Below are 57,671 nucleotides of genomic sequence, written 5' to 3'. Positions count from 1 at the left end.
AGTGCTTGAGGTGCTCGTCGAGCAGGTTCAGCGCGACGGCCTCCAGGGCCTTGTTCACCGCGGCCACCTGGGTGAGCACGTCGATGCAGTACTTGTCCGACTCGATCATCCTGGTGATGCCGCGGACCTGGCCCTCGATCCGACGCATCCGCTTGAGGTGGCTGTCCTTGGTGTCCGCGTACCCGTTCACGGCGACTCCTCCCGTCCGACTGCCGACGACTATACCCTAGGGGGGTACCCTATGCGAGGGCCTGCGTGGGAAATCGGTCACCGGATGCGCGTGCGGCGGTGAGGTCGCGCGGCTCACCCTCGCTCCCGGGCTGCGGGGCTGCGGGCGCGGTCGGGCGCGCGTCGCTATCGTCGGGTTCGTGGACGGGGTCGGGCGACGCGGCTTGCAGCAGGTTCTGCTGATGCTGTCGCTGATTGTGGGTGTGGTGACCATGCACTCCACCGTCGCCTGCCACGATGCCACCGGGCACGCCGAGAAGGCTGCGGCCCATCTCGGTGGCTCCCCGTCCACCGTGCACCCGTTCGCCGCGGTCCTCGCGGCTCCGGCGGCGATGGCCGCTGTCGACGCCCACGCTGCCGACTCCTCCCTCGGCCACCCGATGACGACGGCGAGCACCGCTGCAGGGGCGGGGGTGGCGCCGGTGATGCGCGGGGCCGACTCGACCGTCGGCACGGACCGGCCCGGGCAACATTCGGCGCTGCACGATCTTCTCCACCTGTGCCTGGCGGTGCTGACCGCCCTGATCGCGTTCGCGGCCGCGGCGCTGCTCGCCCTCCTGGTCGGGAGAGCGACCCGGCGGCACGCGTCGACGACGGGTGGGCGGCCGGTGGCCGGGCCCCGGGCGCCGCCACCGACCTCGGTCCGGCTCGCGCAGCTCTGCGTGCTGCGGAACTGATCGGCCTCCAGCGCAGGAGAGCGCTGGTCCGATCACATCCGTCTGCACACAGGAGCGTCTTCATCGTGAACAGCAAGTCCGTCCTCGGCGTGCTCGGCACCGCCGCCGCCACCGTCGTCCTCGTCGCCGGCTGTAGCGGCGCGAGCGACACCGCCACCGGCACGTCGACCACCCCGAGCGCGGCGGCCACCTCGTCGGCTGCCACCAGCGCTGCGCACAACGCCGCCGACACCGCCTTCGTCCAGGGCATGATCCCGCACCACACCCAGGCCGTTCAGATGTCGGAAATGGCGGCCCAGCGCGCGAGCAACGAGCAGGTCAAGCAGCTCGCCACCCGGATCCAGCAGGCCCAGGGCCCGGAGATCGAGCAGATGCGCGGATTCCTCGCCGCCTGGGGCGAGCCGGAGACCGGCTCGGCCGGCCCGAGCGGATCCCTGGGCGGTATGGACCACGGCAGCATGAACGGCAGCACCAGCATGCCGATGTCTCAGGGCACGGGCGGCATGATGACCGACCAGCAGATGCAGCGACTCGGCCAGGCCGACGGCACGGCCTTCGACCGGATGTTCTTGCAGATGATGACCGAGCACCACAACGGCGCCATCCAGATGGCCCGGACCGAGCTCGCTCAGGGGCAGAACCCGGACGCCAAGGCCCTGGCCCAGAAGATCATCGACGACCAGCAGGCCGAGATCACCGAGATGCAGCAGCTGCTCGCGACTCTCTGACCTCGTGAGGACGGGCAGAGGTGGGCCGGCACGGCCCACCTCTGCCTGCCCGGTGAGGGGCCGCCCGGCTGCTCTGTCGCATCGCAGCGCCACCTGATCTCGCGCACGCCTGCTCACCTCGAGCACCTGGGCCGCCGGCCGGTCAAGCAGCAACGACCTGACCTCCTTCTGTCCGAACGGCCCTAACCCGCCGTCCGCGGCGACGGAAACATCCCGCCCCATCAGCGAGATCTCGGAGGAGCCGATGATCGCGCCCACTCTGCCGTCCACGCTTCTGCCGTCCGTCCTGCGGACGCCCGTGCTGGTGGGCGCGGTCCTGGCCCGGCGTCCTGTCCTGCGCCGACGGGACCGCTGGACCCGCGACCGGCTACAGGCCCACCAGGCCCGCGAGCTGGATCGGCTGCGGCGTCACGCCTACGCGCACTCGCCGTTCTACCGGCGCCTGCACGCCGGACGGCTGGACGCGCCATTGTGCGAGCTGCCGGTGCTGACCAAGGCGCAGCTGATGGAGCATTTCGACGAGGTGTCCACCCGCCCGGACGTGCGCCTGGCCGCGACCGAGGCCTACCTGGCCCGGGCGCGCGGCGATGAGCTGTTCCGCGGGCGCTACTACGTCGCCGGCACCGCCGGCACGACCGGACGCCGCGGGGTGTTCGTGTGGGGCTTCGCCGAGTGGGTGCACGTCGTCAGCTCCTACGACCGGGCCTTCGACTGGGCCGGCTCGGTAGCCGGCCCGACGCGTCGGGTCAAGACCGCAATCGTCAGCTCCACCGACCCCAGCCACCAGTCCGCACGTGTGGGGGCGTCGATCCACAGCCGCTGGGTGCCCACCCTGCGGCTCGACGCCGGCGAGGACCCGGACAGCATCGTCGAGCAGCTGAACACCTGGCGGCCGCAGATGCTCATCGCCTACGCCTCGATGCTCCGCCTGCTGGCCGCCCGCCAACTCGGCGGCCACCTGGCCATCGCGCCGCGGTTCGTGTTCAGCGCCTCGGAGGTCCTGACCGACTCCACCCGCCAGCTCGCCACCCAGGCCTGGGGCACCGTCCCGCACGACGTCTACGCCGCCACCGAGACCGCCGCCATCGCCGCGGAGTGCGGCCTCCACCAGGGCATGCACCTGTTCGAAGACCTCGTCATCAGCGAGATCGTCGACGAGCACGACCAGCCCGTCCCCGCGGGCACCTACGGAGCGAAGGTCCTGGTCACCGTGCTGTTCTCCCGGACACTGCCGCTGATCCGCTACGAGATGAGCGACAGCGTCAGCCCCGCCGGACAGCATGACTGCCCGTGTGGGCGACCCTACGCACTGATCACCGGAGTCCAGGGCCGCGAGCAGGAGGCACTGACCTTCCCGACCGCCCAGGGCGGATTGCGCGCCGTGCACCCGATCGTCTTCCACCACGTGATGGACCCCGTGCACACCGCCGGCTGGCAGATCAACCAACTTCCCGACGGCGAGCTCGAGGTCCTGCTGCTGCCGGCCGGCCCGGTCGGCCCGGTCGACGAGGTCGAGAAGGCCCTGGTCCGCCGCGACCTCGCCGAGGCGCTGACCGAGCAGGGCGTGCTCCCGCCCCCGGTCCGAGTGCGGACGCTCACCGCCATCCCGCGCACGTCGCTCGGCAAAGCCCCGCTCGTCCAGGCCACACGACCCTATACGCCTACCCCCTAGGGGTATATGGTGCGGTCGTCGGACGAAGGAGGCAGCGATGACGGCGCAGCGCACCACGACCGGGCCGGTCGAGACCGCGGTGCTGGAGGTGCGCGGGGTGTTGTGGGCGAGCGAGAAGGCCGTCGTCGAGACGGTGCTCGGCCGGCGGCCCGGCGTGCACGCGGTGGAGGCCAACCCCGTCGCACAGACCGCGACCGTTCGCTACGACCCCACCCGCACCACGGTGGCCGAGCTGGCGGGCTGGATCCGCGACTGCGGCTACGCCTGCCAGGGCCGCTCGGTGCCCGAGCACGTCTGCGACCCGCTCGCCGACTCCCGCGACACCGGCGCCGCCCCGACCGGGCAGGACACCGCACACGCCGTTGCCGCACCGGAGGCGGAGGTGTCCCCGCACGAGATGACGGGGCACGGCGACATGTCGATGGCGGCGATGGTCGCCGACATGCGCAACCGGTTCCTGGTCGCCGCGGTGCTGTCGGTGCCGGTGCTGCTGTGGTCCCCGATCGGGCGCGAGGTGTTCGGCTTCACCACGCCGGCCCCGTTCGGCCTGCGCGACGACGTGTTCGCCCTGATCCTCAGTCTGCCGGTGATCCTCTACTCGGCCTGGATCTTCTTCGACGGCGCGGTCCGGGCGTTGCGGGCCCGCACGCTGGACATGATGGTGCTCGTCGCCGTGGCCGTCGGCGCCGGCTGGGGCTACTCGCTGGTGGTCACGCTGACCGGCGGCGGCGAGGTGTTCTACGAGGCCGCGACGGTGCTGACCGCGTTCGTGCTGCTCGGGCACTGGTTCGAGATGCGCGCCCGCGGCGGCGCCAACGACGCCGTCCGCGCCCTGCTCGACCTGGCCCCGCCCCGCGCGGTGGTGCTGCGCGACGGACGGGAGGTCGAGGTCCCCACCTCCGAGGTCGTCGTCGGCGACCTGCTGCTCGTGCGGCCCGGAGCCAAGATCCCGGTCGACGGCACCGTCACCGACGGCGAATCCGACGTCGACGAGTCCATGGTCACCGGCGAGAGCCTGCCGGTGCACAAACAGCCCGGCAGCGACGTGGTCGGCGCGACGCTCAACGCCGACGGCACCCTGCGGATCCGCGCGACCAAGGTCGGCGCCGACAGCGCCCTGGCCCAGATCGTCGCGCTGGTGCAGCAGGCGCAGAACTCCAAGGCCCCCGGCCAGCGGCTGGCGGACCGCGCCGCTTTCTGGTTGGTGTTCGTCGCCCTGCTCGGTGGCGCAGCCACCTTCGCGGCCTGGGCGTTGTTCTCCGGCGAGCCGCTCACCATGGCCCTGCTGTTCGCCATCACCGTCGTCGTCGTCACCTGCCCCGACGCCCTCGGCCTCGCCACCCCCACCGCCATCATGGTCGGCACGGGGCTGGGCGCCCGCCGCGGCGTGCTGTTCAAGAACGCCTCCGCCCTGGAGTCCTCGGCCCGCATCGACACCGTGGTGATGGACAAGACCGGCACCCTCACCAAGGGCGAGCCGGAGGTCACCGCCCTGGTCACCGACGGGATCGACGAGCACGAGCTGCTCGCCCTGACCGCGGCCGTCGAGCGCAACTCCGAACACCCTCTGGCCCGGGCCGTCGTCGCCCACGCCGAGGCCCGCGACACCCGCGTCGCGGCCGTCGAGCAGTTCACCAACGTGCCCGGGCACGGCGCCGTCGCCACCGTCGACGGCCGCCGGGTCGCGGTGGGCAACCGGCGCCTGCTCGAACGGGAGGGCATCGCCCTCGGCGACCTCGAGCAGCGTCGCGACGAGCTCGCCGAGGCCGGACGCACCACCGTGCTCGTCGCCGTCGACGGCCGCGCCGCCGGGCTGATCGCCCTCGCCGACGCGCCCCGGCCCACCTCCGCCGCGGCCGTCACGGCCCTGCACGAGCTCGGCGTGCAGGTCGTCATGCTCACCGGCGACAACGAGGCCACCGCCCGCCGCATCGCCGACCGGCTCGGCATCGACACCGTCATCGCCGACGTCCTGCCCGGCGACAAGGCCGCGCAGATCACCCGCCTGCAAGAGCGGGGTGGGCGCGTCGCGATGGTCGGCGACGGCGTGAACGACGCCCCCGCCCTGGCCCAGGCCGACCTGGGCATCGCCATCGGCGCAGGCACCGACGTCGCCATCGAGACCGCCGATGTCGTCCTCATGCGCTCCGACCCCCTCGACGTGCCGACCGCCCTGCACATCGGCCGCGGCACCCTGCGCAAGATGCGCCAGAACCTCGCCTGGGCCGTCGGCTACAACGCCATCGCCCTGCCGATCGCCGCCGGCGTCTTCGCCCCCGCCTTCGGCCTCGTCCTGCGACCCGAGATCGCGGCGCTGTCGATGTCCGGATCGAGCTTCCTCGTCGCCGTCAACGCGCTGCTCCTCAAGCGCCTGCGCCTACCCCAGCCACCGCCCGCCGAGCCCCAGGTCCGGGCACCCGAAGGCACGCCCGTCCAGCCCGTGGGCCGCTGACACATCGCCGACGCCGCGAGACGCGGCGGGTCAGGCGGTCGCGAGGACCGAGAGGGTGTTGTCGTCGAAGTTCGTGACGTAGGCGGTGCGCCCGTCGGGAGCCACGGCGATCGTGGTCGGGCTGCGCCCGACCTGCACCGTGGACACGACCGCGCGGGTGCCGGTGTCGATGGTGGAGACGGTGCCGCCGCCGCTGTTGGCGACGTAGGCGTGCTTGCCGTCGGGGGCGAAGACGACGCTCTGCGGCTTCGCCCCGACCGGGATCGTGCCGGTGACCTTCTCGCTCGCGATGTCGATGACGGAGACCGTGTTCTGGTCGTAGTCGACGACGTAGACGGTGCGCTGGTCGGGCGACACGGCCAGGCTGTGCGGGCTGCGGCCCACCGGGATCACCGCGGTGACGGCGAAGGTGTGCCCGTCGAGCACCGAGACGACGTTCGACTCGTGGTCGGCGACGAACGCCTTCGAGCCGTCCGCGGTGAAGGCGACGAAGTGCGGGTTGGGCTTCACCGGGATCCTCCCGGTCACCGACTTGGTCCTCCAGTCGATCACCGAGATGTCCGCGGAGTCGTGGTTCGGGACCAGGATGGTGTTGCCGTCGGGGGAGACCGCGGAGGCGTAGGGGTGCAGGCCGACCGGGATGGTCAGCGTGACCGCGTGCGACGTCGTGTCGACCACGTCGACGGCGTTGACCGCGTTGGCGGCGTTGGTGGCGGGGTTGTAGACGCTCACGTACAGGCGCGCGCCGTCCGGGCTGATGCTGGCGAACTGCGGCGGTCCGTTGGGCACCGGGATGGTCGCCGTGATCCCCATGGTGCCCGTGTCGATCACGGAGATCGAGTTGGAGCCGGTGTTCATGACGTAGGCGGTGCGGCCGTCGGGCGACAGGAGCACGTCCTGCGGGTTCTGCCCGACCGGGGTGGTCCGGGAGACGGTCGGGTTCGCGATGCTCGCGGCGACACCGCCGGCGGCGGCCGGCGACGCGCCGCCGCCGCCGCGGAGCAGGTACACGCCGATCCCCGCCCCGGCCAGCACCACGATCACGGCCACGACGGCGAGGAGGATCCGCAGCGGACGGCGCGAGCGGCCGCTGGGTGGTTTGGCGAGCGGCGGGGGACCGGCGGGCGGACCCGTCGTGGTGGCGGGGGAAGTGGCCACCGCCGTGCCGCCGTCGTCGCGCCCACCACCGGCACCGGCACCGCCACCGCGCCCCGGGCCGCTGTCCCCGCCTCCTCCCGCGCGGGGGTCGGGAATCGGAACAGAACCCACCGCGCCGGACGCCGGGGCGCCCGGAGCGTGAACCTCGGGCGCAGCCGGCTGCACGGGCACGGCACTCGCCCGGACCTCGGCGGGAGCCGCCGGGGACGGCACGGGCGGCGGAGCCCCGGCCGGCGAGGTGCGCTCTGCCGGCGGCACGGGCGGCGGGGCCTCGGCCGGCGCGGGGCTCGCGACGGACGCACCGGCGAGACCCGCCGCCACCCCGCCGCCGGCCACTGGCGCTGCGCTGTCCGCCGCACCCTCGCCGGAACGTGGATCCGCCGTCGGGGCGGCCGCTCCCGCATCCGCGCCGTCCGCGGTCCCGACACCGTTGCCGGAGGGGTGTTCGTACGCTGCGGCGAGCGCCGCCGCGCCGAGCGCGACGACGTGCTTGGGGTGGGCGTCGACGGCGGTGGGCCGGCCCAGCGCCTCGGACACCATCTGCGACACCAGCGGGATGCGCGACGAGCCGCCCACCAGGAGGACGGCGTGGAGGTCCTCCGGCTCGACCGCCGCGGTCCGCAGGGCCCGGCGGAGGGCGCGGACGGTCGACTCGATCGACGGCCGCATCATCTCCTCGAGCTCGGCGCGGGTCAGCCGCACCTCCGCCTGCAGGCTCGGCAGCAGCACCGGGATGATCGTCTCGATGTCGAACGAGAGCGTCTCCTTCGCCAGCACGCACTCCTGCCGCAGCCTGAGCAGCGCCGCCGCGTTCTGCCGGTCCCCGTGGTCGAGGGCGGTCACCGCCCCGTCGAGGGTCCGGTCGACGAAGGCGAACACCGCCTCGTCGAAGTCGATCCCGCCCAGGCCCTCCACGCCCTCGGGCACGCCGAGCGTCTCGAAGCCGGAGCCGCCGCGGTGCCGGAGCACCGTGGCGTCGAAGGTCCCGCCGCCGAAGTCGTACACGGCGATGACCGCCCCCTCGGGCAGACGTTCGTTCGTCGCGTAGTGCGCCGCGGCGGCCTCCGGTTCGGTCGTCATCGTCACGTGCTCGACCTCGGCGATCCGCGGCACCGACCCGAACAGCTCGAGCTTGTAGGGCCCCCAGTTCGCCGGGTGCGTCAGGACGACGTGCTCCGCCGGCCCGCCCTCGCGGTCGGCGACCTTGTCGACGACGGCGTGCAGCAGCGAGGCCAGCACGGAGGCGACCGAGTGCGGAGCCCCGCCGAGGACGAGCGGCGTGGGGTCGCCCAGGCGGCGCTTGAACTCGCGGGCGACCCGGTCGGGCTCCATCATCGCCCGGCGGTTCGCGGCGTCCCCGGTGAGCACCGGGCCGTCACTGCGCCAGAGCACGACCGAGGGGATCGCCGCGGTCCGGTCGCCGAGCGTGGCCATCTCGACGGCGCCCTTGCGGTCGACGGCCGCCGCCGTGTACGTGGTGCCGAGGTCGATTCCGAGGCTGTATCCCACCGGGCCTCCTCCAGACGTCACAGGGGGCGGCAACGGCCCGAGGCCTCCCGCCCGGTCAACCTCCCGGCCACCGCCGCGACCGTCATGAGTAGTGCGCTACTCACCCCGGACGCCGGCCGCGCCCCGACTACTCATTCCGGCGGCTCGTGCCCGACGACTCCTGCCCGACGGCGGGCCCGCCGGTCGCCGCTCACCCGGGGCCGAGCTCGCCGAGGATGCCCTCGCAGCTGCGCACCAGCAGCCGCGCCGCCTGTCCGACCTCGCGCGGCGAGCCGGGGTGTTCGGCACGCAGCTGCCACCGCAGGTGCTGGTCGGCCGCGGCCTTGCGGACCTGCTGGGGTCCGGCGTCGGCGGACAGGCCGAGCCGGGCCCGCGCGTCCGTCCCCGCCGCCCCCAGCAGGAGCTCGGCCGCGGCCGCCTCGTCGGGGGAGAACGGGACCGCCCCCGAGCGGACGGCGTCCAGGAGCGCGATCTCGGCGAACTCGTGGGCCTCGGCACGCACCCGTTCGACCTCGCGTGCGAGACCGGACCCGGCCGGCGGCGGGAACCGCCGGATCACCGCCTCGAGCCCCATCAACGCCGACCGGGCCTTGAGGATCTCCGCGCGCGCCGCGAACTGGTCCGCCAGCACCGCCCGCAACAGCGGCAGGCCGCTGGCCTCCGCCAGCGCCGCCGCGAGGTCGCCGGCGCCGCCGACCTCGCCGTCGCGCACCATGCGCGTGGCGAGCCGCAGCCCGAACATGCCGAACCGGTCGAGCAGCGCGACGCGCTCGTCGGGCAGCAGCGGGACGTCGGAGGGGGCGCTGCGCAGCCGATCGGCCGTGCGCAGCAGCCGGTCCACGTCCGGCGCGCGCGCGAGCACCTCGATCATGCGGTACTCGCTCTCCCGCAGCGCCGCCGCGGAGGACGCCAGCAGCCCCGCCACCGGCACGACGGTGCGGCACAGCGCCCGGATCCGGGGGTCCGCGGCGTAGCGCGTGGCGATCCTGCCCGCGACCTCGAGCGCGTCCGGGCGGGCGTGCCCCACCTCGTCCGCGCGGGCGAGCACGCCCACCGTGTTCACCGCGTTGCGGTCGGGCGAGCCGTCCCGGAACGTCTCGAGGAACCGGATGTCCTCGCCGTGCACGTGGCGCATCAGGTAGACCACCGCGTCGACCTCGGCGGGACCGGCGTCGAGCTCGGCCTCCGGGGTCAGCAGCGCCTCGGTCCGCTCACCGAGCCCGGTGCTCGACCCCATCCCGGGGGTGTCGATCAGCGACATCGTCCGCAACGCCGGGGCCGGCCACTCGACCACGAGCCGCTCGACGTCCGCCGCGGTCACCCCCTCGAGCCGGATGTCGAGCGCTCCCTGCACCCGCCCGAACGGCACCTGCCGCGGCGGCCCCGCGCGCGGGTGGAGGGCCACGCGATAGGTGATCCCGTCGACGTACCAGGTGACGATGCGCGTGCACTCCCCGGCGTCGGTGGCGGCGAGCTGCTGCCCGACCAGCGCGTTCAGCAGCGTGGACTTGCCCGCCTTGACCCGTCCCGCGATCGCCACACGCAACGGTTCGGCGAGCCGGTCGGCCACGGCGCGCAGCTCGGCCTCGGCCGGGCTCCCGGCGTACTCGCCGATCGCCGTCCCGACGAGGGCGGCGACCCGCCGGGCGACCTCGGGCCCGCTCACCGGGCCTCCTCCGGGGCGGTCCGCGCCAGCATGTGCTCCGTGCGGGTGCGGAGGGTGGCGAAGAGCTGCAGGTCCTTCTGCAGCCGGCGCAGCTCGTCGGCGGCGTCCTCGTCGTCGCGCACCGCCTCGCGGGCGGCGTCGACCGCCTCGGAGGCCGACCGCTGGAGCTCCTCGGCCCGCTTGGTGTAGCGCTCGCGCAGGTCCCGCTGCGCCCGCCGGACCGTGTCCCGCGAGTCCTTCGATACCTGCGTCGAGAACTCCTCCACGAACTGGCGCACCGCGGTGCGTGCAGCCGCCCGCCGCTTCTCGATCGCCCGGCGCCGCTCCTCGCCCAGTGCGGCGCGGCCCATCAGCAGGCCCGCGACGATGCCCACGGGGCTGGGGATCACCAGCGTCGTCAGATGCGCGAGCATCGTGAACATCATGTAGCCGGAGTAGGTCTTCTGGAAGATCGCCAGCTTCCCGGTGACCTTCTTCGGGCTCTCGAGCGCGGTCGTGTCGATCGACATCTGCTCCAGCACGTCGACCGGCGCGCGGACCGTGAGGATCTGCTTCTCGACCAGCTCGAAGTGCTCGGCGACCCGGTCCGCCAGCTCGTCGGCGGCCTTGGTGAACCGCGCGTAGTTCTCCAGGGTCTCCGCGGCGAGCCGCGAGCGCAGCCACTTCTCGAACTCGTCCCAGTTGCGCGCCGGATCGCCCTCCTCGATCGCCCGCTCCGCCTCGGTGAGCACCGCCCGGGTACGCACCCGGAGATCGAAGTCGACGTCCGAGGAGATGTCGGCGAAGCCGTCGTACAGCACCTGCTGCCACCGCGCGCTGCGGCTGCGCAGGGTGTCCGCCCGCTCCCGCGCGCGGACGAGCTCGGCCCGCACGTCGCCCGCCGCCTCCGGGCGACCCAGCGCGGCGGCCCGCGCCGAGAGCGCGGGGACGATCTGCCCGATCACCGACTGCAGGTGGGCGCCCACCGACTGCAGTGCGACGCGCTCCGCGTCCTCGACGACGTCGTCGATCCGGCGCACGAGCGGCGGGAACCCGGACTCCTCGTTCAGCTCCGCGTCGGCGGTGGCGGCCGCGTCCGACCGCACCTGTGAGGACACGGGGAAGGCCGCAACCGTGACCCCTTCCCGCTCCAGGTGCGCGAGGTCGAGCTCGAGGATGCGCCGCCAGTGCGGGTACAGGTCGGTCTTGGTCAGGACGAACAGGACGGTGGGGCACAGCTCGACCACGGTCCGCAGGAAGCGCAGCTCCGCCGCCGTGAGCTCCTGCGAGGAGTCGGACACGAACAGCACGGCGTGCGCCGAGGGCAGCGCGCTCGCGGTCACCGCGTTGCGGACCGACCCGAGCCCGCCCACCCCCGGCGTGTCCACCACGATCAGCCCGGACTCCAGCAGCGCCCGGTCCACACCCACCGTCACCGACCGCAGGCGCCGCCGGTTGCCGGGGTTGCCGCCCTCGGCGACGTGGGCGGCGATCTGCTCGAACGCGATCGTCTCGGTCCACGGCGAGCCGACGTCGCCGTCCGGCGGCTCGTAGGTGGCCCGGGCGCTCGGCTCGGTCGCGAACCTCACGACGGTCGGGACGGACGTGGCGATGTCGTCGTCCACGGGACACACCGAGGTGGTCAGCAAGGCGTTGACCAGCGAGCTCTTGCCCTTCTTGTACTCGCCGACGACGTAGACGGTGACACCGGATCCGGACAGCAGGTCCCGGGCGCCGCGGAGCCGCTCGACGAGATCGTCCCGGCGGTACGCGTCGGCGCCGTCGATCGCCAGGTCCACGGTCTCGCGGGCGTAGCGCACCGCGGCGCTCGGTCCCTGCTGCTGGATCATGCTCCCCCCGGCCCGGCCGCCGACCCCCCGGCGGCCCTACCGGCGCGGTCGTGGACCGCGCCTCCCGGCCACCGATCAGACGTGCTCGGTCCCGACGTCGTGCGACCCCTCCATGTCGCGGTGCTCCTCGTGACCGCGGTCCTCGGTCCGGCCCTGGTCGTAGCGGTCGTCGTGCCCGGAGCGGACGTCCTGGTGCTCGTACCGGTGCTCGTCGTCCCGGCGGTCGTCGTCGCGGCGGTCGTCGCGGTGCTCGTCCCGGTCCCGGTGCTCGTCGCGGTCGCGGTACTGGTCGCGGTCCCGGTCGCGGTAGTCGCCACGGTCGCGGTGCTCGTCGCGGTCGCGGTGCTCGTCGCCGTCACGCCGGGTGCCCTCGAAGTGCCGGCCCCGCTCCCCGCTGTCGTGGTGCTCGCCCCGGTGCCCCTCGCGGTGCTCCTCGCGGTCACGGTGCTCTTCCCGGCCGCGGTGTTCCTCGTGCCCGCGGTGCTCCCCGCGGTGCTCCCCGCGGTGCTCCCCGCGGTGCTCCCCGCGGTGCTCGCCGCGGTGCTCGCCGCGGTGCTCCTCCCGCTCCCGGTGTTCCTCCCGCTCGCGGTGCTCTTCCCGTTCCCGCTCGCGGTGCTCCTCGCGCGCGCGCTCCTCCCGGCGCTCCTCACGCTCGTGCTCGCGGTGTTCGCGCTCGCGGTGCTCCTCGCGCTCCCGCTCCCGGTGCTCGCGCTCGCGGTGTTCCTCCCGCTCGCGATCGCGGTGTTCGTCGCGCTCGCGATCCCGTTCGTCGCGGTGCTCCCGCTGCTCGTGCCCGAAGACGTCCCCGCTGCGGGTGTGCTCACCCGTGCTCTGGTCGGCCATGACGGTCCCTCCTGCCCGTTCCTGTGCGTGGCTCGTCCTTCGTGCGGTGGCGACCGGCCGGTCGCCGGCCAGCAGTCTCCGGGCGTTCCGGGTGCGGCGTCGTGAGTAGTCCGGTACTTCCCTGCGCCCCGACGCAGACCGGACTACTCATGGGCGCCGTCGTCCGCGTCGGCCGGAAGGCCCTCAGATGAAGGCCCTCGGACCGGAAGGCGTCGGCCCGGAAAGCGTCGACCAGGAGGCCGCGGCCTCACTCCTCCACGCCCGCTCGCAGGGCGACCGCCAGCTCCCGCCTGCCGGGCACGCCGAGCTTGCGGTAGATCCCGTGCAGCACGTTGTCGACCGTGCGGACCGACACCATCAGCTTGGCGGCGATGGCCTTGCTCGTCATCCCGGCGGCCGCGAGCGTCGCGATCTCGGACTCCCGGGACGTCAGCACCCCGGCCGCGCCCAGCGACGCCAGGGGCGGGGTCGCGGCGCCCTCGCACCGTCCGGCCCACTCCCGCGCCCGGGTGGCCGCGAGCCGGGACGCGCCCTTGCGGCCGGCGAGCGCGTGCGCGCGGGCGGCCTGGGCCGCGGCCTCGGCGGCCAGCAGCAGCATCCCGTGGTCGGCGAAGACGTCGGCGACCTCGCCGAGCGCGCGGGCGTCGCCGGCGGCGAGCGCCCTTGCATGGCGGGCGTAGGCGGGCGCGATCGGGCCGTCGACCCCCGCCGCGACCTCGGTGATCCGCTCCAGGGCCACCTCCGCCGCGTCGAACCGCACGCACCCGTGCAGCGCCTGCAGCTCGACCTGCCGCTGGGAGATCGCCCGCGCGCGCTCGGCCGCGTCCAGCGCGCGGGTGACCGCGTCGCCGCCCTGGGCGGCCGCCGTCCACGCCGACGCGAGCACCACCCACGCCTCGCCGGCCCCGCCCGCCGCCTCCGCCGCCCGTTCGGCGTGCCGCAGCGCCGCCGCCGCGGCGACGGCGTCCCCCCGCATCGCCTCGGCCTCGGCGATCTGTGCCCGCACGTGGGCCAGGAACGGGAACGCGCCGTCCCGGACCGTGCCCGCCGCGTCCTGCAACCGCTCCAGGGCGGCACCGAGCCGCCCCTGCCGGGCGAGGGCGATGCCGTGCCAACCCCCGTACAGGGCCTGGGCGACGGGGTGGTGGGCGTCGACCGCACGACGGTGCCCGGCCTCGGCGAGCGCCTCCGCCTCCGCCAACCGTCCCAGGCCGACCAGCGCTCCGCAGCTCGCCGAGTCCAGGTGGGGGAGCCCCCAGCCGGCCGTCCAGGTGGCCGCGGCGGGCAGCGCCGCACGGCCGCGCCCGGCCACGGCCAGCGCGGCCTCGTGCCGTCCCGTGCCGCACCACGCCTCGGCGGCGACGGCCCGTGCCGGGCCGGCCAGCGGGCCGAGCCGGTCCTCGTCGTCGAGGAGGGGCGCGACCGTGGCGATTGCCTCGCCGCAGCGGTCCGAGTACGCGAGACCCGCCGCGCGCAGGACGAGCAGGTCCGGGCGCCCCGGGTCGGTCCGGGACGCGCGGTCGGCCTCCACCGCCAGCGCCGCCGCGCGATCCGGCGAGCCGACGCCCCACTGCAGGATCCCCAGGCGGACCAGCGCCAGGCGGAGCCGTCGCTCGTCGCCGTCCGCGGGCAGCCCGGCGAGCACCTCCTCGGCCGCGGCCGGCTCCCCGAGCGCCGTCAGCGCCTGAGCCAGCGTCAGGGAGGCGTCGAACCCGCCACCGCGACGGGCGGCGGCGCGGGCCACCCGCACTGCGGCCGCATGGTCCGGCTCCGCGACGTGCGCGGCCCGCCGGGCGACCGCCACGAGGGTCTCCGAGGGGACCGGGAGCCCGCCGGCCAGCCGCCAGGAGGTGGCCCGGATCCGGTCCACGGGTTCCAGGTCGGGGGCGTCGAAGGTCTCCGCAAGGAGCCGGTACACCGCGCGCTCGCGCAGCGGCGAGGTCGCCGAGCGCAGCACCTCGACGTCGATCAGGTGCGCGAGGGACACCCGCACGCGGTCGCCCACCGCGCGCGACACCAGCAGGCCCCGCTGCTCGAGCCGGTCGAGCAGGTCGGCGCCGTAGCGGCTCATCAGGCCGTCGGCGTCGAGGTCGCGGCCGAAGGCCAGCAGCTCGAGGGCCTCCTGCTCCCCGGGGAGCAGCGGGCCGATGCGGGCGCGGACCAGGTCGCTCAGCCGGCGGGTCGGGCGCAGCGGTCCCTCCCACCGCCAGACCCCGTCGACCGGGGAGAGGACGCGCGAACGCAGCCCCTCCTCGACGAACTCGCGCAGATAGGTCGCGTTGCCGCCGGTCAGGGTGTGTAGCCGCTGCACGGTCGCCCGGGCCACCCGGCCCTCGACGACCCGGCTCAGCAGCTCGGCCGTCTCGTCCTCGTCGAACTCGTGGACGTCGACACGTTCGAGCAGGTTCTCCTTCCACAGGGCGAACACCGGGTCGGGCACGGACACCTCGGTGCGCGCCGCGAGCACCAGGAAGGCCGACCGGGTCACGGCCAGGTGGTGGAGCACGCTCGCGGAGACGGGGTCGAGGAGATGGGCGTCGTTGACCCCGACGACCAGGCCGCGCCCGTTCGTGCCGGCGACGAGGTGCCCCGCGACCTGCGTGAGCACCTGCGGCCCCTCGACGGGGTCCGCGCCGACCAGCAACTGGGCCAGCGCGCCGAGGGGGATCTCCGACGCCGAGCGCGTCGCCATGACCCACCGTGCCGTCCAGCCCTCCGCCGCGGCCGCGTCGAGGACCGCCCGGGCCAGCCTGGTCAGCCCGGACCCGGCCGGCCCGACCAGCACGACGCCCGCCCGGCCGCCGGGGCCGGACCGGATCCGTCGCACCCGCGCCAACTGGGCGGCGCGGCCGACGAAGGGCCAGTGGCGCACCATCACGGCCGCCCGGAGGCCCCGGGAACGGGAGGGCCGGACGACGAATCCGCGCCGACAGGAGTGGAATCGACGCGAGCGGGACGGCCGAGAGCGCTCACCGGAACCTCACAGGAGAGTCCCACCGCCCCGAACCGCCCCCCGCGGATCGGCACCCGGACTCTGCCCATGTGCGGCCGCAGTGCCAACCGCGCACGCGCGAATTCATCCGCCTGTCGCAGCGCGCGGACCGCCAGGACGCCGGACGACGGCGTTCCGCGCGGCATCGCGCGCACCGGGGTCGGCTCGCCGAGCACGAGATTCGAGCGGCCCCGACCCCACCGCCCCGCCCGCGTGTGCATGGAGGGTCGTTCGACCCGGCCCCTGCCCGCCGTTACCCGACGACGGGCTTTCCCCGGAGTGCGGACGTCCCCGAGGAAGCCGTCAGACCTTCATCTCCGCGTACCTCTCCCCGGCGGTGTTCTCCACCACCACGCCCGCGACCTGGTCGACAGGGACGCCGGCGCTGCCGTCGAGGTGGACGCCGCCAGCCTCGCCCTGTGGCGGGACCACCCAGCCGCCGGCGATCTCCCGCGAGCCGTCCTTGGCCACCACGACCAGGCGGCAGTGCTCGCCCGCGGGGACGCCCTTGACGTTCGCCGCGAGCCGCACCCAGCCGTTGGCCGGGGTCACGGTGACCGCGGCGGTGACCGCGCCCTGGGTCGCCTCCATGGTCCGGGCCCCCGCCGCCACGGTGGCGGCCGGCGCGGACGGGGCCAGCGCCCGTCCGGCGACGACCCCGCCACCGAGCAGCGCCGCGGCCACCACCGCCGCGGCGACCGCGCGGGTCAACAGGCGCCGGCGGCGCTCCGCGGCGCGCTCGTCGCGGATCTCCCGCAACGCCCGGTGCAGCACCAGGTCGCTGTCGGGCGGGCCCTCCAGCAGGGCCTCGTCGGGCAGCTCGTCGAGCGTCCGCGTCATCGCGCGCAGGTCCTCCCACTCGGCGCGGCACTGCGCGCACCCCTCCAGATGAGCCTCGACCGCCGTCGTCTCCTCGGGGGTCAGCAGCCCCAGGACGTGTGCGGACAGCTCGCCGCCGTCGATGCCACAGGTCGTCATCCCGGCACCCCCTCCACGGTCGGGCCGAGCGCGGTGCGCAGGGCGCGCAGCGCGTAGTACGAGCGGGACTTCACCGTGCCCGGGGGCACGCCGAGCACCTCGGCGGCCTCGGGCAGCGTCCGGCCGCGGAAGTAGACCTCGGCCAGGACGTCCCGGTGGTCGGGCGAGAGCCGTTCCAGCGCGGGCAGGACGGTCAGGGCGTCGACGACCCGGTCCGCGTGGTCGCCGGTCGGGACCGGGGGAGCGGCGTCCTCCTCGACCTCCGACGGCCGGGCGCGCTGGGCCCGCACCCGGTCGGTGACCAGGTTCCGGGCGACGGTCAGCAGCCAGCTGCGCACCGAGCCGCGGCCGTTGGTCAGCACGTCGGAGTGCTGCCAGGCGCGGACCAGGACCTCCTGGACCACGTCCTCCGCCGCCGCCCGGTCGCCGAGCAGCCGGGTGGTGAACGCCAGCAGCGCCCGCCCGTGCTCGGCGTAGACGGCGCGGATCAGCGCCTCGTCCGGGTCCCGCGGACCCCTGCGTTCCCGGGCGCGTCCCCGCGCCCGGTGACCCGACCCGACCATGCACGCTCCCGGAGAGACGACGGACGACACCGCGGGCGGAACGGGCCGGACCCACCGGCGGTCCCGTGCCCCTGCGGAGCGCGGTGAGGGTAGCGAAGTCCACGTCAGCGACACGGACGCACCGAGGGAACGGTTCACCGTAACTTTTTTCCCGAACCGGTGAACCGCGTCCCGCCCGCGCCCGTGTCCTCTCGTGAACGCTCCCCCATGAACGAGGTGAACCGATGAGGACACGCGGCCCGATGCTGACGCTGCTCGCCGTGCTGGCGGTCGGCCTGGCGGTGTTCGCCGTGAACACGGTCCTGGCCGGCGGGCCCGACGACGCGCCGGCCGTGACCACGACCGCGCAGTCCGGCTCGGCGGGCTCGGACGGGTACGGCGCCCCCGCCGAGGCCGCCCAGGCCGCCCCGCAGGCCCAGGCCGCTCCCGAGGCCGCAGCCCCCCAGCAGGCTCCGCAGCAGGCCCAGCAGCAGGCGGCTCCTGCCGTCACCGACTCCGCCTTCGCCGGCCGCTCCGCCGGCAACGAGGTGACCGTCGCGATGGGCGTCGAGGGGGACAAGGTCGTCGCGTACGTCTGCGACGGCAAGCAGGTCGAGTCCTGGTTCGAGGGCACCGTCAACGGCGGGAAGCTGCAGCTCAGCGGCGTCGACGGCGACCTGACCGCCGACGCGACGAACCAGGCCGTGTTCGGCACCGTCGCCGTGGGCGACAAGAGCTGGCCCTTCTCGGCGCAGCCCGAGGACACGCCGGCCGGGGCGGCCACCGACCGGGCCGTCCTGAAGAAGCTCGGCACCGCCTGACCCGATCCCCGGAGGACCCCGTGAGCCGCTCCCCGCGCACCGGTGCCACCGACCTCGGCTACGACCCCGCCACCGAGGCCGGCACCGATCTTCCCGGCACCGACCGTCCCGCCACCGACCGTCCCGAGGCCGCCGACACCGGCGGCTACCGGCCGGACTACGACCCGGGCCGGTTCGACCCGCCGACCGACCCGAACCTGCCGATCGTCCCGGCGCAGCCCGACGCCGCTCTCGACTCCGGGCTGCAGGAGGCCACCACCTCGATCTTCGCCGCGGTGCCCGCCCAGGCCGGGCGCGACGACAGCGTCGACAGCGGCTGGGCCGACCCCACCTGGGGGCATCGCTCCTGGGACCGCCCCGACTACGACGACGAGCTCGAGGAGTTCGACCGGTTCGGCGGGTTCGACCCCGGCCCGCACCCCTACGGCGCCGACGTCGAGGGGCAGCCGGACGTCCCGGAGGTCGTCGAGTCCCCGGGCCACCCCGGCACCCGGCCGGCCGCCCTCCTGGTCCCGACCGTCGTCGGCGTCGCGATCTCCGTCGGGCTCGGCGTGTACGCCCGCGTCCACGAGGGCACCGGCATCGCGATCAACCTGGCCGGCTTCTCCAGCGGCCTCGCCGCCAAGAGTTGGCTGACCGCGGCCGCGTTCGTGCTGGTGCTGGTGCAGCTGTGGACGTCGATGCGGATGTACGGGCGGATCGGGAAGCGCCGCCCCGCCGGCCGCGGGACCGCCACGGTCCACCGCTGGTCCGGGCGCCTGGCCGTGCTGCTGACCATCCCGGTCGCGGTGCACTGCCTCTATGCGCTCGGCTACTCCGACGCGAACCTCCGCGTGCTCCTGCACTCGCTGCTGGGCTGCTTCTTCTACGGCGCCTTCGCCGCCAAGATGCTCGTCCTGCCCCGCCACGACGCCCCCCGCTGGGCCCTGCCCGTCCTCGGCGGCCTGGTGTTCGTCGTGCTGACCGGCCTCTTCCTCACGTCCTCGGTGTGGTTCCTCACCACCAAGGGCCTGACCTTCTGACCCCCGGAGACCCCACCATGAGCCCCCGTCCCGCGCTCCTCACCACCGCCGCCCTGCTGAACCGCAGGGCCGTCCTCGCCGGCAGCTGCGCCGCCGGCTGCGCCGCGCTCGCCGGCTGCGCCACCTACTCGGCGGCGCCGGAGCCCGAGGCCGCCCCGCAGGCGGGCGGCACAGCCGCGCCGCAGCCCGGCGGCGCCGCGGCCGCCGCGCTCGTGAAGACCGCCGAGGTGCCGGTCGGCGGCGGTGTGATCCTGGCCGCGCAGCAGGTCGTCGTGACCCAGCCGACCGCCGGGCTCTTCAAGGCCTTCTCGACGACGTGCACGCACCAGGGCTGCCAGGTGACGTCCGTCGCGGAGGGCCAGATCGTGTGCCCCTGCCACGGCAGCTACTTCTCGGTGACCGACGGCGCGCCGACCGACGGACCTGCGAAGAAGCCGCTCCCCGAGAAGACGGTCACCGTCTCGGGCGACGCCGTCACCCTGGTCTGAGCTGGGGCGATCAGAGTCGGAGATCACGGCCGGTCACGGCTGACCGTGACTGTGGGCGGTCACTAGACTCCGCACAACCCCGCGTAGCGACGACGCACCACGGCGTGTGCGCTCGCCGGGGTGGGTGAGGAGTTTGCGCGGATGACATCAGGCAGGGCACCGCAGGACGCCCCGACCGACCAGGTGGACGAGCAGGAGCTCAGCGAGAACGCCCCGGAGCCGCCGGAGCACCTGGTGCTCGCGGCCGAGTTCTCCGACGCCACCCGCGACCAGTGGGCGGCGGCGGTCGACGGCGTGGTCCGGAAGTCCGGGCGCATCGGCGAGGACGCGCCGCTCGGCGCGGGCGTCGAGAAGCTCGCCTGGGACACCGCCGACGGCCTCCGCGTGCAGCCGCTCTACACGGCCGAGGACGTCGCGGACCTGCCCGCGACCGGCGTCCCGGGGGCCCTGCCCTTCGTGCGCGGCTCGCGCGCCGGCGGGCACGTGCCGGACGGGTGGGACGTCCGTCAGCACCACGCCGCGCCCTCCGCGGCGGCGGTGCACGACGCCCTGCTGGCCGACCTCGAGAACGGCGTCTCGTCGGTGTGGCTCGCCGTAGGCGCCGGCGGGATCCCGGTGGCCGAGCTGGGTGCGGCGCTCGACGGCGTCGTGCTCGACCTCGCCCCGGTCGTGCTCGACGCGGGGGAGTCGGCCGCGGAGGCCGCCGAGGCCTTCCTGACCCTGGCCGAGGAGCGCGGCGTCGCGAAGGACGCCCTGCTCGGCACCCTCGGGCTCGACCCGATCGGCCTGCGGGCCCGCGCCGGCTCGGGACCGGACGTCGACTCGGTGGTCCCGCTCGCCACCCGCGTCGCGGGGGAGTACCCGCAGGTGCGGGCCGTGGTCGTCGATGCCACCGCGGTCCAGGAGGCCGGCGGGTCCGAGGCGCAGGAGCTCGGCTTCTCGCTCGCCGCCGGCGTGGCCTACCTGCGCGCGCTCACCGGCGCCGGACTCCCGGTGTCCGACGCCGCCCGCGTGCTCGAGTTCCGCTACTCGGCCACCGCCGAGCAGTTCCCGACCATCGCCAAGCTCCGCGCCGCCCGCCGGCTCTGGGGCCGGGTCCTGGAGGCCTCGGGCGCCCTGTCCGACGACCCGGCGGCCGCGGGCCAGGCCCAGCACGCCGTCGTCTCGCCGACGCTGTTCAGCAAGCGGGACCCGTGGGTGAACATGCTGCGCGGCACGGTCGCCGGGTTCGCGGCCGGTGTCGGCGGCGCGGACGCCGTGACCGTGCCGCCGTTCGACATCGCGATCGGCGAGGCCGAGCCCTTCTCCCGGCGCGTCGCGCGCAACACCCAGGCGCTGCTGATCGAGGAGTCGCACCTGTCCCGGGTGATCGACCCGGGCGGCGGTTCCTGGTACGTCGAGCACCTCACGGACGACCTGGCCCGCGCCGGATGGGCCTTCTTCCAGGAACTCGAGGCCGCGGGCGGCGCCGTCGCCGCGCTGGACTCCGGCCTGGTCGCCGAGAAGGTCGGCGAGGTCCGGGCGAAGCGGGAGAAGGGCGTTGCGACCCGCCGGACCCCGCTCACCGGCGTCAGCGAGTTCCCGGACCTCGACGAGAAGCCGGTCGAGCGCACCCCGCTGCCGGAGCCCGTGGCCCGCGGCGGCCTGCCGCTGTACCGGCCCGCGGAGGCCTACGAGGCGTACCGGGACCGGTCGGACGCCATCCTGGCCGAGACGGGTGCCCGCCCGGCCGCGTTCCTGGCCACGCTCGGCCCGCTCGCGGCGTACACCGCCCGCGCCGGGTTCGCGCGCAACCTCCTGCAGGCCGGCGGGGTCGCCGGGCCGGAGGCCGGCCCGACCGAGACGCCGGAGGAGGTCGCCGAGGCCTTCCGCAAGTCCGGCTCCCCGGTCGCCGTCCTCTGCTCCACCGACGCCCTGTACGGCGAGCGGGCCGAGGCCACGGCGGCCGCGCTGCGCGAGGCCGGCGCCGCGCGCATCCTGCTCGCGGGCAAGGGTTCCTACGACGGCGTCGACGGGTACCTGTTCGCCGGGTGCGACGCCCTGGCCGTCATCGACGACGTCTACGCCGCTCTGGAGGGGGCGAAATGACTATCCCCGACTTCACGAAGGTGGACCTCGCGTCCGGTGCGGCGCCCACGGCCGACTGGGCCGGCGGCCCGGAGGCCTGGGAGGCCCCCGAGGGCATCTCGGTCAAGCCGTTCTACGGCGCGGCCGACACCGAGGGCCTGGACTTCCTGCGCACCTACCCGGGCATCACGCCGTACCTGCGCGGGCCGTACCCGACCATGTACGCGAGCCAGCCCTGGACGATCCGCCAGTACGCGGGCTTCTCCACGGCCACCGAGTCCAACGCGTTCTACCGCCGCAACCTCGCGGCCGGCCAGAAGGGCCTGTCGATCGCGTTCGACCTGGCCACGCACCGCGGCTACGACTCCGACCACCCGCGCGTCGGCGGCGACGTCGGCATGGCGGGCGTGGCGATCGACTCGATCTACGACATGCGGCAGCTGTTCGACGGGATCCCGCTGGACAAGATGTCCGTGTCCATGACGATGAACGGCGCAGTGCTCCCGGTGCTCGCCCTCTACATCGTCGCGGCGGAGGAGCAGGGGGTGAAGCCGGAGCAGCTCGCGGGGACCATCCAGAACGACATCCTCAAGGAGTTCATGGTCCGCAACACCTACATCTACCCGCCGCAGCCGAGCATGCGGATCATCTCGGACATCTTCAGCTACACCAGCCAGAAGATGCCGAAGTTCAACTCGATCTCGATCTCCGGGTACCACATCCAGGAGGCCGGGGCGACGAACGACCTCGAGCTCGCCTACACCCTGGCCGACGGCGTGGAGTACCTGCGCGCCGGGATCGACGCCGGCCTCGACGTGGACAAGTTCGCCCCGCGGCTGAGCTTCTTCTGGGCGATCGGGATGAACTTCTTCATGGAGGTCGCCAAGATGCGGGCCGCGCGCCTGCTCTGGTCGAAGCTCGTGAACCAGTTCTCGCCGAAGAACCCGAAGTCGCTGTCGCTGCGCACGCACTCGCAGACGTCGGGTTGGTCGCTGGCGGCGCAGGACGTCTACAACAACGTGGTCCGCACCTGCATCGAGGCGATGGCGGCGACGCAGGGCCACACCCAGTCGTTGCACACGAACTCGCTCGACGAGGCGCTCGCGCTGCCCACCGACTTCTCGGCGCGGATCGCCCGCAACACCCAGCTGCTGCTCCAGCAGGAGTCGGGCACCACCAAGGTCATCGACCCGTGGGGCGGCTCGTACTACGTCGAGAAGCTCACCTACGACCTGGCCCGCCGGGCGTGGGGGCACATCGCCGAGGTCGAGAAGGCCGGCGGCATGGCCCGGGCGATCGACGCCGGCATCCCGAAGCTGCGCGTCGAGGAGGCCGCGGCCCGCACCCAGGCCCGCATCGACTCCGGCCGGCAGCCGGTGATCGGCGTGAACAAGTACGTGGTCGACTCCGACGAGGTCGTCGAGGTCCTCAAGGTCGACAACGCGCAGGTGCGCCGCGAGCAGATCGAGAAGCTCGAGCGGCTGCGCGCCGAGCGGGACTCCCGTGCCGTGGACGGGGCGCTGAAGGCCCTGACCGACTCGGCCGCGGCGATCGCGGACGGCTCGGAGCGCGGCTTCGACCAGAACCTGCTGGCCCTCGCCGTCGACGCCGCCCGCGCGAAGGCCACGGTCGGCGAGATCTCCGACGCGCTGGAGAAGGTGTTCGGGCGGCACTCCGGGCAGATCAGGATCATCTCCGGCGTGTACTCCGAGGAGGCCGGGGCCAGCCCGGCGATCACCCGTGCCCGCGAGCTCGTCGGCGGGTTCGCCGAGGAGGAGGGCCGCCAGCCCCGCATCCTCGTCGCCAAGATGGGCCAGGACGGGCACGACCGCGGCCAGAAGGTGATCGCGACGGCGTTCGCCGACCTGGGCTTCGACGTCGACGTGGGCCCGCTGTTCCAGACCCCGGCCGAGGTGGCGCGGCAGGCCGTCGAGGCCGACGTCCACGTCGTCGGGGCGAGCTCGCTCGCGGCCGGGCACCTCACGCTGGTGCCCGAGCTGAAGGAGGAGCTGGCCAAGCTGGGCCGCGAGGACATCATGATCGTCGTGGGCGGCGTGATCCCGCCGGCCGACGTGCCGCAGCTGATCGACATGGGGGCCGCGGCGGTCTTCCCGCCCGGCACCGTGATCGCGGAGTCGGCCGTCGAGCTGCTGGGCAAGCTGTCGGCCGCGCTGGGTCACGGGGACCACGCGGAGTCGACGGACTGATGCCCCCGAAGCCGCCGGACGTCCCGGCGCTGGCCAAGGGCGTGCTCGACGGCAACCGCACGATCCTGGCCCGCGCGATCACCCTCGTGGAGTCGAAGCGCGCCGATCACCTGCAGGCGGCCCAGCAGCTGCTCCTGGAGCTGCAGCCGCACGCCGGCGGCGCGACGCGGGTCGGGATCTCCGGCGTGCCGGGGGTCGGCAAGTCGACCTTCATCGAGGCGCTCGGCACCCGGCTGACGGGGGACGGGCACAAGGTCGCGGTCCTGGCCGTCGACCCGTCGTCCACCCGGACGAAGGGGTCGATCCTGGGCGACAAGACCCGGATGGCCGCTCTCGCCGTCGACGACAACGCCTTCATCCGGCCCTCGCCGAGCGCCGGCACGCTCGGCGGGGTCGCCCGGCGCACCCGCGAGACGATGGTGCTGATGGAGGCCGCGGGCTACGACGTCGTGCTGGTCGAGACGGTCGGCGTCGGCCAGTCCGAGGTCACCGTGGCGGGGATGGTCGACACCTTCCTGTTCCTCACCATCGCCCGCACCGGCGACCAGCTGCAGGGGATCAAGAAGGGGATCCTGGAGCTGGCCGACGTCGTCGCCGTGAACAAGGCCGACGGCCCGCACGAGCGGGAGGCGAAGGCCGCGGCCCGGGACCTCGCCGGTGCGCTGCACATGATGGCGCCGGCGAGCGAGCACTGGCGGCCGAAGGTGCTCTCCTGCAGCGCGCAGACCGGGAAGGGCCTCGACAAGGTCTGGGGCACGGTCCTCGAGCACCGCGCGGCCCTGGAGAAGGCCGGCGAGCTCGCGCGGCGCCGGGCCGACCAGCAGGTCGACTGGATGTGGGCGATGGTCCGCGACCAGCTCATGGACCGGCTCACCAGCGACCCGGGGGTGAAGAAGCGGCTGCCCGCGCTCACCGACGAGGTCCGCACCGGGGAGCTGACCCCCACGCTGGCCGCCCAGGAGATCCTCGACCTCCTCGGCTGACCCGACCGGAGTCGCCGCGGACGCGCCGGGATCCGGACGAGACAGACGGCGCAGGTCGGCGCATGCTGGGGGCGTGACGGACGTGGCGGGCCGGTCCCGGGAGTGCGCGCAGGCGCACCCCGGCGAGCCCCCGCGCCCGGACGGGACCCGGGGGCCAGGCCCGTCCCCGGGAGCGTCCGGACCGGCCGACACCGTGCCCGACTCGGCGCCCACCCCGCCCGGCTCGCTGCCCGCCCCGCCCGACGCCCCGACCGTCCGGCTCACGGCCGGCGGCGACCCCCGGCCGTACGGCCGCCACGGTGCCTGGGTCCTGATGAAGCGCACACTCGTCCGGGCGTGGGACGACAACATCTTCAGCGAGTCGGCGGCCGCCGCGTTCTGGCAGACGCTGTCCCTGCCGCCGCTGCTCCTGGGCCTGCTGGGCAGCCTCGGCTACATCGGCGGCTGGTTCGGCCCCGACACCATCGACCTCGCCGAGCAGCAGATCATCCGCGGCGTGTCCACGGTGTTCAGCCGCAACGTCGTCGACGAGATCATCGCCCCGACCGTCTCGACGCTGCTCACCACCGGCCGCAGCGAGCTGGTGTCGCTGGGCTTCGTGATCTCGCTGTGGTCCGGGTCGTCGGCCATGTCGTCGTTCGTCGACGCGATCACGCGGGCGCACGACCAGTACGGCGTCCGCAATCCCGTGTGGCAGCGGATGCTGGCGCTGCTCATGTACCTCGTGGCGCTGGTCGGCGGGATCATCTCCCTGCCGCTGCTGGCCCTCGGACCCGACCGGCTGCCGAAGCTGCTGCCCGCCTCCTGGCAGGACCCGGCCGTCACGCTGATCGGCTGGCTGTACTACCCGGTGCTCGCGTTCGGGCTGGTCCTGGCGCTGACCACGCTCTACAAGCTCGCGCTGCCGGCGAAACCGCCCTGGCACCGCGGGCTGCCGGGCGCGCTGCTCGCCGCCGTGGTGTTCCTGGCCGGGGTCACCGGGCTGCGGGTCTACATCAGCTGGCTCACCACCACCGGCTACACCTACGGCGCCCTCGCCGCCCCGATCGCGTTCCTGCTCGCCGCGTTCTTCATCGGGCTCGCGATCGTGCTGGGCGCGCACTTCAACGCCGCCGTCCAGCACTACTGGCCCAAGCGGCTCAAGGACCGGCGGAACGTCGTGCCACAGCCGCCCCATCCGTAACGATTGCGAGATCCGCTCCGAACGCCCGCGGTCGACGACGACCACGGAGGTGTCCGCGAGTGCTGACCCCGGGCGAGACCAAGGACCTGATGCGGCGCTTCGAGAGCGCCATGAACGAGCGAAAGCTCGACGACCTGGACGCGTTCATCGCGCCCGACGTCGTGCGGCACTGCGAGGCGACGCCCGCCGTCGTCGTCACGAACCTGGACCAGCTCAAGGACTTCCTGCGGTTCGACGCCGCGGTCTTCCCGGACAACAAGCAGACCTTCGAGCACATCGTCGTCGACGGGGACATGGTCGGGCTCTGGGCGACCTACGAGGGCACCCAGGACGGCGACTTCGGCCCCTTCCCGGCCACCGGGAAGTACGCCAAGGTCAGCTTCGGGGCCGTGTTCCGGATGGCCGAGGGCAAGATCGCCGAGTGGTGGGTCACCTGGGACAACATGGCGATCCTCCGCCAGCTCGGGCACCTGCAGGGCTGACACCCGCGGGTGTGCGGGGCAGGATGCCGCACATGACCTCACCGGGGGCGTGGCTGCGCCGTCACGACCCCGGTCTGGTCGCCGTCCGGCGGGCCGCGCGCGTCACGGTCGTCGCGTGCCTGGGGTTCTCCGTCTGCCGGTACGTCCTCGGCGAGCCGGACATGGCCGCCTACGCGCTGTTCGGGGCGGTCGCGCTCGGGGCGCTCTCGCAGATCCCCGGCCCGCCGCCCCGCCGCGCGCGGACGCTCCTCGCGATGCTGCCCGTCGGGGCCGTGCTGATCACCCTCGGCACGCTGCTGTCCTTCGACCTCGTCGCCGCGACGGCCGGGATGTTCGTCCTCGGCTTCGCGGTGAGCTATGTGGGAGTGGGCGGCCCACGGCTGGTGGGGCTCGCCGCCGGGACGCAGCTGCTCTACATCCTCCCGTGCTTCCCGCCGTTCGACCCCGGCTCGCTGGGCTGGCGCATCGCGGGGTTCGCGCTCGCGGTGGTGCTGCTGACGGCCGCCGAGCTGGTGCTCTGGCCCGACCGCAGCCCGCCGCCGTACACCGACCGGCTGGCCGCGGCCGTCGGCGGGCTCGCCGGGTGTCTCGACGCGGTGGCCGACGCCTGGGCCGGCCGCGGCCGGGCCCGGCTCGAGGCCCTCCTGCCCGAGGTGGTCGACGCCGCCGAGGCCCTCCGGCCCTCGCAGCTGCCGCCCGGCCAGGCCCCGGCATCGGCCAGCCGTCGGGACCACGCCCTGGCCACGGCGGCCGGGACGGCGCGCCTGCTGCTCGGGCGGACCGCCGACCTCGCCCTGGCCGACGACCGGGACGCCCCGGACCTGCCCGCCGCCGCGGCCCTGCTCCGCGTGGTGTCCGGCTGTGCCGCGGCCGCGGCCGCGTGGCTGCGCGGCGAGGGCGAGCTCCCGGACACCGACCGCATCGCCGCGGCGCTGCGGGAGTTCCGGGCGGCCCGCGCGGCCGTCCCACCGGACGGCATCCCGCCGAAACGCCTGCGGCTCGGCTCGATGGCCCTGCAGCTGGGGGAGTGGACGAAGACCCTGGTCACGGCACTGCGGGTGGCCGGGGGCGCACCGATCCCGCCCGACAGGACACCGCCCTCGGCCCGGCCCGGGGTCTTCTGGTTCGCCCGCGAGCCGGAGTGGGCGCTGCTCTGGCACCGGCTGCGCGAGCACCTCACGCCACGCTCGGTCTACTTCCAGGGTGCCCTCCGGCTCGCCGTGGCCCTCGCCGTCGCCCGGCTGCTGGCCGGGCTGTTCGACCTGTCCCACGGGTTCTGGGTGCTGCTCACGATCCTCACCGTGCTGCGCACGACGGCGGCCGAGACCCGCGCGCTGCTGCGGCCCGCCCTGATCGGCACCACGATCGGCGCGCTCATCGCCGCCGGGCTGCTCGTGCTGGGCGTGCCGCCGACGACCTACGCGATCCTGCTGCCCTTCGTGATGCTCGTCGGCTTCGCGGCCGGGCCGCTGCTCGGGCCCGGCTGGGCGCAGGCGCTGTTCACGCTGGTCATCTCGCTCGTGTTCGCCCAGGTCAGCCCCGCGGACTGGCACCTCGCCGAGGCCCGGTTGCTCGACGTCGCCGTCGGCGCCGCGATCGGCGTGGTGATCGGCCTGATCGCCTGGCCCCGCGGCGGGAGCGGGGAGCTGCACCGCGCCGCCGCGGAGTTCCTCGCCGACGCCGCCGGCGTGGTCCGCGAGACGGTCCGGGTGGTCGCCGAGGGCGCCCGTCCCGCCGACGCCCTGCCCCGCGCCCGCCGCACCGGCCGCCTCGCCGAGGCCTCCTTCGCGCTGTACCAGAGCGAACGGCACCCGCGGCCGGGCGTCGTCGACTGGCAGGCGACCCTCGTGGCCGGGCACCACGCCGTCCGCGGCGCCGAGGCGCTGGTCCGCGAGTGCCCGACCGGCCGACTCCTCACCTGCGTCGGCCCGCTCGACCTGGCCGCCGCCGACGTCGCCGCCCGCTTCGAGCACGTCGCCCTCGGGCTCGCCCGCCGCGACCGTACGGCCCTCACCGCGCCGACCCTCCCGCCGCCGGACCTCGACTGGCCCACGGACCTCGGCGTCGACCTCTACCACCTCGCCGACCTGCGGGTCTGGCTCGACGGGCTGCGGGACGACCTCTCCCGGGTCCTCGCCGCCCGGTCCGGTGCGCCCGAGCCGGCGGTCGACGTCCGCGTCAGGCTGGCCGGGATCGCGGACGGGGCGCCGGGGTGAGGGATCACGCTGCCCGAGCTCGGGTGCGTCGTGTCCTCAGCGCCGGAGCGCGGCGAGGGCCGACCCGACGGCGTTCTGCAGCAGGCCGGCCTCCGAGGGCAGGGTGAGCCAGGTGAAGCCCAGCTCGCGGTAGGTCGGGGCCCAGTCCGGGGTGCCGCAGTAGACCCCGACCGGCATTCCCGCCTCCCGGCACTGCCCGGTGACGGACCGGAGGAGGTCGCGGTACCCGTCGTCGTCGAGCGGCGGGATCGCGGCCCGGCCCGAGCTCAGCGAGAGGTCCGACGGGCCGACGAAGATCGCGTCGACGCCCTCGACCTGCAGGATCGCCGGGAGGTCCGCGACCGCTGCCATGGTCTCGACCATGATCACGCAGCGGCCCCGGGCGAGGACGTCCGCGCCGGTCCAGCCCACCCGCGTCGGCCCGAAACTGCGCACCCCGGCCGGCGGGTAGGCGCACGCGGCGGCGGCCGCCGCGGCCTCGGCGGCGGAGTCGACGAGCGGGACGATCACGCCGTCCGCCCCGCGGTCGAGGGCCCGGGCGATCGGGTCCGGAGCGTTGTGCGGCACGCGGACCAGGGTGGGGACGCCGCGCAGCGCCTGGAGCATGGCGAGCAGCGAGTCGTCGCCGAGGAGGCCGTGCTGGGCGTCGAGGCAGACGACGTCGACGCCGGAGGAGCCGACGATCTCGGCCGCGGCGGGGGAGGGCAGCTGACACCAGCCGGCGACGGCGCCGTCGAAGGAGAGGGTCATGACCGAAGACCCTGCCCCCTCGGCGCGCCTCGCGGGAACCGGGGCACGGCCACCGTAGGGTCACGCGGTGCTCGGGGTCAGTCACGCCACGTCCGGAGCGGCCCTCGGGCTCGCGGTCGCGGGGCTCGCCCCGCAGGCGGTGGGCACGGCACCGACGGCGGGGACGATCCTGACCTTCGCGGGTGTGACGGCCGGGGCGGCGCTGCTGCCCGACCTCGACCACCCGTCGTCGACGGCGAGCCGCCGGTTCTCCTGGGCCTCCTGGCTCGCCGCGCACGCCGTCCGGCCGCTGTCGGCGTTGGTCTTCCGTCTGACCCGCGGCCCCCGCGACTCCGGGCGCGGCACGCACCGCGGCCTGACCCACACGCTGGCCGGTGCGCTGCTGCTCGCCGCCGGCGTGGGCGTCGCGAGCGCGCGCTGGGGCACGCCGGTCACCGCCGGGGTGCTGTTCGTCTGCCTGGCGCTGGCGATCAAGGGGCTCGACGGCCTGGTCCCCGGCCCGCCGTCGCTGGTGATCGCCGCCGGGCTGACCTGGGTGGCCGAGGAGTACCTCCCCGGCGGCACCGCGGGGACGGCCGGTTGGCTCGGCCTCGCCGTCGGGCTCGGGATGCTCGTGCACTCCCTGGGCGACGCCGTGACCGAGTCCGGGGCCCCGCTGCTGTGGCCGTTCCCGATCCGCGGCCGGCACTGGTACCCGATCGGCAGCCCGCGGCCGCTGCGGTTCCGCGCCGGCGGTCGCGTGGAGTCGCTGCTGGTGGCGCCCCTGCTCACCCTCGGCACCCTCGCGCTGGCGGTCTACGTGGTGCCCGGGGCGCTCGACGTCCTGCTGGACCTGCGCGCCCGGCTGGTCGCGGGCGGATGATGGTCGACGTGAGCGACTGGAGCCTGCCCGGCCGGCCCGTGATCGGGATCCTGCACCCCGGCGCCATGGGCGCCGCCCTCGGCTCGGCCCTGAAGGCGCGGGCCGGGGCCGTGATCTGGGCCGACGCGGGGCGGTCCCAGGCCACCTCCAAGCGGGCCGAGCTGGCCGACCTGGTCGCCGTGCCGGACGTCGGGGAGCTGGCCCGGCGCGCCCACGTCGTGATCTCGATCTGCCCGCCCGGGGCCGCCCTCGACGTCGCCGGACAGGTCGCCGAGGCCGTCGCGGGGCAGGACCGCATCCCGCTCTACGTCGACGCGAACGCCGTCTCGCCCGCCACGGTCGCGGCCATCGGCGCGCTCTTCCCGGACGACGCCGTGGTCGACGGGGCGGTGATCGGCCCGCCGGCGTGGGAGGCGGGCACCACGGTCCTGTGGCTCGCGGGGCGGCACGCCGCGACCGTCGAGGCCCTGTTCGCCGGGACCCCCTTCACGGCCCGCACCCTCGGCCCCGAGCCGGGCACCGCGAGCGCGCTCAAGGCCTGCTTCGCGCTGCAGAGCAAGGCGCTGCCGGCGATCTGGCTGGCCCTCGACGAGGCCGCCCGCATTCTCGGCGTCGACGGCCCGCTGCGCGAGGAACTCGCCCGGACCGGCGTGGACTACCCGGCCGAGCTGGGCGCGGTGGCGGCGCGGGCGAAGGAGAAGGGCTGGCGGTGGGTCGCGGAGATGGAGGAGGCGGCCGACGCCCTGGCCGCGGCCGGGGTGCCCGACGGCTTCTCCCGCGCCGCGGCCGAGATGTACCGGCGCGCCTGATCTCCCGACTCGCGCGTGCGATCTCCCGACTCGCGGGTCCGGATCTCCCGACTCGCGCGTGCGGATCTCCCGACTCGCGGGTCAGGAACCCCCGACTCGCGGGACCGGAACTCCCGACTCGCGGGCCGGAGGCTCAGCTCGACGGGCCGAACCGCTCCACCCGGATCCGGTCCGTGCCGACGCCGAGCCCCGTGAGCAGGTCGGTGGCGGTGTCGCAGAAGGGCGGTGTGCCGCAGACGAAGACCGTCTGCTCCGGCAGCAGCAGCGGCTCCAGGTCGGCGGCCGTGATCCGGCCCGGCGGCCGCGCGTACCCGGGCGGCACCTCGCGGGTGTAGACGATCGTGGTCTCCGGTCCCGGCAGCTCGTCGCCGTAGTAGAGGGCCGCCGGCGTGCGTGCCGAGACGATCAGCCGGAAGAGCTCCGACCCCGCGATCCGGGCGGAGCGCAGCATCGCCATGAGCGGTACCACCCCGGACCCGCCGGCCACGCCGAGCGCCGGCGCGTCCCCGGGCCAGGCGAACCAGCCGCCGATCGGCCCGCGGACCTCGAGCCGGTCCCCGGGCTCGACGACCTCGTGCAGGAACTCCGACACCTCTCCGCCGGGCAGCAGCTCGACGGTCAGGTCGATCTCGTCCGTGCCCGGGACCGACGCCACGGAGTAGTCCCGCTGCGCGGTGTAGCCGTCCTCCGCGGTCAACCTGACCACGTAGTACTGACCGGCGATGTGCCCGGACTCCGCCGGGAGCTTGAGCCGGAAGGTCTTCGCCGTGGGCGTCTCACGCCGGACGTCGAGGACCGTCGCCGTCTGCCAGACCGCCATCAGTCCCCCTGGTAGCGCTGCTCGAGCCAGGGGTCGCCCCGGTCGTGGTAGCCGTTGCGCTCCCAGAAGCCCTGCTCGTCCTCGGCCATGACCCGCAGGCCGGATGCCCACTTCGCGCTCTTCCAGAAGTACAGGTGCGGCACGAGCAGCCGGGCCGGACCGCCGTGCTCGACGGTCAGCGGCCGCCCGTCCGCCTGCCACACGACCCAGGCCTTGCCGCCGGTCACGTCCTCCAGCGGGAGGTTCGTGGTGTAGCCGGTGTGCGCCGTGGCCATGACGAACTTCGCCTCGGGCTGCACGCCCACGGCGTCGAGCAGGGTGTCGACCGAGACGCCGTCGAACGTCATGCCCAGCTTCGACCACGTGGTGACGCAGTGGATGTCCCCGGAGTACCGCGAGCCGGGCAGGGCGTGGATCTCGTCCCAGGTCCAGCTGCGCGGGCGGTCGACGAGGCCCTCGATCGTGAAGGTCCAGCGGTCGGTGCCGATCCGCGGGGTGGCCTCGGCGTTGAGCACGGGCCAGTCGTCCTTCGCGTCGTACTGGCCCGGGGGCAGCCGCGGGTCGCGCGTCGCCCGGCCGCGCCCGGTGAATCCTCGGGTGATCGCCATTCCCGTCCCTTCGCCGTCCTACCGGGACACAGCATGGCGGACCGGGGCGGCATTCCCGCGCCCGGAGCGGTGTGAGGTCGTCAGGCCCGGTTGAGCCCCGGTTCGCGGTCCGGGATCACGAACGATCCCGCGGTGCGGATGGGCAGGTCCGGCGTCGTCACGGCGTCGAGCACCCGGAAGTCCGCGGTGACCTGCCCGGGCTCCCAGCGGGCCCGGACGTACCCGCGGCGGTTGCTGCGGAACCTCAGGTGCGGGTTGGTGTGCAGGTCGGGGTGGTCGGTGGCGGCGTCGCCGTCGCCGCCCGAGGTGACGGAGCTGGAGACGAGCTCCGTGCCGACGGTCGGCGCGGCCGGGTCGGCGTAGTCCGTCTTGATCTCGTTGGCCCAGTGGACGTGGACGTCGCCGGTGAGGACCACGGCGTTGCGCACCCCGGCGTCGACCCAGCTGCGGGTGACCCGGTCCCGGGAGGCGGCGTAGCCGTCCCAGCCGTCCATCGAGAACTTCTCCGGCGCGCCCGGGTCGGTGTCGCGCTGGGCGAAGAACACCTGCTGGCCGAGCACGTCCCAGCGGGCCCGGGACCGGCGGAAGCCGTCGGCGAGCCAGCGCTCCTGCGCGGCCCCGGGCAGCGAGCGGGCCGGGTCCAGCCGTTCCGCGCAGCCGACGCGCTGCCCGTCGCCGCAGGCCTGGTCGTCGCGGTACTGCCGGGTGTCGAGCATGTGGAAGGTGGCCAGGCCGCCCCACTCGACCCGGCGGTACAGCTGCATGTCGTACCCCCGGGGCACCGACGAGCGCCGCAGCGGCATGTTCTCGTAGTAGGCCCGGAAGGCGGCGGCCCGGCGGGCGAGGAAGGCCTCCCGGGTCTGGTCGTCCTCGGGCACGTCGCCGGCCCAGTCGTCGTCGGTCTCGTGGTCGTCCCACACGACCACCCACGGGGCGACGGCGTGCGCGGCCTGCAGGTCCGGGTCGCTGCGGTACTGCGCGTACCGCTGCCGGTACCCGGCCAGCTCGGTCGTCTCGGCGCCGGCGACGGACCGCACGGCCTTCTCCGGCGTGGGGTACTCGTACTGGTAGTCGCCGAGGTGCAGGACGAGGTCGGGCTCGTCCTCGGCGAGCCGCCGGTAGGCCGTGAAGTACCCGATGGGGTAGTTCGAGCAGGACGCGACGCAGGTCGTCAGCGCCGGGCCGACGGCGCCGGCCGGGGGAGCGGTGCGGGTCCGGCCCGCCGGGGACACCGCCCTGTTCGCCCGGAACCGGTAGAAGTACTCGCGGCCCGGCGCCAGGCCGGTCGTCTCGACGTGCACGGAGTGCGCGGCCTCGGGCACGGCGTCGACCGTCCCGCGCTGCTCGATCACGGTGAAGCGCTCGTCCCGGGCCACCTCCCACTCGACCGGCACCACCCGCGCGGGCATGCCGCCCAGGCCGTCGGCCGCGAGGGGATCCGGAGCCAGCCGGGTCCACAGCACCATGCCGTCGGACGAGGGATCGCCGGAGGCGACGCCGAGGGTGAAGGGCTCGCGGGTGGACATCGACGGGATGCGTGGGCCCGCCGCGGTGAGGACCCCGGTGGCGGCGGTGGAGGCTCCGAGCAGGAACAGGCGGCGGCCGAACGGCGGGAGAGTGATGTCCGCCGTGCGACGCAGTGGAGATGACCGGCGTCCCTCGGCCCGGGTGATCCGCACGCCACCTCCCGGTGAACAGCCGGGCTCAGCCGGCCGCGAGGCCCGGCAGCCTGCGGTCCAGCGCGAGCGCCCCGAACCCGAGCCCGACGAACAGGACGGCCACCACCAGGCAGTTGATCGCGACCCGCGCGTAGCCGTGCGCGACGACGTCGACGAACGGGTACGGGTACCAGTCGATCACCGCCCCGCGGATGAGCGTGAACGCCAGCCATGCGAGCGGGTAGATCGCGGAGAGCAGCACGACGTCCCGGTCCACCAGCCCGCGCGGGCCGAACAACAGCCACCCGAGGACGGCGAAGAGCGGCGTGATCATGTGGCACAGGACGTTGGCGACCTCGTGCAGGCCCTGCGGGTTCGCGGTCTGGGCCAGCACCAGGTTGTAGACGATGCCGGTGACGGCGATGGCCACCACGGCGTCGAGCAGCAGGATCCGCATCGCGCGGGAGTCCCGCTCGGGGTCGATCGTCAGGAGCACGTACGCGATCCCGGCGACCAGGTTGCTGAGGATCGTGAAGAACGCGAACACGTTGGCCACGCGCGACCCGGTGCTGGTGAAGATCGAGTACGGACTGGAGTGGACCGCCGTGGCCACCAGCTGCAGCACGACCCCGAGCAGGGCGAGCGCCCCCACGAGCCCGAACCACGGCCGGGCGAGCGGGAGGTAGCGGGGCACCGGAGGACTCTAGCCGCGGATCCGCCGGTCCGACGGACGGCGGGAAAGGCCCACGACGACCACGCCCACGGGTGACGATCCTGCTTGTCCCCTTTCGGAGGATTCGTCCGACCTCGGCGGTGACCCTGGGCAGCACAGTTCTCACCCGTTCGCCGGAGACGGACCACGGAGAGCGATCGTCATGCCGGTGGAACGCCGGTGTCACGGCTGCGTAACACAGGGCCGGGACGGTGCGAGGCGCTGCCCGCTCCGCACCCCGTGATCAGGGAGACGCATGACGCCCGCCGACGACCTCGACATCGGCTTCACCGGTGCCCGCTTCGGCGGCGCGCCCCGCAAGCGGCGGCGCAAGAAGAGCGAGGAGCCGGCGCAGAACCAACCCGAGCGGCGGACCGCGGACGAGGCGGACACGGCGGCGATGCCGGTCGTCGGCGAGGCGCCCGCCGCACCCGACCCCGTCGCCGATCCCGCCGCGGCCGGCGGGCTCACGGGCTTCCACGAAGCTCCCGCCGTCGGGTACACCGGCGCCCGGTTCGGCGGGTCCTCCCGCCGCCGCCGCGACCGCGACGAGCACCCGGAGCCGGTGCCGGTGGCGGCCGGGCCGGTGGCCCTGCCGCCGCTGCCCCCGCCCGCGGTCGAGGACGTCGCCGAGGAGTACGTGCAGGACGACGCCGGCCGCTCGCTGGCGGTGCGGCCGTACTTCTACACCAAGGGCCGCACCCGGTCCCGCTACGAGCTGGCGATCGAGACGCTGGTGTCGACGCCGCCCGCGGCCCTGCGCCGTCCGGAGCTCGCCGAGCACACCGCGATCCTCGAGCTGTGCCGCGAGCCCCGGTCCATCGCCGAGGTCGGCGCCCTCATGGGGATGCCGCTCGGCGTGGCCCGGGTCGTCGTCGGCGACCTCGCGGTGACGGGCGGGCTCGAGGTGCACCGGACCGTCACGGCCGAGGGCCCCGACCTGGTCCTGATGGAGCGGGTGCTGAGCGGCCTCCGACGCCTGTGAGCGCCGACTGCCCCTAGAGCGGCACCTGCCACTCACGACCCCCACCGACCTGCGCCGACCCGCGCCGACCCGCGCCGACCTGAGCCGACCGGCGCTGACCGGCGCTGATCCGCGCCGACCGTTCCGCCCCGGAGGGCCGGCGACCCTGCCCGTTCGGCCGGTCCGCCGGGCGCGCGGCGCCGCGATGTGGCACAACTCGTCCATGAGCGACTTCCTGGCCCCGCCCGTCCCGGTCGTCCCCGCGCCGTTCCACACCCCGGAGCGGGAGAAGCTTCAGGAGCAGGCGCGCGCCTTCGCCGCCGAGCGCGTCCTGCCGGTCGCCGACGAGCTCGACAAGGTCAAGGGCGAGATCCCGCGGTCGCTGCTCGACGAGATGGGCGAGCTCGGCTACTTCGGCATCACCGTGCCGCGCGAGCACGGCGGGCTGGGGCTGGGGGCCTTCGAGTACTGCATGATCGCCGAGGAGCTGGCCCGCGGCTGGATGAGCGTGGGCAGCATCATCGCCCGCGCCCAGGGCGCCGGCACCGGCGTGGCGGACGAGGCCCGGCGGGCGGAGCTGCTGCGCCGCAGCGCCGCCGGCACCTGGATCGGGGCCATCGCCCTCTCCGAGCCCGACGCCGGGTCGGACCTGGCCGCCGTCGCCACCCGTGCCGAGCGGGACGGCGACGACTTCGTGATCACCGGTCGCAAGCGGTGGATCGGCAACGCGAAGGCCGCGGACTTCCTGCAGATCCTCGTGCGGACGGCGGACCCGGAGCCGGGGGAGAAGCGGTCCGCGGGCCTGGCGACCCTCGTCCTGGAGAAGGAGCGGGACTCCTTCCCCGCGGGCCTCTCCGGCACCCCGATCGACAAGATCGGGTACCACGGCTTCGTCACGTGGGACCTGGAGTTCGACGGGCTGCGGGTTTCGGCGGCGAACCTGCTCGGCGAGCAGGGCTTCGCGGAGGCCCAGCAGTGGCTCAACATCGCCCGCGTGCACACCGCGGCCCGCGCGGTGGGGCTCGCCCGGGGCGCCGTCGAGGACTGCATCGTCTACCTGCAGGAGCGCGAGCAGTTCGAGCACCCGATCGGCGACTTCCAGGCCGTCCGGTTCAAGCTCGCCACGATGGCCGCGAGGGTCGAGCAGGCGCGGTCGTTCTACCAGCACGTCGCGCAGCGGCTGGACCAGGGCGAGCCGTGCGAGCGGGAGGCGGCGATGGTGAAGCTGCTGGCCACCGAGATGGCCGCCGAGGTCACCGGGGACGGCATCCAGCTGCACGGCGGCAACGGCTACACCACCGAGCACCGCGTCGAGCGCTACTGGCGCGACGCCCGCCTCACGACGATCTTCGAGGGCACCAGCGAGATCCAGCAGAAGATCATCGCCGACCGCCTGCTGCCCCGGAGCCCGCTGGGCTGAGCCGCATCATGGAACCATGATGCGCAAATCGGCGCAGCGAGCTCGCATTATGGTTCCATAATGCGCGAATCGAGGGCTGGAATTCGAATAATGGTTCCCTAGTGCGGACCGGGGTCAGGAGTCGCCGAAGCCCGTGATCCACACCACGGCCTCGCCCGCCTCGTCCGAGGCGGCGAGGTCGACCTCGGCGGTGATGGCCCAGTCGTGGTCGTCCTCGGGGTCGTCGATGACCTGACGGACCAGCCAGCGCTCCGGCTCCTCGACGATGTCGATCATCTTGGGGCCGCGGGCGTCCGGGCCGATCCCGATACCGCCGAAGCCGTGCAGGTCGAAGAAGGGCTGGAAGGCCTCGCGCCAGCGGTCCGCCGTCCAGCCGGCCTCCTTGTCCAGCTCGCCGAGCAGGTCCCACCGGTTGAGCGAGGCGAGCTCGACCCGGCGGAACAGCGCGTTGCGCACCAGCACCCGGAAGGCCCGGGCGTTGCGGGTGACCCCGGCCGGGCCCTGGTCGAGCGACGGGGGAGCGGACTCGTCCTCGACCCCGCCGCCGGCGGCGAGCTTCTCCCACTCGTCGAGCAGGCTGGAGTCGACCTGGCGGACCAGCTCGCCGAGCCACTCGATGAGATCGGTCAGCTCGTCCGTCCGCGCGTGCTCGGGCACGGTCTGCCGCAGCGCCCGGTAGCAGTCCGCGAGGTACCGCAGCACCAGCCCCTCGGAGCGGGCGAGCTGGTAGAAGGCCACGTACTCGTGGAAGGTCATGGCCCGCTCGGACATGTCCCGCACCACGGACTTGGGCGAGAGCCGGGCGTCCTCGACCCACGGCGCTCCGCGCCGGTAGGTCTCCAGCGCCCCGACCAGCAGCTCCTCGAGCGGCTTGGGGTACGAGACGTCCTCGAGGAGCGTCATCCGCTCCTCGTACTCGATGCCCTCGGCCTTCATCGAGGCCACGGCCTCGCCCTTGGCCTTGTTCTCCTGGGCGTAGAGCACGGGGCGGGGATCGTCGAGGGTGGCCTCCACGACCGAGACGACGTCGTGCGCGTACGACGGCGACTCCCGGTCCAGCAGCTCGAAGGCGGCCAGGGCGAACGGCGACAGCGGCTGGTTGAGCGCGAAGTCCAGCTGCAGGTCGCCGACGAGCCGGATCGTGCGGCCCTCCGCGTCGGGCTCCGCGAGCTTCTCCACCACGCCCGCGGCGAGCAGCGCCCGGTAGATCGCGATGGCCCGCAGGATGTGCTTGCGCTGCCGGGGGCGCGGCTCGTGGTTGTCCTCGAGCAGGTGCCGCATCGCGGTGAACGCGTCCCCGGGCCGGGAGATCACGTTCAGCAGCATCGCGTGCGACACGTGGAAGTGGCTGGTCAGTGGCTCGGGCTGGGCGGCCTGCAGCTTCTCGTAGGAGGTCTGCGACCAGCCGACGAAGCCCTCCGGCGGCTGCTTGCGCACCACCCGGCGGCGCTTCTTCGGGTCGTCGCCCGCCTTCTGCAGCGCCTTGTGGTTCTCGATCTCGTGCTCGGGCGCCTCGGCGACGACCGTGCCGACGGTGTCGTAGCCCGCCCGGCCGGCCCGCCCGGCGATCTGGTGGAACTCGCGCGCCTTGAGCGGGCGGGTGCGCCGGCCGTCGTACTTCGACAGGCCGGTGAACAGCACCGTCCGGATCGGCACGTTGATCCCGACGCCGAGGGTGTCCGTGCCGCAGATGACCTTGAGCAGGCCGGCCTGGGCGAGCGTCTCCACGAGCCGCCGGTAGCGGGGGAGCATGCCGGCGTGGTGCACGCCGATCCCGTGCCGGACGAGCCGGGACAGCGTCTTGCCGAACCCGGCGGTGAAGCGGAAGTCGCCGATCAGCTCGGCGATCGCCGCCTTCTCCTCCTTCGAGGTGACGTTGACGCTCATCAGCGCCTGCGCCCGCTCGACGGCCGACTGCTGGGTGAAGTGCACGACGTAGACCGGCGCCTCGTGCGTCTCGAGCAGCTCGGTGATCGTCTCGTGCAGCGGGGTGAGGACGTACCGGTAGTGCAGCGGCACGGGCCGCTCGACCGAGGTGATCTCGCGGGTGGCCCGGCCGGTGCGGCGGGTGAGGTCGTCCCGGAAGAACGACGTGTCGCCCAGCGTGGCGCTCATCAGCAGGAACTGCGCCTGGGGCAGCTCGACCAGCGGCACCTGCCAGGCCCAGCCGCGGTCCGGGTCGGCGTAGAAGTGGAACTCGTCCATCACGACCGAGCCGACGTCCGCCTGCGCGCCCTGGCGCAGCGCGATGTTCGCCAGGATCTCGGCGGTGCAGCAGATGATCTCCGCGCCCTCGTTGACGGCGGCGTCGCCCGTCAGCATGCCGACCTTGTCGGCGCCGAACACCTCGATGAGGTCGAAGAACTTCTCGCTGACCAGCGCCTTGATCGGCGCGGTGTAGAAGGTGCGGGCGCCGCGGGAGAGCGCGGCGGCGTGCGCGGCGATCGCGACGAGCGACTTCCCGGACCCGGTGGGGGTGGAGAGGATGACGTTGCCGCCGGTCGCGATCTCCAGCAGCGCCTCCTCCTGGGCGGGGTAGAGCGAGAGGCCCCGCTCCTCGAAGGCCCAGTCCGCGAACACCTCGACCAGGGCGTCCGGGTCGTCGCCGGTGGGCAGGCGGTCGGTGAGCGTGGGGGCGGAGGTGGCGGTCATGATGGGGTCGATTCTCCACGAGTCGGCTCCGGCCGCCCGGCTCAGGTGAGGGTCACGGCGAGCACCAGCCCGGCGAGGGCCGTGTCGAGGACCGCGCAGAACACCGCCATCGACGGCACGACCACCCGCCCGGTGCGGTGGTGGTGGACGTCCCAGGCGGCGTGGACCAGCAGCGCCCCCGCCACCAGCACGCCGGACCAGGTCGGCGACACCTCGGCCGCCAGCAGCGCGACGGCCCCGAGCACGAGCATCGCGGCCGCCTGCAGGGGCAGCCCCCAGGGCGGGCGTCGCCGGCCCCGGGCCAGGCCGAGGAGCAGGAGCACGGCGCCGATCGCGAGCATCCCCCACGTCGGCGCGAACCCGGGCACGACCTTCGCCGCGGCGATCAGCACGACCGACACGGCGAAGGCCGGCCACGCGGCGAAGCGCGACCCGAGCGCCGCGGCCACGAGATAGACGAACCCGGACGCCGCGACGACCGGGGCGACCTCGGCCCCGTCGGCGATCCCGATCCCCGAGGCGAGCCCGACGGCGAGCCCGGCCGCGGGGGGCCAGGTCCGGTGGAACCAGCTGTGCCGGCGGGTCGTGCCGGGCTCGATCGCGGTCATGGCGCCTCCTCGGTCGGATACCCCTCAGGGGTATCAGGGCCGCGGGCCCGGAGGAAGCGCGTCGGCCGGAAGAGCGGGCGGCCCGTCCGGATCCGTCGGGGAGCAGAGGGTGTGGATCATGCACCCCCGCGGCCACCGGTCCGGGCCGCGGGCGCTCCGTCGCCCGGACCGCCCGCCGACCACCATCCGCCGCACCTGAGGGCGCCCTGGGCGCGCTGCCACCGCCGTACGGCCGATCAGGTGACATTCGGCCGGTACGGCCGTTTACCGTAGGGACCGTGACAGGGCGGGGAGCGGGCGGCGGCATGCCCGACGTCGTCCCGCCGATGCTCCCCTCCCAGGGGGACCTGGCCGACGGCGAGCGGGGCGGTGACTGGGCGGTCGAGTTCGCCTGGGCGGGCTTCCGCTGCGTCGCCTACGTCCGGCCCGGGCACGTGCGCCTGCTCTCCTCGACCGCTCGCAGCGTGACCCGCAGCTTCCCCGAGCTCGCCGTGCTCGGCGACCGGGTGAAGGGCTCCGGCATGGTGCTCGACGGCGTGGTCGTCGCCCTCGACGACGCCGGTCGCCCCAGCCGCCGCCCGCTGATGCGCCGCACCTCGACCGTCACGCCCTCGGAGTCGCTCCGCTCCCGGGTGCCGGTCGGGTTCGTGGTCACCGACCTGCTGTGGCTCGACGGCCGGCCGCTGCTGCGCCGCCCCTACGCCGAGCGCCGCACGCTCCTCGAGGGCCTGGGCATCGCCGGGTCCCCGGTGCTGGTCCCGCCCTCGCACCCGGCGTCGGAGGCGGGGTTCGTGATGGAGGCGGCCGAGCGCTTCGGCCTCGACGGGCTGCACCTCAAGCGGGTCGACGCCGCGTACAAGGCCGGGCGGCGCACCCGGGACTGGCTGCGGGTGCCGCTGCGGCGCGCGCGCCCGGTCGTCGTCGGGGGGTGGATGCCGGCCGAGCGCAACCGGCCCGGCCGCGTCGGGGCCCTGCTGCTCGGCATCCCCGAGACCCCGCCCGCGCCGGGCGGACCCGTCGGCCGGCTGCGGTACGTCGGGCGGGTCGGGATCGGCTCGGGCCCCGCGCGCCGGGAGGTCGGCGAGCTGCTCCGCACGCTCAACGCGCAGGTCTCGCCGTTCGCGGGCGACGGTCCCGGTTCCGTGCCCGAGACCGTGGCCGACGACGCCCGCTGGGTCGTGCCCCGGATCGTCGGGCAGGCCGAGTACCAGGGCTGGACCCGTGGCGCGCACCTGCGGCTGCCGGTGTGGCGGGGGATCCTGCGGCCCGGGGAGGTCGACCCCGAGGACTGGGCGGGCACGCCCTGGGAACGCGACGGCGCCGAGCAGGCCGAGGACGGGGCGGAGGTCTGGGGCCCGGCCCGCCGCGGCGAGCGGGTCCCCACCCCGCACGGGCACGGCCGGCTCGCGGACCGTGCGGCGCCGCCGGCCCCGGAACCGCCCGCCCTCCCGGCCGTGCCGGAGCGGCCCGCGGACCTCCGCACCGCGTCGCCCGGCCCCGCCAGCTCGCTCAACCGCAGCCTCGAGCAGCACTTCGTCTACAACGCCTTCAACACCATCGCCTCCCTGATGCGGACCGATCCGGGACGGGCCCGCGAGCTCCTCCTCGGGTTCGCCGACCTCAGCCGCACCGCCGACCGCGTCGGCACCCCCGAGATCCCGCTGGCCGACGAGCTGGCCGCCGTCCGCGCCTACCTGGCCATCGAGAAGGCCCGGTTCGGCCGGCGCCTGGAGACCACCGTGACGGTCGACGACGTGCTCGCCGCGCAGCTCGCCGACCTCGCCGTCGCCCCGCTGCAGGTGCTCGTCCTCGTGCGCGAGACGGTGCAGCAGCACATCGAACCGCGCCCGGAGGGCGGCGCGGTCACCGTGCACGTCCTGCCCGACGGGGCGGCCGGGGCCGAGGTCGTGGTGGCGGACGAGGGGCACGGGGAGACCCGGCTCCGGGTGCCGGCGCCCGCCGCGTGCCCGGGCTGAACCACCCACCTGTGTGAACGCCAGGTGACAACCTGCGCGGCGACGGTGTGATGTCGCGGCGCCGGTCTGCGGACGCGATCACCGGGACGCTACGGTGCGCGCATGCTCGGCCTCCCCGACGGCGCCCGCGCCTGCCTGTTCGACCTCGACGGTGTGCTCACCGACACCGCCGGCGTGCACGCGACCTCGTGGAAGACCATGTTCGACGAGTTCCTCGCCCGGCACGAGGGTCCCGGTTACCGGCCGTTCGACGTCGCCGCCGACTACGGCCCGTACGTCGACGGCAAGCCGCGGCTGGAGGGCACCCGCAGCTTCCTCGCCTCCCGGGGGATCACGCTGCCCGAGGGCAGCCCGGACGACCCGCCCGACGCCGAGACGCTCTGGGGGCTGTCCACCCGCAAGAACGACCTGGTGCAGGTCGTGCTGCAGGAGAAGGGCGTCGACGTGTACCCGGCCTCGCGGCCGTACCTCGAGGCCGTCCGGAAGGCCGGCCTGAAGGTGGCGGTGGTGTCGTCGTCGGCCAACGCCGAGCAGGTGCTCGACGTGGCCGGGCTGGCCGAGCTGATCGACCACCGGGTCGACGGCGTCGTCGCGCGCGAGCGCGGGCTGCCGGGCAAGCCGAAGCCGGACACTTTCCTGGCGGCGGCCGAGGACCTGGGCGTGCCGCGCACGGCCGCCGTCGTGTACGAGGACGCACTGGCGGGCGTCGAGGCGGGCCGGGCCGGCGGCTTCGGCCGGGTCGTCGGCGTCGACCGGCTCGGGCACGCGGACAAGCTGCGCGAGCACGGCGCCGACGTCGTGGTGTCCGACCTCTCCGAGCTGTTGGAGGACCAGTGAAGCCGGACGCGGGCCGCACCTTCGCGGTCGAGCCCTGGGTCGTGCGCGAGCCGACCCTCGACATCGCCGCGATGGGCCAGACCGAGTCGGTCTTCGCGCTGTCCAACGGCCACATCGGGCTGCGCGGCAACCTCGACGAGGGCGATCCGCACCACCTGCCCGGGACCTACCTGAACTCGTTCTACGAGGTCCGGCCGCTGCCGTACGCCGAGGGCGGCTACGGCTACCCGGAGTCCGGGCAGACGATCATCAACGTCACCAACGGCAAGCTGATCCGGCTGCTGGTCGACGACGAGCCGTTCGACCTGCGCTACGGCAAGCTCCGCCGGCACGAGCGGGTGCTCGACCTGCGCGCGGGCACGCTGACCCGCGAGGTCGAGTGGGAGTCCCCGGCCGGGCGCGTGGTGCGGGTGCACAGCACACGGCTCGTGTCGCTGACCCAGCGCGCCATCGCCGCCATCTGCTACGAGGTCGAGGTGCTCGACGAGCCGGCGCTGCTCGTCGTGCAGTCCGAGCTGGTGGCCAACGAGCAGCTGCCGACCCGCGGCGCGGACGACCCGCGCCTGGAGGCCGCGCTCACCAACGCGCTCGAATCGGAGATGCACCGCGCCGACGAGGCCGGCGCCACGCTGGTGCACAGCACCCGGAAGTCGGGGCTGCGGGTCGCCGCCGCGATGGACCACGAGGTGCACGGGCCCGAGGGCATCAAGATCACCTCGGACGCCACCGAGGACACCGGCAGCACCACGATCATCGGGCGGGTCAAGCCCGGCGAGACGCTGAAGATCGTCAAGTACCTGTCCTACGGCTGGTCGTCGCAGCGCAGCCTGCCCGCGGTCTACGACCAGGTCCGGGCCGCGCTGGCCGCCGCCCGCTACACGGGCTGGGAGGGGCTGCTCCGCGAGCAGGCCGAGTACCTCGAGGACTTCTGGGAGACCGCCGACGTCGAGATCGACGGCGACGCGGAGCTCCAGCAGGCCGTCCGCCTGGCCACCTTCCACGTGCTGCAGGCCGGCGCCCGCGCCGAGCGCCGGTGCATCTCGGCGAAGGGCCTCACCGCCGACGGCTACGACGGGCACACCTTCTGGGACACCGAGACCTTCTGCCTGCAGGTGCTGTCCTTCCTGGCGCCCGACGCGGCGGCCGACGCGCTGCGCTGGCGGCAGTCGATCCTGCCGAAGGCCTTCGAGCGCGCCCAGCAGCTCGGCCTCGACGGCGCCGCCTTCCCGTGGCGCACCATCCGCGGCGAGGAGTGCTCGGGGTACTGGCCCGCCGGCACCGCGGCCTTCCACATCAACGCCGACATCGCCGACGCCGTGCGCCGGCACGTCGCCGCGACCGGCGACACCCAGTTCGAGCTGGAGACCGGCCTGGAGATCCTGGTCGCCACCGCGCGGCTGTGGCGCTCGCTGGGCCACCACGACTCGGCGGGCGAGTTCCGGATCGACGGCGTGACGGGCCCGGACGAGTACTCGGCGATCGTGGACAACAACGTCTACACGAACCTGATGGCGCAGCTGAACCTGCGCTACGCCGCCGAGGTCGCCGCGAAGCACCCGCGCAGCGCGGCCAAGCTGGGCGTGAACTCCGAGGAGATGGCCAGCTGGCGCGACGCGGCGGCCTCGATGCGGATCCCGTTCGACGACGAGCTGCGCGTGCACCCGCAGTCCGAGGGCTTCACCAAGCACAAGATCTGGGACTTCGAGCGCACCCCGGCCGACACCTACCCGCTGCTGCTGCACTACCCGTACTTCGACCTGTACCGCAAGCAGGTGATCAAGCAGGCCGACCTGGTGCTGGCGATGCAGCTGCGGCCGGACGCCTTCACGCCGGAGCAGATGCGCCGCAACTTCGCCTACTACGAGGCGATCACCGTGCGGGACTCGTCGCTGTCCGCGTGCACGCAGTCGATGGTCGCCGCGCGCACCGGGCACCTCGACCTGGCCTACGACTACCTGGCCGAGGCCGCGCTCATCGACCTCAACAACCTGGCCGGCAACACCGACCACGGCATGCACATCGCGTCGATGGCCGGCACCTGGGTGGCGATCACCACCGGGCTCGGCGGCATGACGTGCGACGCGACCGGGCTGGCCTTCGCGCCGGTGCTGCCGGCCGCGCTCACCCGGATCTCGTTCGGGCTGCGCTGGCAGGGGCGGCACATCCGGGTCACGATCACCCAGGACGACGTGGAGTACACGCTGGTCAGCGGCCCGCCGATGCGGCTGCGCCACCACGGCGAGCCGGTCGCGCTGGCCGAGGACCCGCAGGTGCGGCCGCTGCCCTCGCCGCCCACCGTCGACCCGGTGGAGCAGCCGTACGGCCGGGCGCCGCGCCAGCGGCACCACGGGAGCTGACCCCGGGTTCGATCAGGCGGGGTCGGGTCGACACGGGGTTCGATCACCTGGGGGATTGCGCAAGGGCGGCCGGGGTATCTCCCGCGCGTGACCGCAGCAGCAGTCGATCCCCCCGCCGGGCTCGTCCGCTCCGACCCCTCGACGCCGGGGCTGGGGCGGCGGCGCTCCGGCCGGGGCTGGGTCTTCCTCGGGCCGGACGGCGACCGGATCGAGGACCGGGCGGAGATCGCGCGGATCAAGAGCCTGGTGATCCCGCCCGCCTGGCGGGACGTCTGGATCGCCCCCGACCCCCGCGGCCACATCCAGGCCGTCGGGACGGACGACGCCGGCCGCCGCCAGTACCGCTACCACGACGACTGGCGCCGGGCCCGGGACCAGGAGAAACACGACCGCGTGTTGTCCCTGGGCCGCCGGCTCGCCGACATCCGCGGGGAGATCACCACCCGGCTCGAGGACAGCGGGTTGCACCGCGAACGGGTGCTCGCCGGGGCCGTCCGGATGCTCGACATCGGGGTGTTCCGCGCCGGGGGCGAGCAGTACGCCCCCAGCTGCGGGGACGACGGCTCGGACAACTGCGGGCACGACGGCGACGACCACGACGAGTCCGGCACGTTCGGCCTGGCGACCCTGCGCCGCGAGCACGTCACGCTGCGCCGGGGCCTGATCCACTTCGACTACCCGGCCAAGGGCGGCGTGCCCCGCAAGCTCGACCTGCGCGACCCGCTGCTGCACCGGCTGGTCAACGGGCTGCTGCGGCGCAAGGGCGGCGGCGAGGACCTGCTGGCCTACCGCACGGGCCGGTCGGACTGGCACGACGTGCGCTCGGAGGACCTCAACATCGCCGTGAAGGAGCTGGCGGGGGACCGGTTCACCTGCAAGGACCTGCGGACCTGGAACGCGACGGTGCTCGCCGCCGTCACCCTCGCCGGGGCGGTGGCCGAGGAGGGCCGGGTCCCGTCGGCGAAGCGGGCGCGGGCCCGGCTGGTGCGCCACGCCATCACCACGGTGTCCGACCACCTCGGCAACACCCCGACCGTCGCGAAGAACTCCTACGTGGACCCGCGGGTGGTCGAGCAGTTCGAGGAGGGGCGCACGGTGCTGGTGGCGCTGAAGCGGCTGGAGACCCCCGACCTCACCGACGACCGCAGCCGGGCCGCGGTGGAGCGCGCGGTGGTGCGGCTCATCAAGGGCTGAGCGCCTACTCCTCGCTCATCCGCTGCCGCAGCTGGGCGAGCGTGCGGGCGAGCAGCCGGGACACGTGCATCTGCGAGATCCCGATCTGGTCGGCGATCTGCGTCTGCGTCTTGTTGCCGAAGAAGCGCAGCACCAGGATCGTGCGCTCGCGCTGCGGCAGCTCGTCGAGCAGCGGCGCCAGGGTCTGCCGGTACTCGACCTTGTCCAGCTCGGCGTCGGCCGCGCCCAGGGTGTCCGCGAGCGGGGAGTCGGCCCCGGCCACCAGCTCGTCGAGCGAGGGGCCGCGGTAGGCCTGCTGGGCGTCGAGCCCCTCCAGCACCTCCTCGGTGGACAGGCCGAGCCGCTCGGCGATCTCCGACGGCTTGGGGGCGCGGCCCAGCTCCTGGGACAGCGGCCCGATCGCGCCGTTGATCGAGCTCTGCATCTCCTTGAGCCGGCGGGGCACGCGCATCGCCCAGGTGCGGTCGCGGAAGTGCCGGCGCACCTCGCCGGTGATGGTCGGGATCGCGTAGGAGAGGAAGTCGACGCCCCGGTCCGGCTCGAACCGGTCGACGGCGTTGATGAGCCCGACGGTGCCGGCCTGCTCCAGGTCGTCGACGGGCTCGCCGCGGTTGGCGAAGCGCCGGGCGATGTGCTGGACCACGGGGAGGTGGCCGGTGACCAGCTCGGCGCGCAGGGCGTCGCGGTCGGGATGGTCGGCGGGGAGCGACACGAACTTCTCGAAGAGCGGGGCCAGGTGCCCGTACTCCGAGTCGGAGCCCTGCCCGTTCTGGGCGGGGCCCTGGGCGGGGGCCGGGTCGCGGTCAGCCACGACGCCCCGGGGAAGGGTCTCTGTTGTCCGACGCCACGCAGGCATCTACCCGACGGCCCCGATCCTTCAAACGCGGTCCCCCGACCGGGGAAATGCCCGCGGAGGTCGGGGGAGATCGCTGGTAGGTTGGAACGCCGCGCCGTCGGGCGACGAGGGACGACGAGGACGTCGGCCGCGCCGCCGGCCGCGCGAGTTGCCGACAGATCGAGGGACGACCGGGCCGACCGGCCGATCCGTCACTCCCGCGAAGGACATCGAAGCAGGTGCCGACCCCCGAACCCGCCACGGGCGAGACGCCGCTCGAGCACGAGCGCGCCTATGTCGCGATGCTCTACGAGCGGCTCGACGAGCGCCGCCGGGACACCGCGCGCCGGCTCGCCGACGTGCTGCACGGCGAGACCGTGGGCACACCGCAGGCGCTCACCGAGCGCGACGCGGCGGCCGCGATGTACACGGACCGGCTCGCCGCGCTGCGTGCCGCGGAGCACGGGCTGGCGTTCGGCCGGCTCGACGCGGAGTCGGGCGAGGTCCGCTACATCGGCCGGCTCGGCCTCCTCGACGAGGACCACGACTACGAGCCGCTGCTCATGGACTGGCGCGCCCCCGCCGCGCAGCCCTTCTACACCGCGACCGCGGCCAACCCGGAGGGCATGCGCCGGCGCCGGCACCTGCGCACCCGCGGGCGGAACGTCGTCGCGGTCGACGACGAGGTGCTCGACCTCGCCGACGCCGCCGCCCGGGTCAGCGGGTCGGGCCTGACCAGCGAGGCCGCGCTCATGGCCGCGGTCAGCGAGGCCCGCACCGGCCGCATGGGCGACATCGTCGCGACGATCCAGGCGGAGCAGGACCGGATCATCCGGTCCAAGCCGTCGGGCGTGCTGGTGGTGCAGGGCGGGCCCGGCACCGGCAAGACCGCGGTCGCGCTGCACCGCGCCGCCTACCTGCTCTACACGCACCGGGACCGGCTGGCCCGCCGCGGCGTGCTGGTGATCGGCCCGAACCCGACCTTCCTGCGCTACATCGGCCAGGTCCTGCCGTCGCTGGGCGAGACCTCGGTCGTGCTCGCCACCCCCGCGGAGCTGTTCCCGGGCCTGCACGCGCGCCGGTCGGAGGACGCCCGCACCGCCGAGGTGAAGGGCCGCGCCGACATGGCCGCCGTCGTCGCCGCGGCGGTCCGGGACCGCCAGCAGCTGCCGCGGCGGCCGATCGAGCTCGTCGTCGAACGGCAGGACGTGCGGATCGACCGGGACCTGGTCAACGCCGCCCGCTCGCGGGCCCGGCGCTCGCGCAAGCCGCACAACGAGGCCAAGCGGATCTTCCGCACCGAGGCGCTGCGGCTGCTCGCACAGCAGGTGGCGCAGACCCTCGGCGGGCGGAACCTGCTCGGCAAGCTCGACGTGGAGGACATCCGCGAGGAGCTGGCCGAGGACGCCGCCGTCGCCCGCGAGCTCGACGCCCTGTGGCCCACGCTCACCCCGGAGCAGCTGCTCGGCGACCTGTTCGCCGACCGGCGCAAGCTCAACTCGATCGCCCGGCGGATCCCGGCCGAGGACCGGGCGCTGCTGGAGCGGCCGGCCGCCGGGGCGGACGTGCCGCACGACCTGCGCTGGACCCACGCGGACGTCCCGCTGCTCGACGAGGCGGCCGAGCTCCTCGGGGACGACGGGTCGGCCGCCCGGGCCGCCGAGCAGGCCGCGCTGCGCGAGGAGATCGAGTACGCCCAGGGCGTGCTCGACGTGCTGGACCTCGAGGAGGACCTCGACCCGGAGCTGCTGCGGGCCACGGACATCGTCGACGCCGACCGGCTGGCCGAGCGCATGCAGGTGCGGACCTACGAGTCGACCGCGGACCGCGCCGCCGCGGACCGCGAGTGGACCTACGGGCACGTGATCGTCGACGAGGCGCAGGAGCTGTCGGCGATGGCGTGGCGGCTGGTGATGCGCCGGGTGCCGAGCCGCTCCATGACGATCGTGGGCGACGTCGCGCAGACCGGCGACATCGCCGGGGCCTCCACCTGGTCGGAGGTGCTGTCGCCGTTCGTGCAGAACCGGTGGAAGCTCGAGCAGCTCACGGTGAACTACCGGACGCCGGCGGAGATCGCCGACGTCGCCGACGACGTCCTGGCCGCCATCGACCCCGGCCTCACCCCGCCGACGTCCGTCCGCAGCACCGGGGTCCCGCCGCGCGCCGTCCCGATCGCCCCGGGCTCGCTGGAGGGGTCCGACGGGGTGCTCGCCGGGATCGTCGCCGAGGAGCGGGGCGCGGTGGGCGAGGGGCGCACCGCGGTGCTCGTGCCGGCGGCGCGGGTCGCCACGATGCGCGAGGCCGTGCTCGGCGACGCCGCACCCGAGGACCCTGAGGACCTCGAGGCGCCGGTCGTGGTGCTGCCGGTCGGCGCGTCGAAGGGCCTGGAGTTCGACGCCGTCGTGCTCGTCGAGCCGGCCGAGGTGCTGGCCGAGAGCCCGCGCGGGATGAACGACCTCTACGTCGCGCTCACCCGTGCCACCCAGCGGCTCAGCGTGGTGCACGCCGCGGACCTGCCGGAACCGCTCAAGCGCCTCCGCCGGGCCTGACCGCCCGGCACCCTTCGACCGCGCGTCCCCCGCGGACCGCGGTCCGCGCGTGTGAGTTCCCTGCCCGAGGGGAACCGACCACCAGTCGGTCGATGCTCGGGGAGGCAGGATGCGGATCGTCGTCACCGGCGCGACGGGCAACATCGGGACGGCGGTGCTGCGCCGCCTCGCCCGGGAGGACCACGAGCTGGTCGGGGTGGCCCGCCGGGTGCCGGCGGGGCCGGTCGCGGAGGGGCAGCCCGCGACCTGGAGGTCGCTCGACCTGACCCGCGCCACCGCGGAGGAGCTCGTGCGGGTCCTCGCCGGCGCCGATGCCGTCGTCCACCTGGCCTGGGGCTTCCAGCCCTCGCACGACCTGCGGTACCTGCGCGAGCTCGGCGTCGGCGGCACCCGTCGCGTCGTGGCCGCGGCGGCCGCGGCCCGGGTGCCGCACCTGGTGCACATGTCCTCGATCGGCGCCTACTCGCCGCGCCGCGACGACACCCCGGTCGACGAGACCTGGCCGACGGACGGCGTCCCGACCTCGCGCTACAGCCGGCACAAGGCCGCCGCCGAACGGATCCTCGACGGGGCGGAGGGTGCCCTGCCCACGGTCACCCGGCTCCGGCCGGGCATCGTCGGGCAGCGCGCGGCCGGGAGCGCGCTGCTGCGCTACGGGGTGCCGGGTCTGGTGCCGGCGCGCGCCCTCGCCTGGTTGCCGGTGCTGCCCCTCGACCGCCGCCTGGCGATCCCGGTGGTGCACGCCGACGACGTGGCCGACGCCGTCGCCCGCGTGCTGGACCGGCGTGCCGCCGGCGCGTTCAACCTGGCCGTCGACCCGCCGCTGACCGCCCCGGACATCGCCCGGGTGCTGGGTGCCCCGCTGGTGCACGTGCCGTCGGCGGTCCTGCGCCCGGCGATGTCCGCCGCGTGGCACCTGCGCCTGCAGCAGGTCGACACCGGCTGGCTCGACATGGCCTTCGCCCTCCCGCTGATCGACTCCACGCGCGCCCGCACCGAGCTCGGCTGGTCGCCGACGAAGGACGCCGTCGCCGTGTTCCGCGAGGTCGTCGACGGCATGCGCACGGCCGCATCGGGGCCCACGGCGGTGCTGCGGCCCCGCACGGTCGCCGGCGCGACCAGGGACGCCCTGCTCCACGGCCACGTCGGCAGACGGTCGCGGCCGTGAGCACGACGCCGCTGCCCACCCGCCGGGCCGGCGCCCTCCCCGGGCTGGTCGCGGCCGCCCACCCCGGTCCTGCCGCGGCCGTCACGGTGGTCGCCGCCCTGCTCGCGGTCGACGCCGGACAGCCGGCCCGCACCACCCTCGTCGTCGCCCTCGCCGTGCTGGCGGGCCAGTTGACGGTCGGGTGGGTCAACGACCTGGTCGACCAGAAGCGTGACCGTGCCGTCGGGCGTGCGGACAAGCCGCTCGCGGCCGGCCGGGTGGCCGCTCACCAGGTCCGCACGGCGGTCGTCGTCGCCGGGGCCGCCTGCGTGGCGTTGTCCGTGGCCGCGGGCTGGCGCAGCGGGCTGGTCCACCTCGTGCTCGGCGTCGGCTCGGCGCAGGCCTACAACCTGGGGCTCAAGGGCACCCGGCTGTCGTGGCTGCCGTACGCCGTGGCCTTCGGCACGCTGCCGGCCGTGGCCTCGCTCGCCGGCTCGGCTCCGGCGTGGCCGCCCTGGTGGACCACCGCCGCCGGCGCGGCGCTCGGGGTCGGCGCCCACGTGCTCAACGCACTGCCCGATCTCGCCGACGACGTGCGGACCGGCGTCCGGGGCCTGCCGCACCGGCTGGGGGAGCGCGCCGCGAGGCCACTGGCCGCCGGGCTGCTCGTCGCCGCGTCGCTCCTGGCCGCGCTCGGCCCGGCGGGGCACCCGCCCGCGTGGGTGTGGGCGGCGCTGCTGGTGGTCGCCGCGCTCGCGACGGTCGCCCTGACCGGCCGCGGTCGCGTCCCGTTCCGGGCGGCGATGCTGATCGCGCTGCTCGACGTGGTGCTGCTCGTGGCGGCCGGCTGATGCCCGGCTGGGACCTCGCGGTCGTCGGGGCCGGACCCGCCGGTGCGGCGACCGCCCTCGGGGCGCTGCACACCGCGCCGGGGCTGCGGGTCGCGCTGCTCGACCGCGCGGACTTCCCGCGGGACAAGGCCTGCGGGGACGGCGTCGCCCCGCACGTGCTCGACCGCCTCGCCGAGGTCGGGGTCACGGGCCTGCTCGACGACCGGGTCCCGGTCGCGCGGCTGCGGCTCGCCCGCGGCGACCGCGGGGTCGACCGGATGATGGCCCGGCCGTCGTACGTGGTGCCGCGCCGGCTCCTCGACGCCCGGCTGGTCGAGGCGGCCTGCGGTGCCGGCGCGATGCTGGTCCGGCACCGGGTCCGCGACCTGGCGGTCGGACACAGCGACGTCGTGCTCGACGGCAGGCACCGGGCCGCCGTGGTCGTCGGGGCGGACGGGGCGCGGTCCGTGGTGCGCCGCCGTCTCGGGTGGTCCACTGCGCGCACCGCCTTCGCCCTGCGCGGCTACGCGCCGGTGTCCGCGGGGCGCGAGCAGGCCCAGGTGATCGCCTTCGGGACGGCCCGGCAGCCGGCGTACGCCTGGTCCTTCGACCGCGGCGACGGGCTGGCGAACGTCGGGTACGGCGAGGTGCTCGGCCGCGGGCCGGCCCCCACCCGCTCCGAACTGCTCGACCGGCTGGAGGAGCTGCTGCCCGGCGCGGGGCGCGACGGCACCGACTGGAAGGGCCACCACCTGCCGCTCTCGGGTGCCCGCTGGTGGCCGCCCACCGGCCGGGTGCTGCTGGTGGGCGACGCCGCCGGCCTGGTCAACCCGATGACGGGGGAGGGCATCTACTACGCGGTCGCCACCGGCCTCGCCGCCGGCCGGGCCGCCGCGCGGGCGATCACGGCGGGCCGGCCCGAGACGGCGGGGCACTGCTACCGGCGCGCCGCCCGCGCGCACCTCCTCCCGCACCTGCGCCACACCGCGCTCGCGGCGCGCCTGACCCGCAGCGGGGCGGTGCTCGACGCCGGCCTGCGCGCGTCGGCGCGGGACGGCCGGGTCTTCGACGACCTCGTCGAGCTCGGGCTGGCCCGCGGCCGGATCACCCCCACCGTCGTCCGCGGCCTGGCCCGCGCCCTCCTGTCGACCGCCCCCGTCCGTCCCGTGGAGGAGAGTCGAGCATGCGCATCCTGAGCGTCCGAGGTGCCCTTCCCGCCCATCGCCACCGACAGGAGGAGATCACCGAGGCCGTCGCGGGGTCGCTGCTCGGGGGCCGCGTCGACCGGGCGGTCCTGGAGCGGTTCCACCGCAACGCCGGTGTCGGGACCCGGCACACCGCGCTGCCGCTGGAGCGCTACGGCCGGCTGCGCGACTTCGGGGAGTCCAACGACGCCTTCATCGCGGCCGGGGTCGAGCTCGGCGCCCGCGCGGTCGTCGACGCGCTCAAAGCGGTCGACCTCGCGCCGTCGGACGTCGACCTCGTCGTCTCCGCGACCGTGACCGGGCTCGCCGTGCCGTCCCTCGACGCGCGGGTCGCCGCGCTCACCGGCATGCGCGACGACGTGGTGCGGGTGCCGATCGTCGGCCTGGGGTGCGTGGCCGGGGCCGCGGGGGTCGCCCGGCTGCTCGATCACCTGGTCGGCCACCCCGACGCGGTCGCGGTGCTGATGAGCGTCGAGCTGTGCTCGTTGACCCTGCAGCGGGACGACGTCTCGGTGCCCAACCTGGTCGCCAGCGGCCTGTTCGGCGACGGCGCCGCCGCGGTGGTCGCCGCGGGATCGCGGCGCGCCGAGCAGCTGGTCGACGGCGGGCGCGTGCAGCCGGAGGTGCTGGCCGCCCGCAGCCGCCTCTACCCCGACTCCGAGCGGACCATGGGCTGGGACGTCGGTGCCGGTGGCCTGCGGATCGTGCTCGACGCGGCCGTCCCCGACCTCGTGCGCCGGTACCTCGGCGACGACGTGCGCCGGTTCCTGGCCGACCACGGGCTCGGGCGCGCGGACGTCGAGTGGTACGTCGCGCACCCCGGCGGCCCCAAGGTGCTCGAGGCCCTGCAGGACGCGCTCCAGGTCGACCGCGACGCACTGGCCCTGACCTGGGACTCGCTGCGCCGCGTCGGGAACCTCTCCTCGGCCTCGGTGCTGCACGTCCTGGCCGACACCCTCGACGTCCGGCCGCCGCGGCCGGGCTCGTACGGCCTGATGCTCGCGATGGGGCCCGGCTTCTGCTCCGAACTCGTCCTGCTGCGGGCACCGGCATGAGCACGCCGTTCCCGGTGTCGGCCCTGCTCTTCACGCTGCTCGTGCTCGCGGTCGGTCTCGAGCGGTTGGCCGAGCTGGTGCTCTCCACGCGCCACGCCCGGTGGGCGTCGGCCCGCGGGGGTGTCGAGACCGGCCGCGGGCACTACCCGGTGATGGTCGTCGTGCACACCGGCCTGCTCGTCGGGTGCCTGGCGGAGGTGTGGCTCGCCGGCCGGCCCTTCGTGCCCGCGCTCGGCTGGCCGATGCTCGCCCTGGTCGTCGGGTGCCAGAGCGTCCGGTGGTGGTGCATCCGCACGCTCGGCCCGCGGTGGAACACGCGGGTGATCGTCGTGCCCGGGCTCCCGCTGGTCACCTCGGGGCCCTACCGCTTCCTGCCGCACCCCAACTACGCCGCCGTCGTCGTGGAGGGTGCGGCCCTCCCGCTCGTCCACACGGCGTGGCTCACCGCCGTGGCGTTCACCGTGGCGAACGCCGGGGTGCTGACCGTGCGGCTGCGGGAGGAGCGGCGGGCCCTGCGCGAGGCCGCGGCCACGGAGGTGCGGGCGTGAGCGCCCGCCCGGTCGACCTGCTCGTCGCCGGTGGCGGCCCGGCCGGCCTGGTGACCGCGCTCCACGCCGCCCGCGCCGGTCTCGACGTCGAGGTCTGGGAGCCTCGGCCCGGCGCCGTCGACAAGGCCTGCGGCGAGGGCCTGATGCCCGGGGCGCTCGCCGGGCTGCTGGCCCTCGGCGTCGATCCGGCCGGGCACCCGTTCCGCGGCATCCGGTACGTCGGTGGCGGGCGGTCGGCCGACGCGGACTTCCGCCTCGGTCCCGGCCGGGGGATCCGCCGGCTCACGCTGCACCGGGCGCTGCGCGAGGCCGCGGTGGCCGCGGGGGCCCGCATCGAGGAGCGCGCCGTCGGGGAGGTGCGTCAGGACCACGCGGGCGTCACCGCCGACGGGCGGCGCGCCCGGCACCTGGTGGCCGCCGACGGCCTGCACTCCACGGTGCGCCGCGCCCTCGGCCTCGACGCCGCCGCCGCCCGGCACCCGCGCTTCGGGTTGCGCCGGCACTTCCGGACCGCCCCCTGGTCGCCGTACGTCGAGGTGCACTGGGGTCGCGAGGTCGAGGCCTACGTGACCCCGGTGGCCGCGGACCTCGTCGGGGTCGCGCTGCTCGTCTCCACCAAGGGCTCCTTCGACAGCCGGCTGCGGGCGCTCCCGGGTCTCGAGGAGCTCCTGTGCGGCAGCGAGCCGGCGACCGACGTGCGGGGGGCCGGTCCCCTGCGCCGCGGCGCCCGGCGGCGGGTGGCCGGGCGGGTGCTGCTGGTCGGCGACGCCGCCGGCTACGTCGACGCCCTGACGGGGGAGGGTCTGGCCCTCGCGTTCGCCCAGGCGGACGCCGCCGTGCGGGCGATCGTCGACGGCGAGCCGCAGCGATACGAGCGCGACTGGGCACGCCTGACCCGGCGCTACCGCCTGCTCACCGCGGCGCTGCTGGCCGGCACACGTCCGCGGGTCGCGCGCCGCGCGCTGGTCCCCGCCTCGCGGCTGCTGCCGCCGCTCTTCGGCGGAGCGGTGAACGCGCTGGCCCGCCCGGTCGGCGGCGGCCGGTGACGCCCCCGCTCCCCGTCAGTCGAGGTCGGCCTGCCACAGGTCGGGGCCGAACACCTCGTACTGGATCTCGGAGGGCGCGACCCCGCGTTCGATCAGCGCCGAGCGGATCGCCTGCATGAAGGGGATCGGGCCGCACAGGTAGTACAGCGCGTCGTCGGGCAGCGTGACCTCGGACAGGTCCATCAACCCGGCGTGGACCCCGTCCATCGGTTCGATGCTGCCCGTGCCGTCCTCGTACCAGACGTGGAGCGAGGCGTTGCGGGCGGTGAGGACGTCCTCGACGACCTGGCGGCGGAGGGCGAACGACCCCTCGTTCGCGTCGGCGTGCAGGAGCGTGATGTTCAGCCCGGAGTTCGCGGCGACCAGGTGCGAGAGCATCCCCGCCATCGGCGTGATGCCGATGCCCGCACTCGCGAAGACCACGGGGCGGCCCGCGTCGTCCAGGACGACGTCGCCGTAGGGCAACGACATCGTCAGGACGTCGCCGATCTCGACCGTGTCGCAGAGCAGCGTGGACATCTCGCCGTCGGGCTTCCCGTCGCCCTGCACGCGTTTGACGGCGAACTGGCGATGCTGCCCGTCGTCGGCGCGGGTCAGGCTGTACTGGCGGGGCTGCCGCACGCCGTCCGGCATCGGCATCAGGACCGTGACGTACTGGCCCGGCAGCGAGGTCTTGACCAGCCGGTCGTCGACCCGCTCGACCACGAACGTCACGACGTCGTCGGTCTCCCGGATCTTCCGCTCGACCCGCCACGGCCGCCAGACCGTCTCCGGCCGGACCCCGCGTGCGCTGTAGAGGCCGCGCTCCTGGTTGATCAGCGCGCTCGCCATCAGCCAGTAGACCTCGTCCCAGGCGGCGGCGACCTCGGGGGTCACCGCGTCGCCGAGCACGTCGACGATCGCCCACATCAGGTTGTCGTGGACGACCTGGTACTGCTCGGGGCGGATGCCGAGGGACGCGTGCTTGTGCGCGATGCGGCGCAGCAGCTTCTCCGGAGTGCGGTCGGGTGCGCTCACCAGCACGCTCGCGAACGAGGCGACGGACCCGGCCAGCGCCTGCTGCTGCGAGCCGTCGACCTGGTTGCCGCGGTTGAACGTGCCGTCCAGCAGCTCGGGGTGCTCGGCGAACAGGTGCTCGTAGAAGCGGGTGGCGATCGTGCCGATGTTCTCGCCCACCACGGGCAGCGTCGCCTCGATCACCGGACGGGACTTGTCGGACAGCACGGCTGTCACCTCCGCAGGTCGATGTCGGCCTGCGTTCCCGGCCCCGCGGCCCTGAAACGGCGTCAGCCGGGTTCGAGGTCGAGCCCGTCGGCCGCGTTGTGCCGCCACTGGTCCACCGTGCGGATGTAGCGGAACAGCTCCTGCGAACCGGGCGCCCAGCGTCCCTGGGTGGCGATGTCGAGCAGCGAGGCGCCCGCGCGGTAGGACTCGGTGGCGAAGCCGGCCCGCAGGGAGTGGCAGGTGACCGGGTAGGGGAGCCCGG

46 protein-coding genes (2 of these 46 running past the window's edge) are annotated in these 57,671 nt (G+C 74.8%); 29 read left to right on the top strand and 17 right to left on the bottom strand.

What is annotated here, in order from left to right:
* On the bottom strand, positions 1 to 190 hold the 5' portion of the coding sequence (locus PKE99_RS11670; protein WP_037039063.1) for a metal-sensitive transcriptional regulator. The gene continues 92 nt to the left of window position 1, outside the view; only the first 190 of its 282 coding nucleotides appear in the window; the start codon lies at positions 188 to 190; its stop codon lies beyond the left edge, outside the window.
* Between the two features lie 220 nt (positions 191 to 410).
* Between PKE99_RS11670 and PKE99_RS11665 the strand changes: the two genes are divergently transcribed.
* The 4 genes from PKE99_RS11665 to PKE99_RS11650 all read left to right on the top strand — a co-directional run bounded on the left by PKE99_RS11665 (position 411) and on the right by PKE99_RS11650 (position 5,757).
* Positions 411 to 905 carry a hypothetical protein gene (locus tag PKE99_RS11665; protein ID WP_081923653.1) on the top strand — a complete coding sequence of 165 codons (495 nt, stop codon included), beginning with the start codon at positions 411 to 413 and terminating at the stop codon, positions 903 to 905.
* Between the two features lie 65 nt (positions 906 to 970).
* Positions 971 to 1,633 carry a DUF305 domain-containing protein gene (locus PKE99_RS11660; RefSeq protein WP_037039060.1) on the top strand — a complete coding sequence of 221 codons (663 nt, stop codon included), beginning with the start codon at positions 971 to 973 and terminating at the stop codon, positions 1,631 to 1,633.
* A gap of 244 nt (positions 1,634 to 1,877) precedes the next feature.
* Entirely contained in the window at positions 1,878 to 3,305 is a 1,428-nt protein-coding gene (locus tag PKE99_RS11655; RefSeq protein ID WP_051736555.1) for a phenylacetate--CoA ligase family protein, read from the top strand.
* Positions 3,306 to 3,342: 37 nt separating this feature from the next.
* Complete coding sequence (locus PKE99_RS11650; protein ID WP_037039056.1) at positions 3,343 to 5,757, top strand: heavy metal translocating P-type ATPase; 2,415 nt, start codon at positions 3,343 to 3,345, stop codon at positions 5,755 to 5,757.
* Positions 5,758 to 5,787: 30 nt separating this feature from the next.
* Here PKE99_RS11650 and PKE99_RS11645 read toward each other — a convergent pair whose 3' ends face one another.
* The 3 genes from PKE99_RS11645 to PKE99_RS11635 all read right to left on the bottom strand — a co-directional run bounded on the left by PKE99_RS11645 (position 5,788) and on the right by PKE99_RS11635 (position 11,919).
* Entirely contained in the window at positions 5,788 to 8,424 is a 2,637-nt protein-coding gene (locus PKE99_RS11645; protein ID WP_037039053.1) for an Hsp70 family protein, read from the bottom strand.
* A 190-nt stretch (positions 8,425 to 8,614) separates the two neighbouring features.
* Positions 8,615 to 10,090 (bottom strand): dynamin family protein, encoded by a 1,476-nt coding sequence (locus PKE99_RS11640; protein WP_037039052.1) that lies wholly within the window; start codon positions 10,088 to 10,090, stop codon positions 8,615 to 8,617.
* Positions 10,087 to 11,919: a dynamin family protein gene (locus tag PKE99_RS11635; protein ID WP_037039050.1), complete on the bottom strand. Its 1,833-nt coding sequence runs from the start codon at positions 11,917 to 11,919 to the stop codon at positions 10,087 to 10,089. The genes PKE99_RS11640 and PKE99_RS11635 overlap by 4 nt, the downstream gene beginning before the upstream one ends.
* A gap of 81 nt (positions 11,920 to 12,000) precedes the next feature.
* Here PKE99_RS11635 and PKE99_RS11630 point away from each other — a divergent pair, with 81 nt between their 5' ends.
* The gene (locus PKE99_RS11630; RefSeq protein ID WP_051736554.1) at positions 12,001 to 12,867 is read left to right on the top strand and encodes a hypothetical protein; all 867 of its coding nucleotides are present in this window, start codon (positions 12,001 to 12,003) and stop codon (positions 12,865 to 12,867) included.
* 142 nt (positions 12,868 to 13,009) lie between these two features.
* Here the strand turns inward: PKE99_RS11630 and PKE99_RS11625 are convergent, their stop codons facing one another.
* The 3 genes from PKE99_RS11625 to PKE99_RS11615 all read right to left on the bottom strand — a co-directional run bounded on the left by PKE99_RS11625 (position 13,010) and on the right by PKE99_RS11615 (position 17,295).
* The gene (locus PKE99_RS11625) at positions 13,010 to 15,637 is read right to left on the bottom strand and encodes a helix-turn-helix transcriptional regulator (protein WP_037039496.1); all 2,628 of its coding nucleotides are present in this window, start codon (positions 15,635 to 15,637) and stop codon (positions 13,010 to 13,012) included.
* A 420-nt stretch (positions 15,638 to 16,057) separates the two neighbouring features.
* Positions 16,058 to 16,732, bottom strand: a complete 675-nt coding sequence (locus tag PKE99_RS11620) for an anti-sigma factor family protein (RefSeq protein ID WP_037039048.1) — start codon at positions 16,730 to 16,732, stop codon at positions 16,058 to 16,060.
* The gene (locus PKE99_RS11615; RefSeq protein ID WP_051736552.1) at positions 16,729 to 17,295 is read right to left on the bottom strand and encodes a sigma-70 family RNA polymerase sigma factor; all 567 of its coding nucleotides are present in this window, start codon (positions 17,293 to 17,295) and stop codon (positions 16,729 to 16,731) included. The genes PKE99_RS11620 and PKE99_RS11615 overlap by 4 nt, the downstream gene beginning before the upstream one ends.
* Before the next feature lie 224 nt (positions 17,296 to 17,519).
* Between PKE99_RS11615 and PKE99_RS11610 the strand changes: the two genes are divergently transcribed.
* From PKE99_RS11610 to PKE99_RS11570, 9 genes are all read left to right on the top strand, one after another.
* Positions 17,520 to 18,095 (top strand): hypothetical protein, encoded by a 576-nt coding sequence (locus PKE99_RS11610; protein ID WP_156066958.1) that lies wholly within the window; start codon positions 17,520 to 17,522, stop codon positions 18,093 to 18,095.
* 20 nt (positions 18,096 to 18,115) lie between these two features.
* Positions 18,116 to 19,117, top strand: coding sequence for a DUF6529 family protein (locus PKE99_RS11605; RefSeq protein ID WP_269322900.1), 1,002 nt, complete (start codon positions 18,116 to 18,118; stop codon positions 19,115 to 19,117).
* Positions 19,118 to 19,134: 17 nt separating this feature from the next.
* A complete protein-coding gene (locus PKE99_RS11600; RefSeq protein ID WP_051736550.1) occupies positions 19,135 to 19,605 on the top strand; it encodes a Rieske (2Fe-2S) protein in 471 nt (156 codons plus the stop codon).
* Between the two features lie 141 nt (positions 19,606 to 19,746).
* Complete coding sequence (locus PKE99_RS11595; protein WP_081923635.1) at positions 19,747 to 21,693, top strand: methylmalonyl-CoA mutase family protein; 1,947 nt, start codon at positions 19,747 to 19,749, stop codon at positions 21,691 to 21,693.
* The gene (gene scpA, locus PKE99_RS11590; protein ID WP_037039045.1) at positions 21,690 to 23,879 is read left to right on the top strand and encodes a methylmalonyl-CoA mutase; all 2,190 of its coding nucleotides are present in this window, start codon (positions 21,690 to 21,692) and stop codon (positions 23,877 to 23,879) included. Before PKE99_RS11595 ends, scpA begins: the two co-directional genes overlap by 4 nt.
* The gene (gene meaB / locus PKE99_RS11585; RefSeq protein ID WP_037039044.1) at positions 23,879 to 24,862 is read left to right on the top strand and encodes a methylmalonyl Co-A mutase-associated GTPase MeaB; all 984 of its coding nucleotides are present in this window, start codon (positions 23,879 to 23,881) and stop codon (positions 24,860 to 24,862) included. The genes scpA and meaB overlap by 1 nt, the downstream gene beginning before the upstream one ends.
* 73 nt (positions 24,863 to 24,935) lie before the next feature.
* Positions 24,936 to 26,045, top strand: a complete 1,110-nt coding sequence (locus PKE99_RS11580) for a YihY/virulence factor BrkB family protein (protein WP_425566499.1) — start codon at positions 24,936 to 24,938, stop codon at positions 26,043 to 26,045.
* 59 nt (positions 26,046 to 26,104) lie between these two features.
* Complete coding sequence (locus PKE99_RS11575; protein WP_037039042.1) at positions 26,105 to 26,527, top strand: ester cyclase; 423 nt, start codon at positions 26,105 to 26,107, stop codon at positions 26,525 to 26,527.
* 32 nt (positions 26,528 to 26,559) lie between these two features.
* Positions 26,560 to 28,743, top strand: coding sequence for an FUSC family protein (locus tag PKE99_RS11570; protein ID WP_051736548.1), 2,184 nt, complete (start codon positions 26,560 to 26,562; stop codon positions 28,741 to 28,743).
* A 36-nt stretch (positions 28,744 to 28,779) separates the two neighbouring features.
* Here the strand turns inward: PKE99_RS11570 and PKE99_RS11565 are convergent, their stop codons facing one another.
* Positions 28,780 to 29,493: an HpcH/HpaI aldolase family protein gene (locus PKE99_RS11565; RefSeq protein ID WP_037039039.1), complete on the bottom strand. Its 714-nt coding sequence runs from the start codon at positions 29,491 to 29,493 to the stop codon at positions 28,780 to 28,782.
* Between the two features lie 67 nt (positions 29,494 to 29,560).
* Here PKE99_RS11565 and PKE99_RS11560 point away from each other — a divergent pair, with 67 nt between their 5' ends.
* Both PKE99_RS11560 and PKE99_RS11555 read left to right on the top strand, forming a co-directional pair.
* Positions 29,561 to 30,355, top strand: coding sequence for a metal-dependent hydrolase (locus PKE99_RS11560; protein WP_037039037.1), 795 nt, complete (start codon positions 29,561 to 29,563; stop codon positions 30,353 to 30,355).
* 8 nt (positions 30,356 to 30,363) lie between these two features.
* Positions 30,364 to 31,164, top strand: coding sequence for a DUF1932 domain-containing protein (locus PKE99_RS11555; RefSeq protein WP_231497999.1), 801 nt, complete (start codon positions 30,364 to 30,366; stop codon positions 31,162 to 31,164).
* Between the two features lie 133 nt (positions 31,165 to 31,297).
* Here the strand turns inward: PKE99_RS11555 and PKE99_RS11550 are convergent, their stop codons facing one another.
* From PKE99_RS11550 to PKE99_RS11535, 4 genes are all read right to left on the bottom strand, one after another.
* Positions 31,298 to 31,984 carry a ferredoxin reductase gene (locus PKE99_RS11550; RefSeq protein ID WP_051736546.1) on the bottom strand — a complete coding sequence of 229 codons (687 nt, stop codon included), beginning with the start codon at positions 31,982 to 31,984 and terminating at the stop codon, positions 31,298 to 31,300.
* Positions 31,984 to 32,592 (bottom strand): sulfite oxidase-like oxidoreductase, encoded by a 609-nt coding sequence (locus tag PKE99_RS11545; protein ID WP_037039035.1) that lies wholly within the window; start codon positions 32,590 to 32,592, stop codon positions 31,984 to 31,986. The genes PKE99_RS11550 and PKE99_RS11545 overlap by 1 nt, the downstream gene beginning before the upstream one ends.
* An 80-nt stretch (positions 32,593 to 32,672) precedes the next feature.
* The gene (locus PKE99_RS11540) at positions 32,673 to 34,232 is read right to left on the bottom strand and encodes an alkaline phosphatase D family protein (RefSeq protein WP_425566500.1); all 1,560 of its coding nucleotides are present in this window, start codon (positions 34,230 to 34,232) and stop codon (positions 32,673 to 32,675) included.
* Positions 34,233 to 34,296: 64 nt separating this feature from the next.
* On the bottom strand, positions 34,297 to 34,944 hold the full coding sequence (locus PKE99_RS11535; RefSeq protein ID WP_037039033.1) for a Pr6Pr family membrane protein: 648 nt from the start codon (positions 34,942 to 34,944) through the stop codon (positions 34,297 to 34,299).
* Between the two features lie 274 nt (positions 34,945 to 35,218).
* On the opposite strand from PKE99_RS11535, the gene PKE99_RS11530 reads away from it, so the two are divergent.
* Positions 35,219 to 35,947: a DUF742 domain-containing protein gene (locus tag PKE99_RS11530; protein WP_051736545.1), complete on the top strand. Its 729-nt coding sequence runs from the start codon at positions 35,219 to 35,221 to the stop codon at positions 35,945 to 35,947.
* Between the two features lie 202 nt (positions 35,948 to 36,149).
* The gene (locus tag PKE99_RS11525) at positions 36,150 to 37,346 is read left to right on the top strand and encodes an acyl-CoA dehydrogenase family protein (protein ID WP_197040390.1); all 1,197 of its coding nucleotides are present in this window, start codon (positions 36,150 to 36,152) and stop codon (positions 37,344 to 37,346) included.
* 114 nt (positions 37,347 to 37,460) lie between these two features.
* On the opposite strand, the gene PKE99_RS11520 is transcribed toward PKE99_RS11525, so the two are convergent.
* Entirely contained in the window at positions 37,461 to 39,998 is a 2,538-nt protein-coding gene (locus PKE99_RS11520; protein WP_037039028.1) for a DEAD/DEAH box helicase, read from the bottom strand.
* Positions 39,999 to 40,039: 41 nt separating this feature from the next.
* The gene (locus tag PKE99_RS11515; RefSeq protein WP_037039026.1) at positions 40,040 to 40,606 is read right to left on the bottom strand and encodes a hypothetical protein; all 567 of its coding nucleotides are present in this window, start codon (positions 40,604 to 40,606) and stop codon (positions 40,040 to 40,042) included.
* A 278-nt stretch (positions 40,607 to 40,884) separates the two neighbouring features.
* On the opposite strand from PKE99_RS11515, the gene PKE99_RS11510 reads away from it, so the two are divergent.
* The 4 genes from PKE99_RS11510 to PKE99_RS11495 all read left to right on the top strand — a co-directional run bounded on the left by PKE99_RS11510 (position 40,885) and on the right by PKE99_RS11495 (position 46,970).
* The gene (locus tag PKE99_RS11510) at positions 40,885 to 42,582 is read left to right on the top strand and encodes an ATP-dependent DNA ligase (protein WP_156066955.1); all 1,698 of its coding nucleotides are present in this window, start codon (positions 40,885 to 40,887) and stop codon (positions 42,580 to 42,582) included.
* A gap of 102 nt (positions 42,583 to 42,684) precedes the next feature.
* Positions 42,685 to 43,419, top strand: coding sequence for a beta-phosphoglucomutase family hydrolase (locus PKE99_RS11505; protein ID WP_037039023.1), 735 nt, complete (start codon positions 42,685 to 42,687; stop codon positions 43,417 to 43,419).
* On the top strand, positions 43,416 to 45,776 hold the full coding sequence (locus PKE99_RS11500; RefSeq protein WP_037039020.1) for a glycoside hydrolase family 65 protein: 2,361 nt from the start codon (positions 43,416 to 43,418) through the stop codon (positions 45,774 to 45,776). Before PKE99_RS11505 ends, PKE99_RS11500 begins: the two co-directional genes overlap by 4 nt.
* Before the next feature lie 87 nt (positions 45,777 to 45,863).
* Positions 45,864 to 46,970, top strand: coding sequence for a DNA topoisomerase IB (locus PKE99_RS11495; RefSeq protein ID WP_037039018.1), 1,107 nt, complete (start codon positions 45,864 to 45,866; stop codon positions 46,968 to 46,970).
* 4 nt (positions 46,971 to 46,974) lie between these two features.
* On the opposite strand, the gene PKE99_RS11490 is transcribed toward PKE99_RS11495, so the two are convergent.
* A complete protein-coding gene (locus PKE99_RS11490; protein WP_037039015.1) occupies positions 46,975 to 47,781 on the bottom strand; it encodes an RNA polymerase sigma factor SigF in 807 nt (268 codons plus the stop codon).
* A 263-nt stretch (positions 47,782 to 48,044) separates the two neighbouring features.
* Between PKE99_RS11490 and PKE99_RS11485 the strand changes: the two genes are divergently transcribed.
* The 7 genes from PKE99_RS11485 (at position 48,045) to PKE99_RS11455 (ending at position 56,185) form a co-directional block, all read left to right on the top strand.
* Positions 48,045 to 50,354 (top strand): HelD family protein, encoded by a 2,310-nt coding sequence (locus tag PKE99_RS11485; RefSeq protein ID WP_037039013.1) that lies wholly within the window; start codon positions 48,045 to 48,047, stop codon positions 50,352 to 50,354.
* A 109-nt stretch (positions 50,355 to 50,463) separates the two neighbouring features.
* Positions 50,464 to 51,522 (top strand): NAD-dependent epimerase/dehydratase family protein, encoded by a 1,059-nt coding sequence (locus PKE99_RS11480; RefSeq protein ID WP_037039010.1) that lies wholly within the window; start codon positions 50,464 to 50,466, stop codon positions 51,520 to 51,522.
* Positions 51,519 to 52,352, top strand: coding sequence for a UbiA family prenyltransferase (locus PKE99_RS11475; RefSeq protein ID WP_231497997.1), 834 nt, complete (start codon positions 51,519 to 51,521; stop codon positions 52,350 to 52,352). The genes PKE99_RS11480 and PKE99_RS11475 overlap by 4 nt, the downstream gene beginning before the upstream one ends.
* On the top strand, positions 52,352 to 53,527 hold the full coding sequence (locus tag PKE99_RS11470) for an NAD(P)/FAD-dependent oxidoreductase (RefSeq protein ID WP_037039009.1): 1,176 nt from the start codon (positions 52,352 to 52,354) through the stop codon (positions 53,525 to 53,527). The genes PKE99_RS11475 and PKE99_RS11470 overlap by 1 nt, the downstream gene beginning before the upstream one ends.
* Positions 53,515 to 54,591, top strand: a complete 1,077-nt coding sequence (locus PKE99_RS11465; RefSeq protein WP_037039007.1) for a type III polyketide synthase — start codon at positions 53,515 to 53,517, stop codon at positions 54,589 to 54,591. The genes PKE99_RS11470 and PKE99_RS11465 overlap by 13 nt, the downstream gene beginning before the upstream one ends.
* Complete coding sequence (locus tag PKE99_RS11460) at positions 54,588 to 55,139, top strand: isoprenylcysteine carboxyl methyltransferase family protein (RefSeq protein WP_037039006.1); 552 nt, start codon at positions 54,588 to 54,590, stop codon at positions 55,137 to 55,139. The genes PKE99_RS11465 and PKE99_RS11460 overlap by 4 nt, the downstream gene beginning before the upstream one ends.
* Positions 55,136 to 56,185 (top strand): NAD(P)/FAD-dependent oxidoreductase, encoded by a 1,050-nt coding sequence (locus PKE99_RS11455; protein ID WP_037039005.1) that lies wholly within the window; start codon positions 55,136 to 55,138, stop codon positions 56,183 to 56,185. The genes PKE99_RS11460 and PKE99_RS11455 overlap by 4 nt, the downstream gene beginning before the upstream one ends.
* Before the next feature lie 15 nt (positions 56,186 to 56,200).
* On the opposite strand, the gene PKE99_RS11450 is transcribed toward PKE99_RS11455, so the two are convergent.
* Both PKE99_RS11450 and PKE99_RS11445 read right to left on the bottom strand, forming a co-directional pair.
* Positions 56,201 to 57,409, bottom strand: coding sequence for a globin domain-containing protein (locus tag PKE99_RS11450; RefSeq protein ID WP_037039003.1), 1,209 nt, complete (start codon positions 57,407 to 57,409; stop codon positions 56,201 to 56,203).
* A 62-nt stretch (positions 57,410 to 57,471) separates the two neighbouring features.
* Positions 57,472 to 57,671, bottom strand: partial view of a tyrosine-type recombinase/integrase gene (locus PKE99_RS11445; RefSeq protein WP_156066952.1) — the 3' portion only. It continues 868 nt past the right edge of the window; only the last 200 of its 1,068 coding nucleotides appear in the window; its start codon lies beyond the right edge, outside the window — the gene reads right to left on this strand; the stop codon is at positions 57,472 to 57,474.

Origin of the sequence: Pseudonocardia halophobica, assembly GCF_027922425.1 — a bacterium.
Lineage (GTDB): Bacteria > Actinomycetota > Actinomycetes > Mycobacteriales > Pseudonocardiaceae > Pseudonocardia > Pseudonocardia halophobica.
Note: the sequence above shows the minus strand (reverse complement) of the source record. Positions and strands in the feature narration are given on the sequence as shown.

What these genes read in the sequence shown, in the direction of transcription:
- PKE99_RS11655 (WP_051736555.1), top strand. Translation starts at nt 1,878, where the DNA reads ATGATCGCGCCCACTCTGCCGTCCACGCTTCTGCCGTCCGTCCTGCGG.
- PKE99_RS11665 (WP_081923653.1), top strand. Translation starts at nt 411, where the DNA reads ATGCTGTCGCTGATTGTGGGTGTGGTGACCATGCACTCCACCGTCGCC.
- PKE99_RS11520 (WP_037039028.1), bottom strand. Translation starts at nt 39,998, where the DNA reads ATGACCGCCACCTCCGCCCCCACGCTCACCGACCGCCTGCCCACCGGC.
- PKE99_RS11505 (WP_037039023.1), top strand. Translation starts at nt 42,685, where the DNA reads ATGCTCGGCCTCCCCGACGGCGCCCGCGCCTGCCTGTTCGACCTCGAC.
- PKE99_RS11545 (WP_037039035.1), bottom strand. Translation starts at nt 32,592, where the DNA reads ATGGCGATCACCCGAGGATTCACCGGGCGCGGCCGGGCGACGCGCGAC.
- PKE99_RS11650 (WP_037039056.1), top strand. Translation starts at nt 3,343, where the DNA reads ATGACGGCGCAGCGCACCACGACCGGGCCGGTCGAGACCGCGGTGCTG.
- PKE99_RS11595 (WP_081923635.1), top strand. Translation starts at nt 19,747, where the DNA reads ATGACATCAGGCAGGGCACCGCAGGACGCCCCGACCGACCAGGTGGAC.
- PKE99_RS11570 (WP_051736548.1), top strand. Translation starts at nt 26,560, where the DNA reads ATGACCTCACCGGGGGCGTGGCTGCGCCGTCACGACCCCGGTCTGGTC.
- scpA (WP_037039045.1), top strand. Translation starts at nt 21,690, where the DNA reads ATGACTATCCCCGACTTCACGAAGGTGGACCTCGCGTCCGGTGCGGCG.
- PKE99_RS11635 (WP_037039050.1), bottom strand. Translation starts at nt 11,919, where the DNA reads ATGATCCAGCAGCAGGGACCGAGCGCCGCGGTGCGCTACGCCCGCGAG.
- PKE99_RS11615 (WP_051736552.1), bottom strand. Translation starts at nt 17,295, where the DNA reads ATGGTCGGGTCGGGTCACCGGGCGCGGGGACGCGCCCGGGAACGCAGG.
- PKE99_RS11480 (WP_037039010.1), top strand. Translation starts at nt 50,464, where the DNA reads ATGCGGATCGTCGTCACCGGCGCGACGGGCAACATCGGGACGGCGGTG.
- PKE99_RS11625 (WP_037039496.1), bottom strand. Translation starts at nt 15,637, where the DNA reads ATGGTGCGCCACTGGCCCTTCGTCGGCCGCGCCGCCCAGTTGGCGCGG.
- PKE99_RS11525 (WP_197040390.1), top strand. Translation starts at nt 36,150, where the DNA reads ATGAGCGACTTCCTGGCCCCGCCCGTCCCGGTCGTCCCCGCGCCGTTC.
- PKE99_RS11610 (WP_156066958.1), top strand. Translation starts at nt 17,520, where the DNA reads ATGAGGACACGCGGCCCGATGCTGACGCTGCTCGCCGTGCTGGCGGTC.
- PKE99_RS11515 (WP_037039026.1), bottom strand. Translation starts at nt 40,606, where the DNA reads ATGACCGCGATCGAGCCCGGCACGACCCGCCGGCACAGCTGGTTCCAC.
- meaB (WP_037039044.1), top strand. Translation starts at nt 23,879, where the DNA reads ATGCCCCCGAAGCCGCCGGACGTCCCGGCGCTGGCCAAGGGCGTGCTC.
- PKE99_RS11565 (WP_037039039.1), bottom strand. Translation starts at nt 29,493, where the DNA reads ATGACCCTCTCCTTCGACGGCGCCGTCGCCGGCTGGTGTCAGCTGCCC.
- PKE99_RS11550 (WP_051736546.1), bottom strand. Translation starts at nt 31,984, where the DNA reads ATGGCGGTCTGGCAGACGGCGACGGTCCTCGACGTCCGGCGTGAGACG.
- PKE99_RS11530 (WP_051736545.1), top strand. Translation starts at nt 35,219, where the DNA reads ATGACGCCCGCCGACGACCTCGACATCGGCTTCACCGGTGCCCGCTTC.
- PKE99_RS11470 (WP_037039009.1), top strand. Translation starts at nt 52,352, where the DNA reads ATGCCCGGCTGGGACCTCGCGGTCGTCGGGGCCGGACCCGCCGGTGCG.
- PKE99_RS11465 (WP_037039007.1), top strand. Translation starts at nt 53,515, where the DNA reads ATGCGCATCCTGAGCGTCCGAGGTGCCCTTCCCGCCCATCGCCACCGA.
- PKE99_RS11460 (WP_037039006.1), top strand. Translation starts at nt 54,588, where the DNA reads ATGAGCACGCCGTTCCCGGTGTCGGCCCTGCTCTTCACGCTGCTCGTG.
- PKE99_RS11620 (WP_037039048.1), bottom strand. Translation starts at nt 16,732, where the DNA reads ATGACGACCTGTGGCATCGACGGCGGCGAGCTGTCCGCACACGTCCTG.
- PKE99_RS11600 (WP_051736550.1), top strand. Translation starts at nt 19,135, where the DNA reads ATGAGCCCCCGTCCCGCGCTCCTCACCACCGCCGCCCTGCTGAACCGC.